The 57,671-nt window shown below is 57.9% G+C and carries 49 protein-coding genes and 1 pseudogene (1 of these 50 running past the window's edge); 32 read left to right on the forward strand and 18 right to left on the reverse strand.

The annotated features are described in order from the left end of the window. Positions 1-1,244, reverse strand: a 1,244-nt coding sequence (locus CH74_RS07800; RefSeq protein ID WP_048306907.1) for a DEAD/DEAH box helicase, incomplete at its 3' end; no start/stop codon positions are given. A gap of 851 nt (positions 1,245-2,095) precedes the next feature. Between CH74_RS07800 and CH74_RS07805 the strand changes: the two genes are divergently transcribed. Further along, the gene (locus CH74_RS07805; protein WP_048306908.1) at positions 2,096-3,748 is read left to right on the forward strand and encodes a peptidoglycan DD-metalloendopeptidase family protein; all 1,653 of its coding nucleotides are present in this window, start codon (positions 2,096-2,098) and stop codon (positions 3,746-3,748) included. 69 nt (positions 3,749-3,817) lie between these two features. On the opposite strand, the gene CH74_RS07810 is transcribed toward CH74_RS07805, so the two are convergent. Further along, positions 3,818-4,108: a winged helix-turn-helix domain-containing protein gene (locus CH74_RS07810; protein ID WP_048306909.1), complete on the reverse strand. Its 291-nt coding sequence runs from the start codon at positions 4,106-4,108 to the stop codon at positions 3,818-3,820. A 211-nt stretch (positions 4,109-4,319) separates the two neighbouring features. Here CH74_RS07810 and CH74_RS07815 point away from each other — a divergent pair, with 211 nt between their 5' ends. The 14 genes from CH74_RS07815 to CH74_RS07880 all read left to right on the forward strand — a co-directional run bounded on the left by CH74_RS07815 (position 4,320) and on the right by CH74_RS07880 (position 15,728). Further along, positions 4,320-4,847 (forward strand): Na+/H+ antiporter subunit E, encoded by a 528-nt coding sequence (locus CH74_RS07815; RefSeq protein WP_048306910.1) that lies wholly within the window; start codon positions 4,320-4,322, stop codon positions 4,845-4,847. Then, the gene (locus tag CH74_RS07820) at positions 4,844-5,104 is read left to right on the forward strand and encodes a monovalent cation/H+ antiporter complex subunit F (protein ID WP_048306911.1); all 261 of its coding nucleotides are present in this window, start codon (positions 4,844-4,846) and stop codon (positions 5,102-5,104) included. Before CH74_RS07815 ends, CH74_RS07820 begins: the two co-directional genes overlap by 4 nt. Beyond that, positions 5,101-5,433: a monovalent cation/H(+) antiporter subunit G gene (gene mnhG, locus CH74_RS07825; protein WP_048306912.1), complete on the forward strand. Its 333-nt coding sequence runs from the start codon at positions 5,101-5,103 to the stop codon at positions 5,431-5,433. Before CH74_RS07820 ends, mnhG begins: the two co-directional genes overlap by 4 nt. Beyond that, entirely contained in the window at positions 5,430-5,735 is a 306-nt protein-coding gene (locus CH74_RS07830) for a DUF4040 domain-containing protein (RefSeq protein ID WP_048306913.1), read from the forward strand. The genes mnhG and CH74_RS07830 overlap by 4 nt, the downstream gene beginning before the upstream one ends. After that, positions 5,722-6,438, forward strand: a complete 717-nt coding sequence (locus tag CH74_RS07835; RefSeq protein WP_053070674.1) for an MnhB domain-containing protein — start codon at positions 5,722-5,724, stop codon at positions 6,436-6,438. The genes CH74_RS07830 and CH74_RS07835 overlap by 14 nt, the downstream gene beginning before the upstream one ends. Further along, entirely contained in the window at positions 6,435-6,743 is a 309-nt protein-coding gene (locus CH74_RS07840; protein WP_048306914.1) for a sodium:proton antiporter, read from the forward strand. Before CH74_RS07835 ends, CH74_RS07840 begins: the two co-directional genes overlap by 4 nt. Continuing rightward, a complete protein-coding gene (locus CH74_RS07845) occupies positions 6,740-8,212 on the forward strand; it encodes a complex I subunit 5 family protein (protein WP_048306915.1) in 1,473 nt (490 codons plus the stop codon). Before CH74_RS07840 ends, CH74_RS07845 begins: the two co-directional genes overlap by 4 nt. 24 nt (positions 8,213-8,236) lie before the next feature. After that, positions 8,237-9,469 (forward strand): complex I subunit 5 family protein, encoded by a 1,233-nt coding sequence (locus tag CH74_RS07850; RefSeq protein ID WP_253273005.1) that lies wholly within the window; start codon positions 8,237-8,239, stop codon positions 9,467-9,469. After that, positions 9,415-11,454, forward strand: coding sequence for a complex I subunit 5 family protein (locus CH74_RS19490; RefSeq protein ID WP_253273003.1), 2,040 nt, complete (start codon positions 9,415-9,417; stop codon positions 11,452-11,454). The genes CH74_RS07850 and CH74_RS19490 overlap by 55 nt, the downstream gene beginning before the upstream one ends. Before the next feature lie 81 nt (positions 11,455-11,535). After that, on the forward strand, positions 11,536-13,398 hold the full coding sequence (locus CH74_RS07860) for an ABC transporter ATP-binding protein (protein WP_048306916.1): 1,863 nt from the start codon (positions 11,536-11,538) through the stop codon (positions 13,396-13,398). Between the two features lie 72 nt (positions 13,399-13,470). Continuing rightward, positions 13,471-13,761: a nucleotidyltransferase family protein gene (locus tag CH74_RS07865; protein ID WP_048306917.1), complete on the forward strand. Its 291-nt coding sequence runs from the start codon at positions 13,471-13,473 to the stop codon at positions 13,759-13,761. A gap of 40 nt (positions 13,762-13,801) precedes the next feature. Further along, positions 13,802-14,230 (forward strand): GFA family protein, encoded by a 429-nt coding sequence (locus CH74_RS07870; protein ID WP_048306918.1) that lies wholly within the window; start codon positions 13,802-13,804, stop codon positions 14,228-14,230. A 111-nt stretch (positions 14,231-14,341) separates the two neighbouring features. Then, a complete protein-coding gene (locus tag CH74_RS07875; RefSeq protein ID WP_048306919.1) occupies positions 14,342-14,818 on the forward strand; it encodes a peroxiredoxin in 477 nt (158 codons plus the stop codon). 103 nt (positions 14,819-14,921) lie between these two features. Beyond that, positions 14,922-15,728, forward strand: coding sequence for a DMT family transporter (locus tag CH74_RS07880; protein WP_216594730.1), 807 nt, complete (start codon positions 14,922-14,924; stop codon positions 15,726-15,728). A gap of 137 nt (positions 15,729-15,865) precedes the next feature. Here CH74_RS07880 and CH74_RS07885 read toward each other — a convergent pair whose 3' ends face one another. The 4 genes from CH74_RS07885 to CH74_RS07900 form a co-directional block, all read right to left on the reverse strand. Further along, positions 15,866-16,231: a hypothetical protein gene (locus CH74_RS07885; RefSeq protein ID WP_048306921.1), complete on the reverse strand. Its 366-nt coding sequence runs from the start codon at positions 16,229-16,231 to the stop codon at positions 15,866-15,868. 269 nt (positions 16,232-16,500) lie between these two features. Next, a complete protein-coding gene (locus tag CH74_RS07890) occupies positions 16,501-17,919 on the reverse strand; it encodes a hypothetical protein (protein ID WP_156181434.1) in 1,419 nt (472 codons plus the stop codon). A 157-nt stretch (positions 17,920-18,076) separates the two neighbouring features. Further along, positions 18,077-19,855, reverse strand: a complete 1,779-nt coding sequence (locus CH74_RS07895) for a monovalent cation:proton antiporter-2 (CPA2) family protein (RefSeq protein WP_082140341.1) — start codon at positions 19,853-19,855, stop codon at positions 18,077-18,079. Positions 19,856-20,423: 568 nt separating this feature from the next. Further along, on the reverse strand, positions 20,424-20,963 hold the full coding sequence (locus CH74_RS07900; RefSeq protein ID WP_048306956.1) for an O-acetyl-ADP-ribose deacetylase: 540 nt from the start codon (positions 20,961-20,963) through the stop codon (positions 20,424-20,426). 120 nt (positions 20,964-21,083) lie between these two features. Here CH74_RS07900 and CH74_RS07905 point away from each other — a divergent pair, with 120 nt between their 5' ends. The 9 genes from CH74_RS07905 (at position 21,084) to CH74_RS07945 (ending at position 30,483) form a co-directional block, all read left to right on the forward strand. Further along, positions 21,084-21,989 carry a cation diffusion facilitator family transporter gene (locus CH74_RS07905; RefSeq protein ID WP_048306923.1) on the forward strand — a complete coding sequence of 302 codons (906 nt, stop codon included), beginning with the start codon at positions 21,084-21,086 and terminating at the stop codon, positions 21,987-21,989. Positions 21,990-22,059: 70 nt separating this feature from the next. After that, on the forward strand, positions 22,060-23,868 hold the full coding sequence (locus CH74_RS07910) for an ABC transporter transmembrane domain-containing protein (protein ID WP_048306924.1): 1,809 nt from the start codon (positions 22,060-22,062) through the stop codon (positions 23,866-23,868). Beyond that, positions 23,865-24,719 (forward strand): NAD(P)-dependent oxidoreductase, encoded by an 855-nt coding sequence (locus CH74_RS07915; protein ID WP_253273004.1) that lies wholly within the window; start codon positions 23,865-23,867, stop codon positions 24,717-24,719. Before CH74_RS07910 ends, CH74_RS07915 begins: the two co-directional genes overlap by 4 nt. A gap of 168 nt (positions 24,720-24,887) precedes the next feature. Further along, positions 24,888-25,850, forward strand: a complete 963-nt coding sequence (locus CH74_RS07920; RefSeq protein ID WP_053070675.1) for a GGDEF domain-containing protein — start codon at positions 24,888-24,890, stop codon at positions 25,848-25,850. Positions 25,851-25,923: 73 nt separating this feature from the next. Beyond that, positions 25,924-26,781 (forward strand): MoxR family ATPase, encoded by an 858-nt coding sequence (locus tag CH74_RS07925; RefSeq protein WP_048306925.1) that lies wholly within the window; start codon positions 25,924-25,926, stop codon positions 26,779-26,781. Between the two features lie 3 nt (positions 26,782-26,784). Then, on the forward strand, positions 26,785-27,960 hold the full coding sequence (locus CH74_RS07930) for a VWA domain-containing protein (RefSeq protein ID WP_048306926.1): 1,176 nt from the start codon (positions 26,785-26,787) through the stop codon (positions 27,958-27,960). Positions 27,961-28,155: 195 nt separating this feature from the next. Next, positions 28,156-28,797, forward strand: a complete 642-nt coding sequence (locus CH74_RS07935; RefSeq protein ID WP_048306927.1) for a hypothetical protein — start codon at positions 28,156-28,158, stop codon at positions 28,795-28,797. A gap of 10 nt (positions 28,798-28,807) precedes the next feature. Then, positions 28,808-29,545, forward strand: coding sequence for a DUF3307 domain-containing protein (locus CH74_RS07940; RefSeq protein WP_048306928.1), 738 nt, complete (start codon positions 28,808-28,810; stop codon positions 29,543-29,545). Further along, positions 29,542-30,483, forward strand: a complete 942-nt coding sequence (locus CH74_RS07945) for an N-acetylmuramoyl-L-alanine amidase (protein WP_216594731.1) — start codon at positions 29,542-29,544, stop codon at positions 30,481-30,483. The genes CH74_RS07940 and CH74_RS07945 overlap by 4 nt, the downstream gene beginning before the upstream one ends. Before the next feature lie 29 nt (positions 30,484-30,512). On the opposite strand, the gene CH74_RS18635 is transcribed toward CH74_RS07945, so the two are convergent. After that, positions 30,513-30,668, reverse strand: a complete 156-nt coding sequence (locus tag CH74_RS18635) for a hypothetical protein (RefSeq protein WP_156181436.1) — start codon at positions 30,666-30,668, stop codon at positions 30,513-30,515. 40 nt (positions 30,669-30,708) lie between these two features. Between CH74_RS18635 and CH74_RS07950 the strand changes: the two genes are divergently transcribed. The 3 genes from CH74_RS07950 to CH74_RS07960 all read left to right on the forward strand — a co-directional run bounded on the left by CH74_RS07950 (position 30,709) and on the right by CH74_RS07960 (position 34,690). After that, positions 30,709-32,430 carry a proline--tRNA ligase gene (locus CH74_RS07950; RefSeq protein WP_048306930.1) on the forward strand — a complete coding sequence of 574 codons (1,722 nt, stop codon included), beginning with the start codon at positions 30,709-30,711 and terminating at the stop codon, positions 32,428-32,430. 124 nt (positions 32,431-32,554) lie between these two features. Next, on the forward strand, positions 32,555-33,034 hold the full coding sequence (locus tag CH74_RS07955) for a lytic transglycosylase domain-containing protein (RefSeq protein WP_082140344.1): 480 nt from the start codon (positions 32,555-32,557) through the stop codon (positions 33,032-33,034). A gap of 348 nt (positions 33,035-33,382) precedes the next feature. Beyond that, on the forward strand, positions 33,383-34,690 hold the full coding sequence (locus CH74_RS07960) for a bifunctional diguanylate cyclase/phosphodiesterase (protein WP_156181437.1): 1,308 nt from the start codon (positions 33,383-33,385) through the stop codon (positions 34,688-34,690). A gap of 123 nt (positions 34,691-34,813) precedes the next feature. Here the strand turns inward: CH74_RS07960 and ccoM are convergent, their stop codons facing one another. The 3 genes from ccoM to rfaH form a co-directional block, all read right to left on the reverse strand. Next, on the reverse strand, positions 34,814-34,930 hold the full coding sequence (gene ccoM / locus CH74_RS19810) for a cytochrome c oxidase subunit CcoM (protein ID WP_298378157.1): 117 nt from the start codon (positions 34,928-34,930) through the stop codon (positions 34,814-34,816). Positions 34,931-35,059: 129 nt separating this feature from the next. After that, positions 35,060-35,569, reverse strand: a complete 510-nt coding sequence (locus CH74_RS07965) for a peptidylprolyl isomerase (RefSeq protein ID WP_048306931.1) — start codon at positions 35,567-35,569, stop codon at positions 35,060-35,062. An 18-nt stretch (positions 35,570-35,587) separates the two neighbouring features. Continuing rightward, positions 35,588-36,130, reverse strand: coding sequence for a transcription/translation regulatory transformer protein RfaH (gene rfaH, locus CH74_RS07970; protein ID WP_048306932.1), 543 nt, complete (start codon positions 36,128-36,130; stop codon positions 35,588-35,590). Between the two features lie 160 nt (positions 36,131-36,290). Here rfaH and CH74_RS07975 point away from each other — a divergent pair, with 160 nt between their 5' ends. Continuing rightward, on the forward strand, positions 36,291-37,667 hold the full coding sequence (locus CH74_RS07975; protein ID WP_048306933.1) for an MFS transporter: 1,377 nt from the start codon (positions 36,291-36,293) through the stop codon (positions 37,665-37,667). Positions 37,668-37,669: 2 nt separating this feature from the next. On the opposite strand, the gene CH74_RS07980 is transcribed toward CH74_RS07975, so the two are convergent. Continuing rightward, positions 37,670-39,496: an SEC-C metal-binding domain-containing protein gene (locus CH74_RS07980; RefSeq protein ID WP_048306934.1), complete on the reverse strand. Its 1,827-nt coding sequence runs from the start codon at positions 39,494-39,496 to the stop codon at positions 37,670-37,672. Between the two features lie 166 nt (positions 39,497-39,662). Here CH74_RS07980 and CH74_RS07985 point away from each other — a divergent pair, with 166 nt between their 5' ends. Beyond that, positions 39,663-41,573 carry a hypothetical protein gene (locus tag CH74_RS07985; RefSeq protein WP_048306935.1) on the forward strand — a complete coding sequence of 637 codons (1,911 nt, stop codon included), beginning with the start codon at positions 39,663-39,665 and terminating at the stop codon, positions 41,571-41,573. A gap of 3 nt (positions 41,574-41,576) precedes the next feature. On the opposite strand, the gene CH74_RS07990 is transcribed toward CH74_RS07985, so the two are convergent. Beyond that, a complete protein-coding gene (locus CH74_RS07990; RefSeq protein ID WP_048306937.1) occupies positions 41,577-42,827 on the reverse strand; it encodes an AarF/ABC1/UbiB kinase family protein in 1,251 nt (416 codons plus the stop codon). A gap of 62 nt (positions 42,828-42,889) precedes the next feature. Further along, on the reverse strand, positions 42,890-44,260 hold the full coding sequence (mgtE, locus tag CH74_RS07995; RefSeq protein WP_048306939.1) for a magnesium transporter: 1,371 nt from the start codon (positions 44,258-44,260) through the stop codon (positions 42,890-42,892). A 183-nt stretch (positions 44,261-44,443) separates the two neighbouring features. Here mgtE and CH74_RS08000 point away from each other — a divergent pair, with 183 nt between their 5' ends. Together CH74_RS08000 and CH74_RS08005 are read left to right on the forward strand one after the other, a co-directional pair. Then, positions 44,444-46,408, forward strand: a complete 1,965-nt coding sequence (locus CH74_RS08000; protein ID WP_048306940.1) for a DNA topoisomerase III — start codon at positions 44,444-44,446, stop codon at positions 46,406-46,408. Beyond that, positions 46,405-47,298, forward strand: a complete 894-nt coding sequence (locus CH74_RS08005; RefSeq protein WP_048306941.1) for a ketopantoate reductase family protein — start codon at positions 46,405-46,407, stop codon at positions 47,296-47,298. Before CH74_RS08000 ends, CH74_RS08005 begins: the two co-directional genes overlap by 4 nt. A 262-nt stretch (positions 47,299-47,560) precedes the next feature. Here the strand turns inward: CH74_RS08005 and ppc are convergent, their stop codons facing one another. The 5 genes and pseudogenes from ppc to cysM all read right to left on the reverse strand — a co-directional run bounded on the left by ppc (position 47,561) and on the right by cysM (position 55,689). Then, complete coding sequence (gene ppc, locus CH74_RS08010) at positions 47,561-50,209, reverse strand: phosphoenolpyruvate carboxylase (RefSeq protein WP_048306942.1); 2,649 nt, start codon at positions 50,207-50,209, stop codon at positions 47,561-47,563. After that, entirely contained in the window at positions 50,209-51,066 is an 858-nt protein-coding gene (gene mazG, locus CH74_RS08015) for a nucleoside triphosphate pyrophosphohydrolase (RefSeq protein WP_048306943.1), read from the reverse strand. Before mazG ends, ppc begins: the two co-directional genes overlap by 1 nt. Next, positions 51,063-53,326, reverse strand: a pseudogene (relA, locus tag CH74_RS08020) (GTP diphosphokinase). Before relA ends, mazG begins: the two are co-directional and overlap by 4 nt. 39 nt (positions 53,327-53,365) lie before the next feature. Further along, a complete protein-coding gene (gene rlmD, locus CH74_RS08025; RefSeq protein WP_082140345.1) occupies positions 53,366-54,784 on the reverse strand; it encodes a 23S rRNA (uracil(1939)-C(5))-methyltransferase RlmD in 1,419 nt (472 codons plus the stop codon). 8 nt (positions 54,785-54,792) lie between these two features. Next, positions 54,793-55,689, reverse strand: coding sequence for a cysteine synthase CysM (gene cysM, locus CH74_RS08030; RefSeq protein WP_048306945.1), 897 nt, complete (start codon positions 55,687-55,689; stop codon positions 54,793-54,795). Positions 55,690-55,850: 161 nt separating this feature from the next. On the opposite strand from cysM, the gene CH74_RS08035 reads away from it, so the two are divergent. Further along, positions 55,851-57,671: the 5' portion of an ATP-binding protein gene (locus CH74_RS08035; protein WP_048306946.1), read on the forward strand. 888 nt of this gene lie beyond the right edge of the window; 1,821 of the gene's 2,709 nt are visible here — the first part of the coding sequence; it begins with the start codon at positions 55,851-55,853; its stop codon lies beyond the right edge, outside the window.

Below are 57,671 nucleotides of genomic sequence, written 5' to 3' on the forward strand. Positions count from 1 at the left end.
TCGGCGACCAGACGTTCGATGACAGCACGCTGCTCTTCGGCACCGGCAGTCAGCGTACCCACGACCCGCTCCCGGAAGCGCTCGTCACGATGCGCACGAATTGCGGCTTCGTTGGGCAGTTCGGTATCGGTCAGTGTCTGACCCGTGGCCTGCTCCAGCCAACGCACCTTACGGGTCTCGCGAGCGCCGGCGAAGGTGATGGCAATGCCGGAACGTCCCGCGCGGCCGGTACGACCGATACGGTGCGTATAGGCCTCGCTGTCCTGAGGCAGGTCGTAATTGATGATGTGGGTGATACGCGGCACATCAAGGCCACGGGCGGCTACGTCGGTAGCGACCAGGATATCAATCTTGCCTCGCTTGAGGCGTGCCACGGTGCGTTCGCGCAAGCTCTGGTCCAGGTCACCAGACAGGGCGGCGGCATTGAAGCCTCTCGCGGTGAGCTGCTCGACCAGGGTGGTACAGGCGGCACGGGTACGCACGAAAACGATGGCGGCATCTACCGGCTCGACTTCGAGAATGCGCGACAGCGCCTCAATCTTGGCGCCGCCGTCAACGCGTACCAGACGCTGTTCGATGCTGGCTGCGGTGTCCGCCTTGGATTCGATGGCCACTTTGACCGGATCGACCAGGTAGCGATTCACGATGCGCTCGATTTCAGCGGGCAGCGTGGCGGAGAAGAACACGCGCTGAGCGTCGGTCGGCGTGTCGGAAACCACGCGCTTGACGTCGTCGATGAAGCCCATGCGCAGCATTTCGTCGGCTTCATCGAGTACCAGTGATGAAAGGCCATCAAGCTTCAAGCTGCCGCGATCAAGATGGTCTATCACGCGACCCGGTGTGCCCACGATGACCTGGGCGCCACGGCGCAGAGCGCCAAGCTGTTCACGATATTCCTGACCGCCACATAGGCTGGCCACTTCCAGACCCTTGAGGTTCTGGCCGTACTTGGTGAAGGACACCGCCACCTGTTGCGCCAGCTCACGAGTAGGTGCCAGCACCAGCACTTGAGGCTCGCGACGGTTAAGTTCGAGTTTTGACAGAATTGGTAGTGCAAAGGCTGCAGTCTTGCCGGTACCGGTCTGGGCCTGGCCCAGCATGTCCCGACCTTCCAACAGCGCTGGAATGGTTTGTGCCTGAATTGGCGACGGGGTTTCATAACCCAAGGTTTCTAGAGCAGAAAGCACGGCAGGCAGCAGTGCCAGGTCGCCGAAGCTCGGCGAGGCGACAGAAGTCGAGGTCATTATCACACCTTGAATAGCCGGTTGAAACCGGCGGAAAATGTCGTGGCGCCTTGTCGCTTGCAATTGCACAGTGTTAAAACACTGGCAACGTGACATGGCACCGGGTCGCACCTGCGTCCTGTTCGTTTCATGACTGCCATTGCAGAATGCGAAGACAGACGAACAGTGTGGCGACCGTACACGCCGCGCCGAATTGGCGACTTTGGCGACTTTGGCGTTCCATCTACGCACCTGGCGCTTGATCAGCGGCTCATCCTGAGCTTGGCTGCACGCCTTGCGAGAGAATCGTCCCTCAATGCCATCAGGCAATGTTAAAGAAGGGCCGAATCAACAGGGATGGTAGGGTCAACACATGCGAGGAGGGCGTATACTACCATCGTTGAAGGACATTGGCTAGCGTCTGTTATGATCACTCTACTTTGCCAGCCTGTTGAGTTAATGAATGCTTCTCTTGTTCAAGTATGAGTTCTCCAATCTTGATACGATTGTCCAAGATGTAACGAGAATGAATTGTGTAGTAAAAAAGCGCTTATTCTCAGTTAAAAAACAGATTTGAGAGTGCGAAGATAGTAGCAGTCTGATAACTAAGTAAGCTAAACATGAATGCTGTTCTTCTAAAACCTGGCATTAGCTTTCCAGCAAAAGCTTTTCGTGATTAGTAGCTTACGTCATCACCAGCAATCTTAAGCGACTTGATGTGATGACTCGGTTGTAAGACCTATTGACGTAACAAAACGTTATGTTGATTATGAGTTAAAACACTGTATTGGCGTACAGGGTAGGAACGCCAAGGTGCTTGGGTTAAGGTTCCCTCGCCATTTTCTATTCACTTGACATGTTACCGGGCCTATATGCTGCGAATCCTTCATTCTCTGCCTCGCACGCACAAGTTGATTCTTCTTCCTATTGCCACCATGGTTACCGTGCTGGGCGTGCACAAGATCATCGCGACTGTTGATAGCGCTGATAAAAACGACGTATCGCTTGTACAGATTACGTTGCCTACAGATTTCAAAGCCTCCGTGAGCGATGCACTGTCTTCTGGCTTGTCTATTGATAGGGCAGCGGTTAAGGATGCTACGCGAAGCGCGATCCCGCTTGCCAACCTTACGCCTCATGACGTAGTGGACATCAGCAATTTGCTGGGGATTCGCAGCGCAAAGGCAAGCTCACTCGACATCGATCCCAGTGTTCAAGGTATGCCGGTCAAACTCCAACTGAGTGCGACAGCAATTCATGCTGCCCTGCAGTTGCCCCAAACAGAGCTGGAACCCGGCGGTACGTCCTACGCAGATCTCTCGAACGATCCCATCTTTCTAGATGGGGAAGGCGTACAGCTTGAAAATGAACTGGCCGCTAAGGAAAACTTCGTCCCTTCCTGGGAAACCTATACCGTACAGAAGGGTGATACTTTTGCCGTCATGGCAGAGCGCACTCTGGGCATGGGATTCAGTGAAGTGATGGCACTGCTTGACAAGATGCCCGACAAGAACGTGCTTACTCGTTGGAGGGTGGGCAACAGCTTCGATTTCAAACTCGATGAATCCGGCGAGCTGATGGCGCTGCGCGTGATGAAAAACACACGTAGCGGCTATCTGATCGAACGCGATGGCGGGGCCAATAGTTTCGAGGTGGCGCCTTTCGATAAGACCTCCGAATCAACTCAGCGTCTATTCAGCGGTACGCTGAGCGGTAGCTTTGCCAAGTCCGCCAGCGCCACGGGGCTGTCCAACGCCGAGATTGCAGAGCTGTCGACATTGCTATCCAAGAAACTGGATTTTCGCAAGAAGGCACGGCGCGGTGACACCTTCCAGGTGCTGGTCGAAACCGACATGATCGAAGGACAGTCGGCGGGTTCGCGTATTCTGGCGGCCCAGTACGAAGGCAAGAAGATGAACCTGACCGTCGTGCGTAACTCCGCAGACGATCGTTTCTACACGCCGGAGGGTAATAGCCTAGACCCGGCCTTCAATCGTCATCCTTTCAGCGGCGATTATCGGATCAGCTCTTCGTTCAACTTGCGTCGCAAGCACCCGATCACCGGTCGCATCAGCCCGCACCGCGGCACGGATTTCGCCATGCGTAGCGGCACGTCCGTAAAAACACCCGCAAGCGGTCGTGTCATCAAGGCAGCCTATCAAAAAGGTGGCGCAGGCAATTATCTCGTGATTCGTCACGACAACGGCTACAAGACCCGCTACATGCATCTTTCCAAGCGTCTGGTACGAGAGGGTGAGCGTGTCAGCATGGGACAAAAAATTGCCCTTTCCGGCAATACCGGTCGCAGCACTGGTCCTCATCTTCATTACGAGGTCATGGTCAACAATCGCCAAGTAGACGCCATGCGAGTCAAACTACCGGAAAGCCAAAACCTTGCAGGCCAGGCCCTGGCAGCTTTCAAGCAGGATTCGAAGCAGTTGCTGGCCAAGCTAGAAAGCGACAGCAATGCGGCTGTTGTCGCAAGCCGCTCAACACAGCGCACACGCTCTGACGATGGAAGTTGATCTTTTCGAAATAAGCCGTTCCAACACCCTGCTTCGGCGGGGTGTCTTCGTTTGAGGCAGCCAAAAGCATCAGCGCTTGGTAATCAACGTCACGACTTCCGCCATTGTCTTGTGGCATTCGAGCGGATGACGTAGCGGTTTGTCCAGGAACAGCTGATACACATTGCGCCGCCCCACCCGCTCCCGTGCAATGATCTCGGCGTTTTCAAGATCGCTTACGATGCGCTGTACCGCCCGTTCGGTAATACCTACCTCATTGGCGACTTCCCGTAACGTGCGTGTAGGATCTTCCACCAGGCAAATCAACACATGCGCGTGATTGCTGAACATCGTCCAGCCACTGCCCCCCCTTATCTCCATGTCATTCTCCAGGCCGCCTATAAGATATGAATAATATTACCAGAAAAAAATTTCTTGTATGAAATACATGCTTGTTCTCGCTTGATCCTTGTTGCCCGTTTGAAGCGCTAGAAACAAGGCCCTAACGCTTGAATCTCACGAGAAGCATTTGACTCGGCGATCAAGGAAACGTAGTTTATACGATATATTTGTCGCTAATAAAGGTTCGTCTATGAACCGCCATATAGCAAGCTCCATTGTAAGTACTGCACTACTGTCAGGGTTTATCTGGTGGATACTCAGCGATGGCGTTTGGGCTTCCTGGATCATAGGCCTGCCGACCATCCTGCTTATCGTTGGATGGAACCTGAATCAGGGCACCCCTTCTCAATCATTGCCGCGATTTTTCGGGCTGCTCGAATTCTTGCCCTATTTCCTGTGGGAATCCTTGCGGGGTGGAATCGACGTCGCAAGACTTGCTCTTGCGCCTAACATGCCCATTGATCCTTGCTTTACCGTTTATGATCTGCGTCTGCCGAAGGGCCCGGCGCAACGTGTATTCATCAATACCGTGAGCCTTCTCCCCGGGACACTGAGTGCCGATTTATTGAGGGAGAAACTGATCGTTCATCGCCTGCGCGGGGCGCCCGACGACGATCAGGATCTACGGGAGTGTGAGCAGCGCGTGGCACGCCTATACGGGTTGACGTTGACCGACGCTGATCCCAGTCAATCCAACCCGGGAGCGTCCTGGTCATGAACACCTATTTGATCGGCCTGACCGTTCTCCTTCTATGCACCCTCTTGCTTGGCCTGGTACGCGTATTCAGTGGTCCCAACCGGGCGGATCGCATGCTTGCCGCCCAGCTCTTCGGCACCACTGGCGTTGCGATAATAGTGCTTCTGGCACTCATTACCGACATGACGGGGCTTTATGACGTGGCGTTGGTGATGGCGGTGCTCGCTCCGATTACCAGCGTCGCCTTCGTTCATTTGGCCGGAGACGAGCAGCGATGAGCCTCGAATTTCTGAGTGTGTTGCTGGCAACCGCAGGGGTACTGTTCTTTTTCGCCGGGGCTATGGGTCTGTTGCGCTTTCCGGACGTCTACAGCCGTCTACATGCGCTGACCAAGGCAGACAACCTGGGACTGGGCCTGATCGTCGCGGCGGGTATTTTACAACTACCCTCTCCCGCCCAGTGGCTGAAGCTGATACTCATCTGGCTGATGGTCATGCTTTCAGGCGCCGTCACCTGTCATCTCGTAGCGCGACGGGCACGACGAATCGATAGCCACCTCGACAAGACGTTTGAGTCAGACCTTCAACAAAAGGAGCCAGGCCCATGACGCATGTATTCGATCTCCTGCTGATCCTGGGTCTTTTGAGCTTTGCCACGCTATCACTGACTGTGCGGGATGTTTTCACCGGCATCGTGCTGTTCATCAGCACCGGTTTGATCATTGCCCTTACCTGGGCAAGGCTCGGCGCACCGGATATTGCCATCGCCGAAGCGGCGATCGGGGCAGGGCTGACCGGCGCTCTGCTGCTGGCCGCCTGGCGCCGTCTACAGCCCGCTGCAAGGGATCACCGAGCCCATGGTAGGAATGAATCCTCCTCATCACCGGGAGTAGACGATGAACGCACCTGATACCGATTCCGCTGTCCCTCTGCTAGGTCGTCTCTTACTCGCCATTGCCTTGATCGGCATCGCGCTGGTGCTCGGCTGGGCACTTTGGCATCAGGCGAACGCCCAGACGTCGCTGACCGCCATCGTCACGACAGAGCTGCCCAACAGCGGCGTCACCAATCCTGTGACTGCCGTGCTGCTCAACTTTCGCGCCTTCGATACCATGCTAGAACTGGCGGTGCTGCTGCTGGTGGCAGTAACGGCGGGCATGCTGCGTGAACACAAAACAGCACCATCTTCATTCAGCGATCGAGCCGTAGAGAGTGCCTTTCCCTCACCCTTGCTGCTTAGTCTCGCCCGAGACCTTACACCGGTGATGATACTGGTCAGTGCCTACCTGCTATGGGTGGGAGCCAAGGAACCCGGGGGCGCGTTCCAGGCCGGCGCCGTATTGGCCTCCGCGGGGGTACTGGCCCACTTCTCGGGACGCCCCTGGCTTTCGGATCATCAGGATGTACGGATTCGAGCGTTGTTGGTGCTTGGCACCGGCGCTTTTCTGATCTCGGCCCTGGCCATGCTGGGGGTAACCGGCACCTACTTCGACTATCCCTTTGCCTGGGCCGGCGCTTGGATTCTGGCCATTGAAACCGCTGCGACCTTCTCGATTGCCGCCATGCTGTATGTGGCCTTCTGTGCCGTAATGCCGTCTAGGGAACGCCCATGAACACGTCGCTGCTGTTCAGCCTGTGCGGCGTCGCGCTGTTCTTGTTGGGGCTCTATGTCGCCTTGACGACGACCGTCATGCTGCGCCGGATACTCGCCATCAACATCATGGGCAACGGGGTGTTCATGCTGTTCATCGCCAGCGCCTACCGTCGCGGCGAGGATGGCGTACTCGTCACGGATCCGGTGCCTCACGCGCTGGTGTTGACCGGGATCGTGGTCGCGGTCAGCGCTACTGCCTTGGCCCTGACTCTGGTCTGTCGTCTTCACGAGCTATCCCATGCGTCCCACGAGGGTCCTAAATGAGCGAGCTGATGACAGGACCGGCACTGCTTGCCTGGCTGATCAGCCTGCCCTTGCTGGGCGCACTTGCCAGTATCGCCCTGAAACATGGCGGACGCTGGCCGGCACTTACGGTCGTGATCGTCAATCTGGGGCTTGCCTGTCTACTGGTGGCGTCCACGCAATCCGCCCCCCTACGCTATGCCCTGGGGGGTTGGGAAGCGCCTCTGGGCATCGTGCTCTATGCGGATACCCTGAGTGCCATGATGATCGGTATTACCGCCCTGGTGGGGGCCGTCGTCAGTTGGTACAGCCTTGGCTATTTTGCGCCGGGCTCCTCCAGTGAACGAGCCTTCTGGCCGCTCTGGTGCCTGCTGCTGACGGCGCTCAATACCCTGTTTCTTTCCGGGGATGCCTTCAATCTCTATGTTGGTCTCGAAATACTAAGTCTCTCCGCGGTGGCGCTGGTCACGCTTTCCTCGGGACTTGAAGCAATTCAGGCGGCCCTGCGCTATCTGCTGGTCAGTCTGATGGGCTCATTGTGCTATCTGCTTGGGGTGGCGCTGCTGTATCAGGCCTATGCCACCCTGGATCTTGCGCTGCTTGCCGACGTCACCGGTGATGGGGTGCTGGAACGGGCAGCCCTGGCCTTGATGGTGGCGGGTTTGCTGCTCAAGACCGCCCTGTTCCCACTGCATTTCTGGCTGCCTCAAGCTCACGCTGGCGCCCCAGCGCCGGTCAGTGCCCTGCTATCGGCCCTGGTGCTCAAGGCCACGTTCTATCTGATACTGCGTCTATGGTTCGACACCCTGACTGAGGCCGCCACCTATTTGGGTGCCTTGCTGCTGGGGCTTTTGGGCTGCGCCGCCATTCTCTGGGGTTCCCTGCAGGCGCTGCGTGCCCAGCGGCTCAAGCAGCTGGTGGCCTACTCCACGGTAGCGCAGATCGGCTATCTGTTTGCCCTGTTCCCCTTGCTGAATGATCCTCGGGTCGCCGATGCCGCCTTCGATTCGGTCATTTATTTCGTCATCGCGCATGCCTGTGCCAAGGGCGCCATGTTCCTTGCCGCTGGCAACATCCTGACCGCCGCCGGCCATGGTCGGCTGGCGGATCTGCGCGCCGCCAATCTGCCCTCCGCCATTACCCTGTTCGCCCTGGCCATCGCCGGGGTGAGTCTGATCGGACTCCCCCCCACCGGGGGCTTCATCGCCAAGTGGCTGCTGCTGCAAAGTGCCCTACAGGTCGGCGCCTGGTGGCTTGCCGGCGTGGTACTGCTGGGCGGATTGCTTGCGGCGGCCTATGTGTTCCGCGTACTGGCGGTGTGTTTCGACGTCTCGCCTCCGCCAACCTCGATGGAAGCTTCTTCACAAAGGACGATCGTTTCCGCTGGGCGCCAATGGAGTGCGTTGATTCTGGCCCTGGTGGCCCTGGCACTCGGGTTTCTGGCTGCCCCGGTGCTGGATCTTTTCGATGCCAATCTCGTGACCGACTGACCCGGAGGATTCATCTTGGAGCCAATGTCCGTCTTGCTGCCGCTGATCCTGCTCAGCTCGTTGATTCCGGGCATTGCCACCTTCTTCGTGCCAGAGGAACGCGCAAGGTTACGCAACACCCTCAACTTGGGCGCGGCCCTGGTGAAGACCTCCCTGGTGGTTGCGCTGTTGGTGGGCGTCTCTCAAGGCGAGCTGTATGAGGTACGCGTCGCCCTGCTGCCGGGGGTAGAGTTCCTGCTGCACGCGGATGCCTGGTCATTGATGTTCATCAGCCTTTCTAGCCTCTTGTGGCTGGTCACGACTCTATACGCCATTGGCTATCTGGCCCACTCGCGCCAGCGCAGCCGCTTCTTCGGCTTTTTCAGCCTGTGCGTGTTCTCCACCGCAGGCATTGCGCTTTCCGGCAATCTCATCACCTTTCTCATCTTCTACGAGCTGCTGACCTTGGCCACCTATCCGCTGGTGGTACACAAGGGCACGCCGGAATCGATCAGCGCCGGACGAAAATACCTGGCCTATACCCTGTTCGGCGGTACCTTGTTTCTGGCGGGGGTGGTCTGGCTCACGGCGGTTGCCGGACCCATCGAATTCAGCGCCACCGGCGTACTTGCAGGGCGCAGCGACTTGTCACCGACGCTACTGCAGGGCATATTCTTGCTGCTGATCGCCGGTCTCGGCGTCAAGGCAGCGCTGGTGCCGCTGCACAGCTGGCTGCCGGCCTCCATGGTCGCCCCCGCCCCGGTCAGTGCCTTGTTGCACGCGGTGGCCGTGGTCAAGGCGGGTGCCTTCGGCATCTCCCGGGTCGTCTACGATGTGTACGGCGTTGAGTTTTCCGCTGCACTGGGCGTGACCACACCGCTTGCCATCGCCGCCGCCATCACCATCCTGTATGGCTCCACCATGGCGCTCTTCCAAGACGGGCTCAAGCGTCGCCTGGCCTACTCCACGGTCAGTCAGGTCTCCTACATTGCGCTCGGCACCGCCATTGCCGGCCCTATCGCCACCATCGGCGGTATCGTGCATCTGGTGCATCAAGGGCTGATGAAAATCACGCTGTTCTTCTGCGCCGGCAATCTGGACGAGACCCTGGGCATTACCAAGGTCAGTCAGATGAACGGCGTGGGGCGACGCATGCCCTGGACCATGGCGGCCTTTACCATTGCCGCCTTGGGAATGATCGGGGTTCCACCCTGGCGGGATTCGTGTCGAAATGGTACATCGGCTACGGCGCCCTGGAAGGCGGTTCCTACTGGGTAATCGCCGTGCTGATCGGCAGCAGCCTGCTCAACGCCGCCTATTTCCTGCCCATTCTTCATGCTGCCTGGTTCAAGGCCCCCGGGGCCGATCCTGCCACACCCAAGGTCGGGCGTCTCGAGACCCACTGGATGCTACTGTTGCCGCCGCTGATCACCGCGGCCCTATCCTTGGCCGCAGGATTGTTCTCGAAATCCTCGTTCAGCCCTCTGGAATGGAGCAAGCTGATCGCCGCCCGGGAATATGACATGACCGCCATCGCCGAGCTGCCCTTTACCCAGCCTCAGTGGTTGATCATCGTTTCTCTTGCAGTTCCAACCCTGTGCGCTTTATTGACCCTGATCCCAAGACTACACACGAGCGTGCTGCGACTGCTGCCCTGGGCGGCGCTGCCGGCCTTGATACTGGCGCTTTTCCCGGTGGATTCCGCCAACATCGTTTCCTGGCTGTTCCTGGGCAGCGTGCTGCGCCTCGATGAACTGGGTCAGATATTCTTGCTCTTCACAGCCTTGCTGTGGCTGACCTGTGGTATCTACGCACGCGGCTACCTGCGCAACGATGCCCATCAAGGGCGCTTTGCCGGCTGCTTCCTGCTGGCGATGATCGGTAATTTCGGCTTGATTCTGGCCGCGGATGTCTCGAGCTTCATTGTCTTCTTTACCTTGATGAGCTTTGCAAGCTACGGCCTCGTCATTCATCGAGGCGACGCCCGGGCCAACCAGGCAGGACGCCTCTACATTCGCCTGGTAGTCATCGGCGAGATGTGCCTGTTCGCCGCCATGATCACGATGGTCAACAACGCCAACAGCCTGATGATCGCGGATCTTGCCGAAAGCCTCGATAGCCACTGGCTGATGGCACTGCTCGTGGTTGGCTTCGGTATAAAAGCGGGTCTTTTGCCCCTGCACGTATGGCTGCCGCTGGCTCATCCCGTCGCCCCGGCCCCGGCGAGTGCGGTATTGAGCGGCGCCATGGTAGCGGCAGGGCTACTGGGCTGGCTGCGTTTTCTGCCTTTGGGGCTACCGGGGTGGGAGGTATGGGGAATTCTCTTGACCGTCATTGGTCTGCTGGGTGTCTTCTATGGCGCGGTGGTGGGCACAATGCAACAGGAAGCCAAGGTAGTGCTGGCCTATTCCACCATCAGTCAGATGGGGCTGATGACCACCGGCGTCGGCGTCGCTCTCTGGCAACCAGCCTTGGCCCCGCTTCTGATTCCCGCCCTGGCACTTTATGCCCTGCATCATGGTCTGGCCAAGGGCGCCCTGTTCCTGGCCACCGCCGTTTCTCCGTCGGCCCCGATCACCGGGCTCGTCAAATGGGCGACCTTGATCATGCTGTTCATTCCGGCCCTTGCCATCGTCGGAGCGCCGTTGACCAGTGGCGCCCTGGCCAAGGCAGCGCTAAAGCTACCCATCACCGGTAGCGAGATCGATGCGCTCTTGCCGATCGTCGCTCTGGGGGCAGCTGGCAGTACTTTACTGATGCTGCGATTTCTCTATCTGGTATGGCCCCGCGGCGACGCTCACCAGGAACCCAGCGATGCCATGTGGCTGGGTTGGCTGATCAGCGTGGCGCTGGTCGCAATTGCTGCCTGGTGGCTGCCGGGTTACGCCGAGGCGACCAGGAAAACCCTGGCCTTCGGTGCCCTCTGGTCACAGACCTGGCCGATTCTACTTGGAGCCACGCTGATGCTGGGGGCCTATTACTTGCACGATCACAAACGCGACTGGTCGATCCCAAGCGGCGACATTCTGATACCCCTGGGTCGTTCGACCCAGACCCTGCGCCAACACCTGGCTGGCCGTCGCAAGCACCTTTTCAATCAGCCTCCTATGGCACTTTATCGCGCCATGCCCGGATGGCTTTACGCCTTCGCGCTGCAATGCTCTCGACAAGCATTGAACCTTGCGGACCGGCGCGGTCAGCAGCTGGCCAATCTCGTGTTCGGCACGGTGCTGGTGGGGCTATTGTTGGCCATGTTCTGGTAAATATCCATGAGGGTTTGATATTGAAAACCCCGCCTGTCCGGCGCGTATACTGATGGCTTCAATTAGTCTCGGATACGCGCCTTGTCCTCGTCCCAAGCTCAATCCTACGCTTCTGCCGGCAACGGCTCTCTAACCGGTTTCTTCAGTGTCTTTCGCTATAGTCGCCGCGCCCTCGGGCTGGTATGGGAGACGTCTCGTGGCTTGACCCTTGGCCTTGCGATCTGCACCCTCGTTGCCGGTGTACTGCCCGCGGTAGCGGCCTGGGTCGGCAAGCTGATCGTCGATGCAGTAGTGGCGGCCATGGCGCTGCACAGCCAGACAGATAGCCCGCTGGAATTTGCCACGCTCTGGCCGGTGCTGCGTTACGTGGCCCTGGAAGCGTTGGTGATTGCCCTGATCGCCCTGGCCCAGCGCGGTCTTTCGGCGCAGCAATCCCTGTTGCGGGCGCTGCTGGGCCAGAAGGTCAACGTGATGATTCTCGAGAAGGCCGGCACCCTGACGCTTTCCCAGTTCGAGGACTCGGAGTTCTATGACAAGCTGACCCGGGCCCGCCGCGAGGCCTCGACCCGGCCGCTGGCGTTGGTTACCAAGACCTTCGGCCTGCTGCAGAACGCTATATCTCTTGCCAGCTTCGCGGTGCTGCTGGTGCAGTTCTCGCCCTGGGCGCTGCTGATTCTGTTGATCGGCGCCCTGCCGGTGTTCGTCTCCGAGGCCAAATTCTCCGGAGATGCCTTTCGTCTGTTTCGCTGGCGCTCACCGCAAACCCGCATGCAGATGTATCTGGAGACCGTGCTGGCCCGGGAAGACAGCATCAAGGAGGTCAAGCTGTTCGGCCTGGAACCGTTGTTCTTGAAGCGCTATCGAGATATTTTCGAGAGCCTCTACGCCGAGGATCGACGCCTGACGATCCGTCGTGACAGCTGGGGATTCCTGCTCGGCCTGCTGGGTACGCTGGCCTTCTACGGCGCCTATGGCTGGGTGGTGATTGAAACCATCGGGGGACGCCTGACCCTGGGGGACATGACCATGTACCTGATGGTTTTCAAGCAAGGCCAGTCGGCGCTCTCGGCAAGCCTGACCGCCATCAGCGGCATGTACGAGGACAATCTGTATCTGTCCAATCTGTATGAATATCTGGAACAGCCGGTGGCGCCCTCCACCGGCATGCTGACCCAAGGCGCTCTGCCCGGCGACGGCATCCGCTTCGAGAGCGTCGGCTTTACCTATCCTGGCACTCAGACGCCGGTGCTTGAGAATATCGATCTGCACCTGCGCCCAGGTGAAAGCCTGGCGCTGGTGGGCCAGAACGGCTCCGGCAAGACCACGCTGATCAAGCTGCTGACCCGGCTCTACGACCCAAGCGAGGGGCGAATTCTGCTCGACGGCAGCGACCTGAAAGAGTGGGATGACGCCACCCTGCGTCGGCGAATCGGCGTAATCTTTCAGGATTTCGAACGCTACCAGCTGCAGGTTGGCGAGAACCTCGGCGTCGGTGATGTTGGCGCCTTCACGGATACCGAGCGCTGGGAGCGTGCCGCCCGCCAAGGCATGGCCAACAACTTCATCGAGCGCATGGAACATGGCTACCATACCCAGCTCGGACGCTGGTTCAAAAACGGCCAGGAGCTTTCCGGGGGCCAATGGCAGAAGATCGCCCTGGCCCGGGCCTACATGCGCGAAGAAGCGGACATTCTGGTGCTGGATGAGCCCACCGCCGCCATGGACGCCGCCGCCGAGGCCCAGGTCTTCGAGCAGTTCCGCCGCCACGCCCGGGAGCGCATGACGCTTTTGATCTCGCATCGTTTTTCCACGGTGCGTGCAGCGGACCAGATCGTGGTCATCGACGGCGGCCGTATCATCGAGCACGGCTCCCATGAAACGCTGCTTGCCCGGGAAGGGCGTTATGCGCAGCTGTTTAGGTTGCAGGCGGCGGGGTATAAATAGTTCCAACTTGCTCTCGTTAAACTATAGCAACATGCTGTCTAATATCGATAAATACGCTCCGAGGTAGTTATCATGCTTCTGGATCAACTGCATCAGCAGCGCACGGCCATCATTGCAGCCGGACATGAATTTGGTGCCCGACGCATTCGAGTGTTTGGGTCGGTGGCACGAGGCGAAGAAAGTACCGAGAGTGATGTGGATTTTCTGGTCGACTTCGAGCCGGGCTACGATCTCTTTACTCAACGCCTACCTTTGGCAGAACGCCTGGAAGAGATTACCGGTCATCGAGTGGACCTGATTCCCGAACACGAGCTTAACCGACATTTGCGTGACCGAGTGCTGTCAGAAGCCAAGGATCTATGACTACACTAAAGTCCTCGAAATTCCTTCCGAGGACTTCAGTATGTCAACAACTCACGAATGCCGGGGCAGTTGTCTCTGCGGCGCGGTAGATCTGACCTTCACAATCGATAATCACCAGGTAGATGCCTGCCACTGCAACATGTGCCGTAAGTGGGGCGGTGGTCCAATGTTTGACGTCGAAGCACACCACGGGGTATGCATCCAGGGCGAGGAGGATGTCACGATCTACGCCTCTTCGGACTGGGCGGAGCGCGGTTTCTGTCGTCAGTGCGGCACCCACCTCTTCTATCGGCTCAAGCAAGATGGTCACTACGCCATCCCGACAGGTCTGATCGATGACAATCCGCCCTGGATTTTCGAGCAGCAGATATTCATCGACGAAAAACCCGACTTCTACGACTTCGCCAATTCAACTAAGAACATGACCGGTCAGGAAGTCTTAGAGGCCTTCGGCGCCGCGCCGGAGTAACGTCGGGCAAAGGTTTCAGTGCCAGGATTCTCCCGCTCACCCACTTGCTCTGCGCTGTCTGCGCGCTCATCATCTACGGGCAATTTTGCTCATTTCAGAAAGGACGCACAGATGACCATTTCCGTAGGCGACAAGATTCCTGATGTCACCCTCAAGACCAACGGCGCCAACGGCCCGGAAGATATTTCTACCGGCGAGCTGCTTGCCGGCAAGCGGGTGGTGCTGTTCGCGGTCCCCGGTGCCTTCACGCCGGGCTGTTCGAACACTCACATGCCCGGCTTCGTGATCAAGGCGGACGACATTCTCGCCAAGGGCATCGACACTATTGTCTGCATGGCGGTCAACGACGCTTTCGTGCTGGACGCCTGGCAGAAGGATCAGAACGCCCAGCAGATCAAGATGCTCGCCGATGGCAATGCGGAATTTACCCAGGCGCTGGGCCTGGAACTGGACGCCACCGGCGGCGGCATGGGCATTCGCAGCAAGCGCTTTGCGCTGATCGCCAACGACGGCGTAGTGGAATATCTCGGCGTAGACAGCAAAGGCGTGCAGGAAAGCAGCGCCGAAACGGTATTGGAACAACTCTAACCAGCATCATGAAAGAGAACCCAGCCGGATTGCTCGGTTGGGTTCCTGAATTAAGTAAATCACCATGACCACTACCGTGTTTTTCGCTGTTATCGGCGCAGCCATGCTTCACGCCGTATGGAATGCACTGGTCAAAGGTAGCGCCGATGTGCGAGTGAGCATGGGCGCCGTCATACTGGGCAACGTCCCTCTTGCTTTAGTGATCATGCCTTTCGTGCCGCTGCCCGCACCGGAAAGCATTCCTTTCCTGGTCGCAGCGCTTGTCCTGCATATGGGCTATCAGCTGTTCCTACTGCAATCCTACCGCCTGGGCGATCTCACCCAGGTTTACCCTATCGCGCGAGGCTCCGCGCCCCTGATCGTTACGCTGTTTTCCGTAATCGTTCTAGGAGTTTATCTGACCCCTATAGAACTCATAGCAATCGTCGTGATCGGTGTGGGAATTTTAAGCCTCTCGCTGGTTCGCCGTGCAGACGGTCTGCGCAATGGCCATGCGGCCTGGCTTGCCTTGATCACCGGTGGCTTCATCGCATCCTATTCGCTGGTGGACGGCATGGGGGCGCGTCACGCCGGCACATCGCTGGGTTATTATTGCTGGCTGGCGATTGGAAACGGCATCGTCATGGCACTCTACCTGATGACCACCTCACCCAATGCTCTGCGTGATATTGTGGGGAAGGGCCGAAAGACCTTCGTGATCGGTGGCAGTGCAGCATTCATCGCCTACGCGCTGGTGACCTGGGCGTTTACTCAGGCCCCCATCGCATTAGTCACGGCACTGCGCGAGACGAGCATCGTGTTTGCGCTATTGATCGGCGTGTTCTTTTTGAAAGAGCGCCTTGATCTGGGCAAGGTCTTCTCGACCATGACGACGCTCCTGGGTGTGGTGTTGCTGCGCTATTTCAAATAGCTCGATGTGAAGGTCAGAAAACATCGGCAATTTTTTATCTACTCGACTTCTTCTCCGAGACCAAACGTGCTGGGCAATTTTATTTCGAACATCAAAGCTCTTTATCTAACGTCAGGACAAGGCGCCCGTACATCGATTCAGGGCTCCACGCTAATCGCAACCCGGAAATACTGAGGCGTTACCGTTCGCTTTATCTGTTTCACCAGTATCTGGTAGGCATGCTGATCGGAAGGAACATGCGGGAACTTCTGGGGGTCCATCGGATCCTGGAGCAAAGCGCTGATATTGTCATCTTCAAGCACCTGCAATGAAACCTGCTGATCGGCCTCGGTAATCAGTTGATAACAAAGCGTTTGCTCCGGCAGGATCATATCGGCGATGACGGTGGAGTCCGCTTCAGGCTCGAAGTCGATTGGGGTGCAATCATCCTGGGCCAGCACTGGACCACCCAAGATGAGAAAAAATGCGGGCAGTATCAGCCCATGGAATCGACGCTTGCTCATGTGGGGTACCCATCCGATCTATGTGGTCATATTCTATATCGATTCTGGCAACGCCTGCTCCATCGACTACAGTGAAAAGCTTCCTGCAGTCTACGAAACCTGTAAAAAATAAAGGATAAGCACAAGGCCGTGCCGCACAATCGCTAGCGTCGCGCTAGCTTGAACTCGGTGTCAATCACCAATAGGAACTACTGCGCCATGCCAAACTCGGCAAAGTGCAGCAGCTCCTCAATATGATCATCAAAAATTCTACATTTAGAAACTCGCGTTCAGAACTTAAGGCCCCGCTTTTTCAATGATTTATTAATCTCTATTTTTACAGCATGAGGAGTCATTATTTTAATAATGTTAGCAACTTTGTTTTCAGGGTTGATCGGAATAGAAAGAAGTTTTGGATCAACCTGGCGGATGACATTGATCTGCGCAGTACCGGTTTTTCTGGATTCGGGGCTGTATTCAAGCAATAGTTTCATGACCCAAAAAGAGTTGGCGATATCAAGTCTTTTCAATCCTTGGTAATCGCTATAAAAATGGTGTGCGGCTCCAAAAGACCCGATCCTTTGATCGAGGTAAAATCTATCTCGCCAATCCATATCCAAGGCCAGTTTTTCGTCCAGGGATTCAATATAGCAATTAATCGCGTCGTACCAATCATCCGATCTTGCAGCGCTATTCAACGGACGAAGTATCTCATGAGCATCTTTGGGCTTTTCTGAAGATAACTTAGGCCAATAATAGCATCTACCCACCTCAAACCCGGCACCATGCAATACTACATCGCCCGAAGAAAAACAGTTTTCTCCCATCCCCAAAATATAACCGTTGTTCTCACCATTAATAATAAAGCTATCAGATGCTTCCAATAATTCGTATTTTCTTTTCTCTGCATCTACGTCTGTAGGCACCCAAAATTCATGACCAAACCCTGCTAGCTTGGCTATCCTAGGCGGAAATTTAAAATCCTTCTTTGGCAGCTTTTTGTATTTATTAGTATAGGTTTTAAAATTGCTTCCTGTATTTTTGGCGATAGCTAACAAGACGCGAGTGTCCAATCCTGCCGTCAGTGACAACCATGTATTTTCATGGTTGCTTTTGCATTGAGACATAGCGTTGGTCAAGGACTGTATCAAATCGGGGCCGGTTTCCAGGTCTGGCGCCTGAGCACTTATGACTCCTGTTATTGGCTCGATAGCTCTTTGAGGGAGCAGGCGGTATACCTCTTTTCGCGTCGTGTACGGTGCTGGAACCCAGTCAATGCCGCTTCTATGGACGACGTCCCATTCAATGCGCGTGGTTTCTTTGCCAATATATTTTCCCAGTATAGAAGGCGAGCTGGAGATCCATACACAGCCCTCCACCTCTCTATAGAAAAGACCCATCAGACCCGATGCATCGGAAATACACCGACCAGATGTAAAGGCTGCCCATCGCCCCGACAAGAATGCTGCCTCTCGGTCTATGGTTGCCATGCTGTTCCTGCTGAGAATACTGACAGGGTCTTCATTCAATACTGAAACAGCGAAACCAAACAGGGCGAAAGCATTGCCATCAGACAACTGACTAAAGATAACATTGGAGTCGTTAGAATAGGACAAAACAACGTCTCTACCTAAACTCGTGTTTCTCCAGCCCTCTTTTTCAAATACTGGCGCAGGTCCAATGACGAAATTATTTTTTGCGTTTAACATGCCTTACACCCTGATTAGCGCTTTTGCCGGATAGCATAATCAAGAACCCGTAACGCCAAATGCACAAAGACCCTCAAAAAAAGGGCCTATTCTTTACACTGAAGGCAATCGGCAAGTCGCATCAGATTGCTACGTCGCGCAGGATCAAAGTCACTTCTTATTGTTGGGTCTTGGTCAAGGGTTGCGGCAGAATGCGCTCGACGGTTGCGTTGCGATCCGGCGCCCCGCGTCCAGCGATCGTCTGACTATCCAATAGCGCTTGATCACGAGAACGCACTCGCTCGATGATTTCCTTGGCATCCGCATCGCAATAACCAAGCGCGGTCAGTGCGTGGGTGCCAACGCAAAAGGCGCCATCGATCGTTTCCCGCACCGCACTTTTTACGTCCATATTGATGAGCTTGATCGCATGAATGCGATCATAGGCGCGGGCCAATATGTCCAGGTGATCGAAATCCCGCTGCACTAGAGCCACAATTCGGTCGCACGCATCCGGATCGTCAACGCATACAATGACCAGCCGCGCCTCCATCGCGCCCGCCGCCTGGAGCACGTCACGACGTGTGCCGTCGCCGAAGTGCACGCGAGAACCAAAGCGTCCCGCCTCGTGTACCCGCTCCGCGTCGTTGTCGATGATGGTAACGGACAGGCGCTCCGCCAATAGCGGCTGCGCAACGATCTGACCAAAGCGGCCGAAACCGACGATCAGCACCGCACCCCCCGCATCGCTGAAATCTTCATCGATGGATTTGGACCTAGTGGCACTGAAAAGCCAGCCATCGACCCGATCAAGTACGGAAGACGCCGCCATGGACAGGGTGACGATAGCCACCAGAATGGAAGCGGTCTCGTTATCCAACAGCGCAGCGGATGCCGCCGACGAGAACAGCACGAAGCCGAATTCGCCGTGCTGCGCCAGAGCCAGAGCCGTACGTGCTGAGGTCTCGTGACTTGACCGAAACAGCCGTGAAACCAGATAGATCGCAAGCCCCTTTAGGGCCATGAAAAGCGGCACCGCGACAAGAATCAGCAGTGCGTTATCCATCACGCTGTTCAGATCGAGAGACAACCCCACGGCGATGAAGAACAGCCCCAGGAACAGGCCGCGAAACGGCTCGATATCGGCTTCGACTTCATGCCGATAAGACGACTCCGCCAGCATGACACCGGCAATGAACGCTCCCATCGCATAGGACATGCCGGCAAGATCCATAAGTAGTCCGGACGCAATAACCACCCCGAGGGCGCTTGCGGTCATGATCTCCGGCATCCGCGCGCGAGCCAATATACGAAACATGGGCTCGAGTGCAAAACGACCGACCGCAATCAGCAACCCGATGGCCAGAATGCCGACGCCAACGGCTAAAAGATTGTGGCCGAGACTCATTTCTTCGCCAGTGGGAGACAGCAGCTGAACCAGAAGCAGTAGAGGAACGATCGCTAGATCCTCGAACAGCAAGACCGAAAAGGACGCCTGGCCATACTCGCTGCCCCGCTCACCCTTTTCGTCCAGCACCTGAACTACCAGCGCCGTGGACGAAAGGGCTAGGCCAAGGCCGATGATCAGGCTGGCCTGCCAGTTCAAACCGAACAACAGCGGAGGAATGGCCAGCACTGCGCCACAAGCCAGCACCTTGACGAGGCCGCGGCCGAAGATCGTGCCGCGTAGCTCCCACAGTCGTGCCGGCCTGAACTCGAGGCCGATCACGAACAGAAACAGCACGATACCGAACTCTGCGAAATGCAGCAGCTCCTCCGGGTGCTCCGACATACTGAACGGCAACACTAGCGCTGCCGCAATACCCGCCACCAGATAACCGATGATCGAGCCAAGCCCGAGCCTACGAAACAACGGAACGAATAGACAGGCCATCACGATCAGCCCAAGGGCTTCCCAGAAACGCAGTTCCAGGGCGGTGGGATCAAAGCTCGGCACGGGTGGCTCCTATCTTTATGCGGTGTGATGTCAAAAACAATGACTGCAGCAATTGCAAGCATGTACGACAAAGGTTCGAACGAACTATCGGACACTACGCGAAAAAGGCATCACGGTCAGAAAGGCCGCTGCTGTGATCATTGTGACGTTTTGCATAGAGACACAGCGACCTCTACTGCTTCTAGATCGCCACTTTATCCCTTTTGTTGAACACCTTGGGCTCGAACCAGCGCTCAGAGAGCGACAACGCCTTGCTTGAGGGCAGCTGGAACAATGCGGCATTCCGGCAGAGGCGGCCATAAAAGTCGTACTGCTACGATTTGAATACCCAGATCATTTGCGTTCCGTTTGGCCTCGGTATAACTAATGCCCATACAGAGTAGCGCTCGCTGCAATACCACACCCGCTTACTTCTTCCTGAATTACTGGTTTCATATCTATATCAATTGACATTTAATTTAGGCGACATGCGCAAGCGCGTGCGGTTTAGGCCTGAAAATCCAATCGCTGAAAACCTGCAGAAGCCGCCGATGGTTCCCAATTTCAATAAAAGCAATACTGCAGATACTTAAGACGCCTCTTCCATGATCATCTTGAACGCTTCGGCATCTTTGTCACTGAAGAAGCACAGTGTCACGTCAAGTTCGTGACGCGGTAATTCCTCGGCCAGCACGTCGAGTACCACCTTTGCCGCTTCGTCGAAGGGATAGCCGTAAATACCGGTGGAAACCGCCGGAAAGGCGATGCTCCGACAGTCGTTTTCGGCGGCCAGCGTCAGAGCGTTGCGATAGCAGTTGGCGAGCAGGTGCGACTTGTCCTTGGTCTTGGCGTAGACTGGCCCCACGGTGTGAATCACGTAGCGCGCCGACAGCTTGAAGCCATCGGTCAGGGTGACCTCGCCGTCCGGCAAGCCGTCAGGCCAGTTGGTGTCGCGCAGGCGCTGGCAGGCCTTTTTGAGTTCAGGGCCAGCAGCGCGGTGAATGGCGCCGTCCACGCCACCACCGCCCATCAACGAATGGTTGGCGGCATTGACGATGGCGTCCACCTCGATCCGGGTGATGTCATCGACGACCACATTGATCCTTCGTGCGAGCAGTTCCTTGTCCATGGCTCCCCCTGATATTGCCTGAATCATGTTGACTCACTACTGAGCGTAGCAGCTACGACGCTGGTGAACCCGAACCGGCTGACCTATGATCGTCGGCTTCGATGAACCTCGAGCCCAGCCATGCAAGCCCATCTCGAACAGCGCGCCCTGAAAATTTCCATCGCCATGACCCTGGTCGTTGCCGGTCTTGGCATTACTCTCGGTTTATTGGCGGGCTCCCAATCAATCCTGTTCGACGGGGTGTTCTCCAGCATCGACGCCACCATGTCGATGCTGGCGCTTTGGGTTTCGCGACTTGCCCAGCGCGAAGTCAATCAGCGCTTCCAGCTTGGCTACTGGCATTTCGAACCCATGGCGGCGGCATTCAACGGCGCCATTTTGATGCTGCTGTGCTTTTATGCCTTTCTCAATGCGGTACAGGGGCTGATGGAAGGCGGACGCGAACTCGCCTTTGGCATGGCGATTGTCTATGCGGTGCTGGTCGCAACGGTCTGCTTCTCCATGTATGTGTTCGAGAGTCGCCTCAATCGAGAGGCGGATTCCGAGTTCCTGCGTATCGATATTCAGGGCTGGCTGATGGCCGCGTTGATCACGTCCGCCCTATTGGTGGCTTTCGCCCTCGCTTGGCTACTGGATGACACTGCCCTGTCGCATTGGACTCCCTATGTGGATTCGCTGCTATTGGCAGTGCTGACGCTGTGCTTTATGCCGGTCCCCATCGGCATCGTGCGCCGTGCCCTGAAAGAGGTGTTTCTGATTGCACCGAGCCATCTCGACCGGGAAGTCCATGATGCCATGCAGCAGGTGATGCAACGTGCCGGTCTACTCAACTACTACAGCCATGTGGCCAAGACCGGCCGGGGCTACTTCATCGAAATTCACATCATCACTCAACCAGACTTTGCCAGCGAGCGCGGCATGAGCATGCTCGACGAGATCCGTGAGGAAATCGCCGCGCAGTTGAGCGCCCCTCCAGAGCGGCGCTGGTTTACCGTGGCCTTCACTGCCGATCCACGCTGGACCTGAGCATGCTCTTTTATGCAAGCACTGGTAGTGTCCTTATTCAGTACGCTCTTTTCATTGCCCGAGAAACATAATGACAACCCGCCCCAACCCACGCATCCTGCTGCGCTTACTTTCGCTGCTCAGCCCCTATCGATGGAGGCTGATAGGCGCCGCTATCGCCCTGCTGGTGGCCTCCGGTAGTGTCCTGCTGCTGGGTCAGGGACTGCGCCTAGTCATCGATCAGGGCTTCATGGCGGAAGACGTCTCTAGCCTCAATCAAGCCTTGGCAGGGCTACTTGCGGTGGTTGCCGTGCTGGCGATCGCTTCGGCAGCTCGCTATTACCTGGTGACCTGGATCGGAGAGCGTCTGGCGGCGGATCTGCGCCGCCAGGTCTTCGATCACTTGCTGACTCTCGAGCCGGATTTTTTCGAAAACAGCTTGAAAGGAAGCGGCGGCGCCGGCGAGATTCAGTCGCGCCTGACTGCGGATACCAGCGTGCTGCAGAGCCTGTTCGGTTCTTCCTTGTCCGTTGCCCTGCGCAATCTGCTGATGCTGATTGGGGCGATCATCTTGATGCTGGTCACTCAGCCCTGGCTCAGTGCGCTGGTGCTGCTGGGCATTCCTGCCACGGTGCTGCCGATTTTGTGGTTTGGTCGTCGGGTGCGACGGCTGTCGCGCCATAGTCAGGATCGTATTGCCGAGCTGGGCCGCTATGCCGGTGAGGCGCTGACGGGCATTCGCACCCTGCAGGCCTTCGGCCATGAAGACGCGGATAGACGCCTCTACGGGCATCATGTGGAAGAAGCCTTCGCAGTAGCCGTCGATAGAACACGCCAGCGTGCCTGGTTGACGGGTATCGCCATGCTGGTGGTGTTCACCGCCGTCGCTTTCATGCTGTGGCAAGGCGGTCATGCGGTGCTTGCTGGCGAAATGAGTGCCGGTGAACTGTCGGCGTTCGTGTTCTACGCGGTACTTGCCGCCGGCGCCGTGGCGGCGCTGGCGGAAGTGGCCGGCGACGTTCAACGCGCCTCGGGTGCCGCGGAGCGTCTGCTCGAACTGCTGGACGCCAAGGCCGTCATCACTGCCCCACCTGCCCCGCGAACCCTCGATGATCCCTTGCGAGGTGAAATCGTTGCGCAAGATCTACGCTTTGCCTATCCCAGTCGACCGGACACCCCGGCGCTGACCGATCTCGATATTCACATTCATCCCGGTGAACGCGTTGCTCTGGTGGGCCCCTCCGGCGCGGGCAAGAGTACGCTTTTACAGCTGCTGCTGCGTTTCTACGATCCTGATGACGGCAAGCTGATGCTGGACGGCGTGGATCTTCGCGATCTCGATCCGGCGGAATTGCGCCAGGCCATCGGGCTAGTCGCCCAGGAGCCGGTATTGTTCAGCGGCAGCGCCGCGGACAATATCCGCTATGGGGCGCCCGAGGCCAGCGATGAAGAAGTCGTTCAGGCCGCCCGGGATGCCAACGCTTTGGAATTCATTCAGGCGTTACCCAAGGGTTTCGATAGCTATCTCGGCCCCGGCGGTGTTCAGCTCTCCGGAGGCCAGCGCCAGCGTCTGGCCATTGCCCGAGCGCTGCTACGTAACCCGACGGTACTGCTGCTGGATGAGGCGACCAGTGCCCTGGACGCAGAGAGCGAGCGGCTGGTGCAGGAAGCGCTGGATCGGCTCATGGTGGGTCGTACCAGCCTGGTGGTCGCCCATCGTCTGGCCACCGTGGTGGCCGCGGATCGACTGCTGGTTTTTGATCACGGCCGCCTGGTGGGCGCCGGCACTCACACCCAGCTGCTCGAAAGCAATCCGCTGTATCGTCATCTGGCCAGCCTGCAGTTCGATCTGGAGACGGGCCAGACCTCTTCTTTCACGAACGTGGAGACTCACTCATGACTTCACCGCGTCTTGGCTTCATCGGCATCGGTCTTATGGGCGAACCCATGACCCATCGTCTGCTGAAGGCAGGCTATAGTGTCACGGTGTTCAACCGCAGTTCGGACAAGACCCAGGGTGTCGAAGCCGCTGGCGCCCGAGTTGCTGCCTCGATTGCAGCACTCGTCAAGGAGGTGGACGTCATCCTGCTCTGTCTGGCCAATACCGCCGCTGTCGAGGAAGTGGTATTTGGAAACGAAGGCGTTGCCGCTCACGCCCGTTTTGACCAACGGCTGGTGGATTTCTCCAGCAGCGATCCGGCGGCGACTCGGGATTTTGCTTCACGCCTGCGCGCTGAGTGCCACATGCCCTGGATCGATGCCCCGGTGTCCGGCGGCGTGACCGGCGCCGAGTCGGGAAGTCTTGCCATCATGTGCGGTGGCGAGGCAAACGACATCGAGGCGCTGCGTCCGCTGTTCGAGCCCTTGGGGTCTCGCATCACCCACATGGGACCGGTGGGCAGCGGACAAGTCACCAAGGTATGCAACCAGATGATCGTTGGCTGTAATGCCCTGGTGATCGCCGAGATGATGGCTTTGGCGGAGGCCAGCGGTGTCGATGCCGCACGAATTCCCGAGGCACTGACCGGAGGATTCGCGGATTCCAGACCGTTTCAGCTTCTAGCGCCGCGCATGGCAGCGGGCGATTTCGACTCGCCGCCCTGGCATGTGCGTACCCTGCTCAAGGATCTTGATATGGCAGTCGCCCAAAGTCAGCGTAGCGCCAGTGCCGTGCCCATGAGTGCGCTGGCAGCACAGCTATTCCGGCAGCACGCGAGCTTGGCAATGCGGAGCGTGATCCGGCAACCTTGATCGAGCGATATCGTCACTCGCAGACAAAATCAGACGCATGACTGATAAAATTGGCGCAGTTTTCGTGAATTTTCACTTCACAAGTATTCAAGAACGTTGACTGCGCGCCGATAATAGACGAATGCGATAGTAACAATACCTGTTCATTTCGTTTGATAGCGATGGCTCATGCGGCTCATACCAACCAAGCTCCTCTTTCATCGATACGCGCTATCCGCTCTGGGGATTTTGCTGCTGATCGCAGGCGTCGTTCTGTGGCAGCAAACGAGTGTCTTTTTCAGTGAGCAGAACGCCCTGCAATCTCGGATGGAGCTGGTTTCCATCATTGTCTTGATCGCGACGATCTCTCTGCTCCTCTTGGTCATGCTGGTCGTCTCGTTGCAGCGCTACTGGCTCAATCGGGTGCATCTACTCGTCGATTATGTAAAAGGCCAGCAGGAGGGCAGTGTCAGCAAGCCTCCGGCCACACTTTTAAAAAATCGTGATGACATTGCCCTACTCACCGGCGAAATTCATTCGCTGTTGGAAACGCTTAGACAACATAACGAGACGTTGCGTGAGCAGTCTCTCATCGACCCTCTGACCGGGCTAGGTAATCGACGCTTGCTGGATCAGCGCCTGGAAATTGCGCTCCCCATGACCCGGCGACGTATCGCACCCTTGTCGATCCTGATGATCGATGTAGATCATTTCAAAGCCTACAACGATTACTATGGGCACCCTGCCGGCGATGCTTGTCTAGTAGAGATCGCCAACGTCCTGCGAGATACCTTTCGCCGCGAAACGGACATCCTCGTTCGTATCGGGGGAGAAGAGTTTTTGGTGGTGCTGCTGGACAGCGACGAGGAGTCTGCCCTGCGTTTGGCGGAAGCCATGCGCAGCATGCTGCAGGCGGTCGGCATTCCCCACGCTGCCTCGCCCACGCATTCGGTGGTGACCGTGAGCATCGGCGTGGCCACCGCCAAGTCTGGTACTCAACTCGATGCGGACAGTCTGATTGCCTGTGCCGATTCGGCGCTCTACCAATGCAAGGCTCAAGGGCGCAACCGCATTCTTGGTTACGCCGTGGACAGCGATACTTTCAAGACTCAGTTCACCAAGTTGAAGCAGCCGATCGGCACCAGAACCTGAATTAAATGCCATGAATTGAGATGCCACAGCCTCTCTCGTACACTCGACTGATGTCTTTCAACAGGGAAACATCATGGCTTTCGCAGGAACATCGAGCTACATCGCCACGGATGCGCTGCGTCTGGCCGTCGATGCCGCGGTGATGCTGGAGCGTCCGCTGCTGATCAAGGGCGAGCCCGGTACCGGCAAGACACTGCTGGCCGAGGAGCTGGCCCAGTCGCTGAATACCCCTCTCATTACCTGGCACATCAAATCCACCACTAAGGCTCATCAGGGACTCTACGAATACGACGCGGTCAGCCGTCTTCGAGATTCTCAGCTGGGTGTGGAGGGTGTGGAAAACGTGGCCAACTACATTCGACCCGGCAAGTTATGGGAAGCCTTCGAGGCGGATCAGCGCGTGGTCTTGCTGATCGACGAGATCGACAAGGCGGATATCGAATTCCCTAACGATCTGCTTCAAGAACTCGATCGCATGGAGTTCTATGTCTACGAGACGGATCAAACCATCCGTGCCCGGCATCGCCCGATCATCGTCATCACCTCGAACAATGAAAAGGAACTGCCGGATGCCTTTTTGCGGCGCTGCTTCTTTCATTACATCGAGTTCCCCGACCGCCAGACGCTGAAACAGATCGTCGACGTGCATTTTCCCGAGATCGAATCCCGTCTGGTCGCCCAGGCCCTGGAAGTATTCTTCGATCTGCGCGAGGCGCCGGGACTGAAGAAGAAGCCTTCCACCTCGGAGCTGATCGACTGGCTCAAGCTGCTGATGGCGGATGAGCTGTCCCGGGAAGCGCTGTATCACAGCGACCCGAGTCAGGCGTTACCGCCCTTGGCCGGCGCCCTGGTCAAGAACGAGCAAGACAGCACCCTGCTGCATCGGCTGGCGTTCATGATGCGCCGTCAGCGTGCCGGTCAAGGTCGCTGAGCCATGTTTCTCGGCCTGTTCGATACGCTAAAGCGCGCCGATGTGCCGGTGTCCCTGCGAGAGCTGCTCGATCTGCATGCCGCACTCGAACGGGGGGTGGTGTTTGCCGACATCAATGATTTCTATCGCCTGGCTCGTCTGATCCTGGTCAAGGATGAGCGTTATTTCGATCGCTTCGATCGTGCCTTTGCCGCCTGGTTCAAGGGCATCGAGGACCTGGATTCCGCCATCGAGGCCTTGATTCCGGATGACTGGCTGCGACGCGAGTTCGAGAAATCCTTGACCGAGGAAGAGAAGGCCAAGATTCAATCCCTGGGCGGCCTGGAGCAGCTGATCGAGACCTTCAAGCAGCGGCTCGAGGAACAGAAGGAGCGCCACGCCGGCGGCAATAAATGGATCGGCACCGGCGGCACCAGCCCCTTCGGCGCTTACGGCTACAACCCGGAAGGGATTCGCATTGGCCAAGACGGCTCACGCCATCGGCGGGCGGTAAAGGTCTGGGACGAACGCCATTTCCGCGACTACGACGACTCCCTCGAACTCGGCACCCGCAATCTGCAGATGGCGCTACGCCGCTTGCGGCGTTTTTGCCCGCACGGCGCCGGGGAAGAGTTCGATATCGACGCCACTATCGAGGCAACGGCTCGGGACAATGGCCTGCTCAATATTCGGCTGAAGCCCGAGCGTCACAATGCGATCAAGCTGCTGCTGTTGCTCGATGCAGGCGGCTCCATGGACGATTACATTCGTATCTGCGAAGAGCTGTTTTCCGCTTGCCGCAGCGAGTTCAAGCATCTCGAACACTTCTACTTCCACAACTGCGTCTATGAAAATCTATGGCGGGACAATCGACGCCGTGACAAGCGCATCAGCACTCAGGAAGTGCTGCGCACCTTCGGCGCCGACTACAAGGTGGTGATCGTCGGCGATGCGGCCATGTCTCCCTATGAAGTCACCCATCCTGGTGGCAGCGTCGAACACTTCAACGAAGAAGCCGGCGCCATCTGGCTAAAGCGCCTTACCACAAAATTCGACAAGCTGGTCTGGTTGAATCCAATGCCGCCCCGGGTTTGGGAATACACTCATTCCACCCAGCTGATTCGCCATCTGATCGACGATCGAATGTACCCCACCACGCTTCAAGGGCTGGAAGCCTCGGTCCGAGAACTGCTGCGCTGACTCTCTTTGTTACATGAGGATACAACAAAGTGCGTATGAGCAATTGCCAGTGCTTGTATACTGTATATAATTACAGCATTGATCCATCGAATGACTTAACTCAATAGCTAGATAACACTATTGTCTTTGGTTATAGTGATTTTCGGCTATAAGTTACAATTATAGCGTTTAGACACTATCGTGGATCGACAGGACATGGTGACCAATATTGGTGTACTGACCGGTGATGTGGTGGGATCTCAGCGAATCAAGGACAAGGATCGTTTCAACCGCACTTTGGATGCGGCGCTGGGCCTCGTCGAAGAGCGCTTCAAGGCCCGCTGCGATCGCTATCGAGGCGATGGCTTCCAGGTGGTCGTTCCCGATCCGGGCAATGCCATGACGGCAGCAATATTGATTCGCGCGGCATTGATTCAACAATCGCCTTCTCGTCACAACACCTGGGATGCCCGCATCGTCCTCGGTGTCGGAACAGGCGAGGTTCCCGAAGCCGAGCGTTTTGCCCAGGCCGATGGTGAGGCGTTCGTGCTGTCGGGCCAGGGGCTTGACGACTTGAGCGATACGCCAGATCGCCTGGCCATCGTTACCTCATCATCCGAATATGTAGAAACATTGACACTGATGACCCGTTTCGTGGACGACATCCTGAGCCACTGGTCGCGTTTTTCGGCGGAAGTTGTGTCATTGAGCCTGCTCCACCAGGAGTCTCAACAGGCCTTGGCTCAACGACTTGAACGTGCCCAGCCCACTATCAATCGTCGTCTGGCGGTAGCTCGCTGGCCGTTGATTCGAGATTACCTAGCCTACGTTTCCTCAAGGCTGGCACAGGGCGTTTAAAGGAATTGCCATGCACCCGACGGCCCTCTCGCTACTATTACTGCTGCTGCTTGCCCATCTTGCCGGCGATTTCCTGCTGCAGGGCAAGGCTTGGGTAATCAGCAAGCAGCAACGCGGCTATCGCTCCATACCGGTTTATCTGCATGCCGGCGTTCACGGGTTGCTGGCACTGAGCGTCCTGTTGATCAGCCAACTGGGGGCTGCGACTGCCCTGCTTACGGCGCTGATGATCGCTTCGAGTCACTTGATCATCGATATCCTCAAGAGCTATGCGCCAGAACAGGTACGTTATTTCCTGATCGATCAGGCGCTGCATCTACTGGTCATTCTTCTGGTCTGGAGCTTTCTGGTGTATCCCTGGCCGCTTCCGCTGCTAGGCAGTTGGCTGCTGGATCCCAAGCCTCTGGCGATACTGCTGGCCTATGTGCTGATTACACGGCCGCTGTCGATACTCATCGCCCTGGTGATGCAGCGCTGGAGCGATCAGATCGATAATCGTGGCACCCTGGCGGATGCGGGCGCCAGAATCGGTATTCTCGAGCGTTTTCTGGTGCTGACCTTTGTGTTGAGCGGCGAATTCACCCCCATCGGTTTTCTATTGGCGGCCAAGTCAGTCTTGCGTTTTGGCGATCTGCGTGAGGACCGGGATCGCAAGCTCACCGAGTACGTGCTGCTCGGCACCATGCTCAGTTTCGCCTTGACCCTGCTGCTGGGACTTGCCCTGCGCCACCTTCTCCAGACCCTATGACGTTGCTTGCCTATTTCTCTCGAAAGCGCCTCCCAAGATGCCGGGTATGCCCACCGCTGCTGCTGCTGATGGTGATCACTCTCGTCATGGCAAGCTGCAGCGGCCTGGAGCAACGGCCCGGCTATATCGTCGATCAACGACGGGTATCGCCATCCCATTCAAGCCGAATACATCATCTGGTGATCCACTACACCGACGGTAATGAATTCCGTTCCCTAAGAACCCTGACCGGCCCCCGAGTTAGCGCTCATTACGTGCTGCCGCTGCCGGCCCGACGTTCCCGAGGCCAGCCTCTGGTCTATCAATTAGTGGACGAGTCCCGTCGCGCCTGGCATGCAGGCGTTAGCGCTTGGAAAAACCGTAGCAATATCAACGATACCTCGATTGGCATCGAGATCGTCAACGAAGGGCCAGATAGGCCCTTTGGAGAAATCGAGCGAATCCTCGACGCTCAACCTTCTGACCTGAATATCATTCACTGGGCGCCTTATCCGGATGCGCAGATGGATACCCTGATACGTCTTGCCCGAGATATCGTCGCCCACCATGACATCGACCCCACCAATGTCGTCGGGCATGCGGACATTGCGCCTTCACGCAAGATTGATCCCGGGCCACTATTTCCCTGGTACCGACTACATCAGGCAGGTATTGGCGCCTGGCCCGAGGCCAAAACGGTGACGAATTATCTCACCCGGTTCAGCCGGCAACCGCCATCGTTGATCGAGCTGCAGACGGCGCTTGCAGAGTACGGTTACCCAATCGAGCTGACGGGTCAGCTCGATACCCAGACACGCCATGTGCTGCGAGCCTTTCAGATGCATTTTCGCCCGAATGACTACCGGGGCTTGCCGGATGCGGAAACTGCAGCAATCTTGTGGGCGTTGCTCGAACGTTATCGAGCCGAAGCGCCATCGTCGAACAGGCCGCCCCTGTGAGTGATCGTTTCAAAGAGCGATGAAGACTATCAACCATCGCCGGATAAATCGGGCTCTCCCGAAAACTGGCGTTCCCGTTCATTGAAATGATTTTCTCGTGCAATTACTGCGCCGTCTTTTATGGCACTTTTTGCCGCCATCCGGGCTTGCCCGTACAATGCGCCAGGTATGACCATCGCTGCCATGTCAGCCTCGCCGCCCAGATTTCAAGGAACCACCGGACCCATGCGCGCCAGTCAACTATTGATCGCCACCCTCAAGGAAACGCCGGCGGACGCCGAAGTCATTAGCCATCAGCTGATGCTACGCGCTGGCATGATTCGTCGTCTAACCTCAGGCCTTTACACCTGGCTTCCTACTGGCCTTCGCACCCTGCGTAAAGTCGAGCGCATCGTGCGGGAAGAAATGGACCGCGCCGGCGCTCAGGAGATGCTGATGCCTGCCGTACAACCGGCGGAGCTGTGGCAGGAATCCGGACGCTGGGAACAGTATGGCCCTGAGCTTTTGCGTGTCATCGATCGCCATCAGCGCGATTACTGCGTCGGCCCGACTCACGAGGAAGTAATCACCGATCTGATGCGCCGTGAGATCGGCAGCTACAAGCAACTACCGGCCAACTTCTATCAGATCCAGACCAAGTTTCGCGATGAGATTCGCCCGCGCTTCGGTGTAATGCGCTCCCGGGAATTCCTCATGAAGGACGCCTACTCTTTCCACATCTCGGAAGACTCCCTCAAGCAGACCTACCAGGTGATGTACGATACCTATGTGCGTATCTTCACCCGACTGGGGCTTGATTTTCGTCCGGTGCTTGCGGACAACGGCTCGATCGGGGGCACCGGCTCCCATGAGTTTCATGTGCTGGCGGATTCCGGCGAGGACGATATCGCCTTCTCCAGCGACTCTGACTATGCCGCCAACATCGAGATGGCAGAAGCCTTGCCCGCGCCCATGGGCGAGACCCCAGAACGTGTGGCGCCGCAAGAAGAACTGCGCCTGGTCGATACTCCAAACGCAAAAACCATCGCTGCGCTGGTCGAACAGCACGGCCTGCCTATCGAGAAGACCATCAAGACCCTGATGGTACAGGCAGCCGAGGGCGGCCTGATTGCGCTGCTGGTGCGGGGCGATCATGCGCTAAATGAGATCAAGGCAGAGCACCTTCCGGAAGTCGCCGTCCCCTTGACCATGGCCACGGAAGATGAAATTCGTGCGGTGGTGGGGGCCGGCCCGGGCTCCCTCGGGCCGGTCAATCTCGACATGCCGATCATCATCGACCGCAGCGTGGCGCTGATGAGTGATTTCGGCGCCGGGGCCAACATAGATGGCAAGCACTACTTCGGCATCAACTGGGAGCGGGACGTGGCACTGCCCAAGGTGACGGACATTCGCAGCGTGGTAGCCGGTGATCCGTCACCGGATGGCCAAGGCACGCTCTCGATCAAGCGCGGCATCGAAGTCGGGCATGTCTTTCAGCTGGGCACCAAGTACAGCGAGGCGATGAACGCAACCGCTCTCGATGAAAACGGCAAGGCCACTCAGCTCTGGATGGGCTGCTATGGCATTGGCATCACTCGCGTCGTGGCGGCCGCCATCGAGCAGAATCATGACGACAACGGCATCATCTGGCCCAACGCCATCGCGCCTTTTGAGGTGATGCTGGTGCCGATGAATGCTCATAAGTCCGAACGGGTGCGTGAGACAGCGGAACGTCTTTACAATGAGCTTAGTGCCCAGGGCATCGATGTGCTGCTTGACGATAGGGATACCCGGCCCGGCGTGAAGTTCGCGGATCAGGAATTGATTGGCATTCCTCATCGGGTAGTGATCGGTGATCGCGGGCTCGACAACGGCGAACTGGAGTACAAGGGTCGTCGTGACGATAACAATACTATGATCCCCGCAGACGAGCTGATCGACTACCTACGTGAGCGCTTACAAGTCTAGAATCCTGGCAAGCATCCTGGCAGCCCTGTTGTCCTCATCGGCAACCGGCGCTGCCGTGGTTCCCGATCGACTACCCAATACGCTGATCGATACGCTGGCGGCCAAGGCGTACAAATCACGGCAGATGACATCTGATGCTCAAAGCCAGCACTGGTTGAGCGTCATGCAATCCCGGTTAGCCCCTTTCATCTCTCAGAGTGAGCATCCAAATCTGCTCGAACGAATACGCCTGGAGGCCGCCCTGGCAGGTCTTTCGGCAGAACTCGTACTCGCGCTCATTCAAGTGGAAAGCGCCTTCGATACCAACGCCATCTCCTCTGCGGGCGCTCAAGGGTTGATGCAGATCATGCCCTTCTGGAAAGAGGTCATTGGGCGCCCGGAAGATGATCTTTTTGATTCCGGACTCAACCTGCGCTATGGCTGCACTATTCTGGCGCACTATTTAGAAATTGAAAAAGGCGATTTGACACGCGCGTTGGCGCGGTACAACGGCAGCCTCGGCCAGACCTGGTATTCCGAACGGGTGATGAAGGCCTGGGCAACACGCTGGCGCCCTCCGTCCGCTCTTGGCTCAAATAGCCTGACAAGAAACTCACAAGAGTAAGAGACACCGTTTACTGGGCTTACTGGCACCAACGCAGATAGCTGTTGTCTGATACAACATAGATATATTCACCACGGCACCGGTCAACAATACTCAGCCTTGCTGAGTAATCATCAATATCAACCATGTATTATTGAGAGCGATTTGAATGCGTTTGGTCATCTTCTCGCTTGGCATCCGAAACGATACGCTAGCGCGATTGTCACGGTGCTAAGTCGTTTTCTTGGGCTTTTACTTCTATTCCTGGCGTTGGGCGCCAGCCGCGGCGCTGAAAGACTTCTGCGTTCGGCGTGGCACCATCCGCGTCATGAAAAATATGCAGGCAGACTGCAAAGTCACTTTTTCAAGTTGCTTACTCATCTGCAGCGTCGACAAACCGATCCATTGACGGGTATCGGCACCCATAGCCTTGCTAACCATGAAATACACAAACTGATCGCTGCAGATCAGACCTTCCTCATAATTCGGCTGGGCATCGACAATATCAATCACATCAACAAAACACTTGGTGAGGATATTGGCGATCAGCTGCTAGTAGCGCTAACCCGTCGCCTCGTGCGTCTGCACTACCATCATGGGCGCCTCTATCGCCTAGGAGGCAACGAGTTCTTGCTCTTGGTCGCGCCACCCTTCGTGGACAATACCTTGCTAGAGCGCTTGAAGGAGCAATTGAGCCAGCCGCTGAAGCTCTCGGGCACTTCGCTGATTCCCACTATTTCCATGGCGGTGCTGCAAAGCCCCGAGGATGGCAAGGACGCCCAGCAGCTTTTACATCGCTCTTCCATTGCACTGATTCAGGCACGCCATTCCCGGGAGGGATTCCATGCCTATCAAAGCGGCCTTGATCATCGCCACGCCCGGGAAAAACGGCTACTCAGCGATCTGGTGAACGCGGTTCAGGATCAGCAGCTTAGAGTGGTGTACCAACCCAAGATTCGGTTAGATGATGGCGCTGTCACGGGTTTTGAAGCCTTGCTGCAATGGCAACATCCGTCCCTTGGGTTGTTATACCCGGACGAATTTCTGCCGCTTGCGGTGCATTCGGGCCATATGGCCCTGGTTGGTCAATGGCTGATCGGGCAAGTGATGGATCATATGGCCGCCTGGCAGGCAAGCGGACATGCCATGCAAATCGCCATCAATCTATCCGCCATTGATCTTGACGATCCGCAGCTCGCCCGACGACTACTCGCTGGCCTGCATCATAGACACATTGCCCCGACCCAACTGATGCTCGAGATTACCGAACAGACGATGATGCTCGACCCCGCTTCCGTAGCGGTGCTGCTGGAGGAGCTGCGCAAGGAGGGCGTCACGGTCGCCATCGACGATTTCGGCACCGGTTACTCATCGCTGACGCAGCTGCGTCGCTTGCCTCTTGATGTTCTCAAGATCGATAAATCCTTCGTGATGAATCTGACAAAGCAACGTGAAGATGCCACCATCGTGCATTCGAGTATTGCACTGGCACATGACTTCGGGCTCGAAGTGGTAGCCGAAGGGGTGGAAACCCCTCAACAACTTGCTCTGTTGACCAAGGCCGGCTGCGATCAGGCGCAAGGCTATCTGATTGCACGCCCCATGGATGAGGACCGCGTTCTCGATTGGCTGATGGAGTACCGGATCAGCACACCCTTGAATTTCATGCCCAGTTAATGACGATCCGACGTTGGCTAAATGACACGCATAAAAAAGCCGACCCGAAGGTCGGCTACAAGGGGGCATTGCCCCCTCCCCTGACGACAAACTTGCGCTATCGTGTAAGCTGCGTAAGCGCGATCACTGCTTACCCTTACGCTTTTGATCTTTGATGATGAAAGTGGCGAGACCACCCATGAAGACAAACATCATCCCCACTGTCACCAGCCCGAAAATGACCGCATCATCCCAGTACATGGTGTGTCTCCCCTTCCTCATAGTCGATGAATTCACTTTAAGGTAGCGACAGCTTATTGATCTTGACCTGAATCAAGGTTTTTACCGAGCTTGAACGGTTGCGTAACAATAATTGACCGAAGTCATGTTTCAGGGGATCTTGCGATCTTCCACTTGCGTATGCTCGATACCCTCATCCAAGGGGTGGCCCTTGGCCAGCTCAGCGCGGGTTGCCTGACGTATATCCAGGATCTCGACGCTATAGCTCAGGGTTTCCCCGGCCAGAGGATGATTGGTATCCACGGTCACCTCGTCGCCGCTTATGGCAATCACGGTGACGATTCGAGGTCCTTCAGGGCCTTGAGCCTGAAAACGCTTGCCCGGCACCAACTCATCGACTCCTTCGAAAGCGCTTCGAGAGACTTTCTGTACCAACGCCCCGTTTCGAACACCATAGGCCTGAGCAGGGGCCAGCGTGATTGTTGTGCGGGCACCAATGGCAAGCCCATTCAGAGACCGTTCGAGACCGGGGACGATGTTGTCGTGACCATGTAGATACTGCAGGGGTGCATTGCGCTGATATGAGTCGTCTAGTACGCTCCCGGCGGAGTCACGTAAGATATAGTGCAGGGTTACGATATGTTGGGGAGCAATGATCATAGGGGCTTCCTTGCGGGTTTACTCGGAACGGCGTAGATGGCGAACAGGCACTTCCAGGCGCTGCTGGCTATGCAGCATGTTGAGCAGCACGATCGCGCGCTCTTCGCCTTTCTGGCTTTCGAAAACGGCTTGCAGCGACCGAAAAGGCCCTTCGGTAATCTCGACGGCCTCACCCGCACGAAAGTAGACGTTGCCATTGAGCGGGGGCGTCTTTTGAGCATTGTTGCGCAAGGCTGCGACGAGTTCGTCATCGACAGGAATGGGTTCGTTGCCGAAGCCCACTAGCTTGAGCACGCCACGGGTTGAGCGAATGGGCCGCCAATTGCTGGCCAGGCGATCGAGGCGAATGAACAGATAATAGGGAAACAGCGGCTCATCGATCCATTGCAGTTTGCCGTTACGTTTCTTTTGTACCTGCAGCACTGGATGAAATACCTCGTAGTCCTGATTGTTCAGGTGCTCCGCGGCACGAAAGGATTCGCCACCCTTGCATTGAATCAAATACCAGCGCGGAATGGCATCGCTGTCTGGTTGATCGAGATCGGTAAGCTGATCGCTCATAGGACTCCATTATTCGAGATCGACTCCAGTGCAAGGCCGAAACATCAAGTGGGCCAGCATGGAAAGCATGAGTTGTGATCAGTCTATCATCGATGCCAGGCATATCGATTCAGGATATCTCCAAAGCTTCAAGGACTTTTCTCATGACAGGAAATCCACGATGACCCGACCAGCGCGCCGCTCCTGGCGGGATGCCCTGGCGGTTTATGCCCAGGCTCCGGTAATCACCATGCTGTTTCTGGGCTTCTCCGCAGGTCTTCCCTTTCTACTGGTATTTTCGACGCTGACCGCCTGGTTGAGGGATGTCGACGTCGAGGTCGCGGCAATCGGTTTCTTTTCCTGGATCGGCATTCTCTATTCGATCAAATTCTTCTGGGCACCGGTGGTGGACCGTTTGCCCTTGCCTCTACTGACTCGGCTGTTCGGTCAGCGGCGCGGCTGGATGCTGCTGGCTCAGGTAACGATTGCGCTGGGGTTGGTGGGCCTTGCTTATACGGATCCTCGCGCCAGTCTTGCTAGCGTTGCGGGTTTTGCCCTGCTGGTCGCGTTCGGTTCGGCGACTCAGGACATCGTCATCGATGCCTTTCGTATCGAATCCGCCATAGAAGAGGTACAGGCCGCCATGGCCTCAACCTACATCATTGGCTATCGCGGGGGGCTGCTGGCGGCCGGCGCCGGTGCGCTCTATGTCGCCGATCTTGCCTCCTGGCACTGGGCGTATTTGAGCATGGCCGGTCTGGTGGGTGTTGGCATACTCACGGTGCTTTTGCGTCCGGAACCACCTCGCTCACCCTTGGGTGTGCAGTTGATTCATGAGCCCAAGGTCCGCGCCTTCTTGAGAGCCACCCGAGGGCGTGCTCGGCCATGGCGTCGCTTGGGGGCCTGGTCCATCGGTGCAATCGTCTGCCCTTTCACGGATTTCTTTTCCCGCTATGGTCGCCGCGCTCTATGGCTATTGGTTTTCATCGGCGTCTATCGCATCAGCGATCTGTCCATGGCGGCCATGGCCAATCCGCTCTATATCGATCTGGGCTTCACCCTTTCCCAAATAGCCAACGTGACCAAGGTATTCGGCATAGCGATGAGCATCACCGGCGGCATCGTCGGTGGGCTGCTGGTGGTGCGCTATGGCATTGGCTCGATGCTGGTTGCCGGTGCCATCATCGTCGCCCTGACCAATCTTCTGTTCGCGATCCTGGCGCTGATCGGGGCGCAAATGCCCATGCTGGTCATCACCATCATGGGGGACAATCTGGCCAATGGGCTTGCCAGCACCGTCTTCATCGCGTTTCTGTCGAGCCTGACCTCACGAGCCTATACGGCAACCCAATACGCGCTGTTCTCGTCGTTGATGACATTACCAGGCAAGTTCATCGGGGGGTTTTCCGGCGTGGTGGTCGCAGGGCAAGGCTACACGACGTTTTTTGTCTTTGCGGCACTGCTCGGATTGCCTGCCATATGGCTTGCCTGGCGCATCAGCCGCGATCCTTCCTTGAGTGATGAGAATCGCGAACCTGGACTGAGCGCAAATCGATAGATCTATTTGCCAAGATGACGCTGCTGGGCGGTCAACCATTCCAATGCACCTTGGGACGCCGCCCATTGGTCCCGCATCAACGCCCGATACTGCCAGGCTTCGGCCTTGGTACCGGGTTCCGGCACCTCCAGCGCCAGCGGCACCGGTCGTGGATTTTGGGCGCACATCATGGCAATGGCGTGGGCATTGAGCGCCTTGACGGCACGTAAAGAGTGTACGGCTTCATCAAGACGATGCAGACGAAACAAGGCCAAGGCGCGTCCCATCAACACGCCTAGCAGAGGTCCCTCGTCGTCTGGCTCCTGTTGATCGCTGAGCTGCACTGCTTCTTCGTCGCGCCCTTCTCGCAGCAACTGATCCAACACCAGTTCCCGCAGACCCAAGCTGTCCTGATCATCGAGCACCAACAGACGCTCCGCCAGCCGCCGGGAGTTGCGCCGGGCTCCACGTTCCATTCCGACCACCAGGGCCAAGCCAGTGCGCAAAAGAAACGCATTGTCCGCATCGTCCCAAGTGAAACGACCCTTAGCGTTCTCGATCTGATCCAGCCAGTATTCGAAACGCCTGGCCAGGGGTACGAAGAACATGTTGGCCATCCAGGGCAGGCTACCGAAACGACTTGCTAAGGCCACCGACAGGGCCTGCACGACCTGTGGCGAATCGAGCCAGGCGGGGTTTTCATGCAGGGCATCGAGCCATTCCGCGGCATGAGGCCACGGATCATCCTCGAGTCCCAGCGCGGCTTCTTTATCGATCTCGATGAGAAAACGAGATTGCCAGGCGGCAAACAGCGTGTCTTCCCGAGCGCGGGTGTGATATTCGAGATGGCCGTCCGCTGCATGCTCGAGATGCAGATCCGGTGCGCCTTCAAGACTCTCGAGCAGGGTTTGCAGATTGGTCAATGGCACGGCCAATGCCTCTTCGGAATTGACCATCTGCTCCGCCAGGGTAGCCCCCGGGTTATCTGCCAGATCGGCGAGAAACTGAAGCTGCTCCACATCGAGATCGCCGTAGCGTGCCAGGCGTCTAAACCAGAACCGGGCGCGTTCACTGGCTTCCTCCGGATGGCCCTCATGTAACAGCAACATGGCCTCGATATAGGCAAGGGTCGGTGAGTCCGGCAGCGTTTGCTGGGCACGCACGAAGGCTTCCCTGGCACTGGCCAGATCGTCGCTGTCAAGATGCATCAAGCACAGGCGCTCCAGCGCTACACCGCGCAGGAACAGCGGACCATGTGCAAGCACGTTGTCGAGCAGCATGGCCTTCTTGCGATTGAAACCGCGATCCTGATAGATATCGATCAGCAACTCGAACGCCGGCTCTGCCTGCTCCGGCAGCTGGCTCCAGTCGCTTGCCTCGAAAAGCGCCTCGAGCATCTGCTGAGCGCGGCACTGCTGATTGCTTTCCGCCGCGATCAGACCTGCTTCGAGCAGGGCCTGAGCCGGCGCACGGCCGCTGGCAAGCGCTGCCTTGAAGGCAGGCCCGGTCCATTCCCGCAGCGACAGCATCCACATCAAATGCTCCGGCACTGCACCCGGAAAGGATACGGCACCGCAGCAATCTCGGCTCTTGCGCCCCGAGTCGCACCAGCAGGGTTCGTTGTCCTGAGGACGAGCCAAGGCTTCGGTAGCGAACCCTCGACGTTCAAGAGGCGTCTGGTTCCACAACTCCGGCGCCAGCGCTTGAGCAAGCGCCATGTCCCCCCCCAGAGTGCGCAGACCCTCTGTTCGGGCCCAGGCCATCAGCGTCGGATAATGCTCGTCCTGACGAATGGTATTCAGCGCGCCGCTGGCATACTCCAGTAACTGTTCTACCCACATCGCCAGCATCGCACCTCCTTGTCGTGATTGGCTCATTCTAGCATGGCGCCGTCTCGCGCTCACGGCATCACCTAACGCTAGCGGGCCAACTTCCGGGGTGCTAGGGTGGCGCCCACTGGCTTCCAAGGCCATATTTCGTCGTTGCTCTCATCTTGTCATATCAAGGATTCATGTCGTGCGATTGCCTTTCCACCGTTCGGCGAAAAATGCCAGCGATACCCCTCATATTCGCCTGGAACGCGAAGGCCGCGACGAGATCAAGCGCATCACTTCGGCGGTGGAAAAAGTTCCTTGGACGGTCAGTCTGCTGCAGATCCTGTGGACCGCCGGGCCGGTCACCCTGCTGGGTGCCTGGGGCGGCTTTCTGCTGGGCTATGGCAAGGCGCCCACCGCCGAAAATTACATTTTCTTCATCTCCTATACGGTCATTACCGGTGCTGCAGGCATCATTGCCAATTTCGTCTACAGCCTGACCGGTGGACGCAAGGCGGAAAGAACCGCCCATAAGATCGAACGAGTGATTCAGAGTCTGCCGGATCTATTGCTGGCGACCCGCAATCTGATCGTCGAAAGCCTAGAAGGCGATGCCCGACGACGCGAAGCGGCAGCCATGCTGCTGCGCAAGCAGGACCTGTCACCGGAAGGGGTCGAACTGGCCGCCATCGAGCTGCTCGATGATCGCGATAGCGCCCGTATCATTGCCCAGATCGATATTTATCGGCGTGTCGGCCAGCATGCACGCATTCGCGATCTGATTGCGCTTTATCGTGAGACCATCGACCCCCAGCTCCAGGAACTCGCGGAACTGGTACCGGAAGCCACGGCGCTACTGCGTCAACGCTTCGAGGGGCAGGCGCCAAATCTACGTCGCGGCGTGATCCGGGATGACAACTTCATCGAACGGGTACTGGCGGCCATTGAGCAGAACAACGAGCTCTTGATGACGCTGCAGGACGTGGAGGAGATGCTGATTCTGGCATTCGAGCTGATCAGCGGCCGCAGGATTCCCATGCTTTCCTTCGAATACCGGGGTCGCTGGCGTTTGGCCCAGGCCTTTGACAATCTCGAGAAAACTCGCGCCCAGCACCGTATTGCCCAGGCTACGGGCCTGTCGCGACTCAAGGCCTTGACCGCTTATCTGGCGGAGCAGTCCGGCACGCTGGTGGCGGATGCCGCTGGCGGACTACGCGCCGAGATCCTGGTGGAACGTTCCCAACAGGCAATGGATGCCCTGGCCGAACAGATCCAACATCTTGCCCAAGCCGTGGTCAGCGGACAGACGGAGCGTAAGGCGGCACTGCGAACCAAGTCCGATCTTCTGGCCAATGCGCTAGGTCTCTATCGCAGCGCTTTGGAGGCCTACTCCCAGGTAGGACGCAGCCATGCCCAGCTGCTCAAGGCAGTACAGCAGTGGGAAACCATCAGCACCGATCATGCGAATCGCGATACGCGACTGCGCCTGGGACCCGGTCGCCGAGGCCTGCGCATTCGCGAGCATGTGATTGCTTTAGATGACACCGCAAAGGCGCAGGTATGCAAGCATCTCGATCAGCATATCAAGGCGACGAAGGCGGATCGCGAACGACGGCGCAATCCTCATCTGATCGACAGGGATCAGCTGCTGGCGACCGGCATGGACGCGGGCAAGCGCCTGGCCATCGAAATCGCTTTGGCGCTGGAACCCCACATTCATCTTTCCCGCCCGCAGGTGCAACGAGCCATCAATGGCTCGAATGCGGCGGATTTCGGCCAGCTCGAGCCCAATCTTTCAGCCGCCGCGAAGGCAGCACTGGGCGCTGCCATGGTGCGAGAGATCGATGTGGATCTCTCTCGCACGGCGGAATCTCTGGCCTTGGCGCTGGTGCGTCATTACCGGGTCGAACTCGATCCAGAAGCCAAGACATTCTTGATCAAGCAGTATGGCGCTCGGGAAACGACACTGAACATGTTGTCCAACTATCTTTCCAATACGGCGGGTAGCGAAATACGCAACGTCAGCTATCTAAGCCAGCGGCCCGCGGCTGTGAGCGCCCCGAATCGCGATTGGTACAGGGCGCTTGTGCAGGCCCGCCGTGCCCTGAAATGACGCTCAGGCGACGCTGTTCGCCCAGGCGATCAGCGGCTGACTGCGGGCATGCATGTCGAGCCGCGCCTGCAGTCGCACCAGGTTCCAGTAATGGCCGTTGAGCGCTCGGGAGAGCAATAGCGTATCCGCCGGGGGCTGCAGGCGATCCATCGCCGCCCAGACCCGCGGGCTTAGGTCACGCAGACGCCGATGTACCCGCACGTCGCCAAAATTCTGCAGGCCAGGCGCAAACAGTGGTGCGATGGCCTCGGCAGATTCTTGATACAGCGCCAACGGTGCGCCCTCGCCCTGACGCCCGCCCATCTGACGCAGTGCTGCATCCATGGCCATGGCATCCTGTTCCAGCGTCGCTTGAAGCAGTTCGACCATCTGTTTCAAGCGCGCTTCCGGCACCGGAATGACGGCCCCAAGATCGTAAAGAATCAATCGTCCTTGATCGTCACAGGCGAAATTGCCCGCATGGGGATCGGCGTGCAGCTCGCGGTGGGTGAAGAGCTCTTCCGTCAGCCAATCCGCCAAGTGCGTGGCAACGCTCTGGCGCAGCTCATCGCTAGCGGCTTCAAGATCGCGAAGCGGGGTACCTGGCACATAGCGCATGGCAAGTACCTGTTCACCGCTCAGGGCCATCAAGGGTTCGGGAATGATCAACCAGTCATGGTCTGCGTAGCGCTCTCGATAGCGCGCAAGTGCCGCGGCTTCGGCCTGATAATCGAGCTCGCCGCGCAGGCTGTCCGCCAGCTCATCGAACAGTGCATCGAGTCTTGCCTGAGGCACCTTGAACCAGCGACCAAGGCGCATGATGCGCCGTACCTGGGTTAGATCGCTCTCTAGTACCGCTGCGAGACCGGGGTACTGCACCTTGAGCACGATGGTATCCCCCTCGTGCGTCCGAGCGCGATGCACCTGACCCATGGACGCACTGGCGAACGGGGTGGTTTCGATCTCCGCAAAAACGCGATCAGGGTCGCCATACTGAATCTCGAGGCTTTCGCGAATTCGCGACCAGGGCATCGGCTCCGCCTGACGCTGAAGCCGCGCTAGCTCGTTGGCCAGATCCGGGGGCAACAGATCGTCCCATTGAGAAACGATCTGAGCCAGCTTCATGGCCGGCCCCTTGAGTTCGGAAAGCCCTTCGAACAGCGCTTCACCAAGCGCCCGCCAGTCGCTTTGCCCGCCTAGGCGACTACGCAGTAAGGCACCTCCGGTTCTTGCGCCAAGCCCCAGCAGCCGGCGGGATCGTCCACGCTCACGCATAATGATACAAACCCTGTACGATATTTATATCAGCGTACACCCAATGATGAATGAAAGGCACGTCAAAGATTGGCCAGCATCAGGGTGGCGATGCTGAAATAGATCAACACTCCGCAAGAATCGATCAGAGTGGTCACCAATGGCCCGGAAGCGGTGGCCGGGTCCCAGCCCAATCGGTCGAGTATGAATGGTAGGCACAGCCCAACCAGGCTGCCTATCAACACGATGACCGTCATACTCATGGCGACCACCAGCATGAGCATTTCGCCCCCGCGCAAGAAACCGATCGGTGATACAGCCAGCGCCATGGTCAGTCCCAGGGCAATGGCGATCAACAATTCACGCCCCAGAAGCTTGCCCCAGTCCTTGAAGGCAATATCCCCGGTAGCCAAACCGCGTACGGTCAGCGTGGATGCCTGGGCGCCAGCGTTTCCACCGCTATCGATCAAAAGCGGCAGAAAGAACACCAGGGCCACCTGAGCGGCGATGATGTCCTCGAAGTAGGCAATGCCGGCACCGGAAAACAGATTGCCAAACACCAGCAGTACCAGCCAGACGATACGTTTGCGATATAGGCTCCACAGAGACGTGCGGCCAACACCCTTTTCAAGCGTACCTACCGAGGCTCCCTTATGAATATCCTCCGTGGCTTCCGCCTGCACCACGTCCAGCACGTCGTCGTGGGTCACAATGCCGACCATGCGTTCTTCTTCATCCACCACCGGCACCGCCAGCAGATCGTAGCGCGCCACCAGACGCGCCACCTCTTCTTGAGGTGTATCGACCTGGGTACGAATTACATCCTTGATCATCAGATCGTCGATATAGGCGCTGGGACGCGCGATCAATAGTTGCCGAAGAGACCAGGTGCCAGCGAGATGGCCATGCTCATCAAGGACATAAAGCTGATAGACGGTTTCCGCATCCGGTGCGGTTTGCCGCACCCGCATCAACGCCTGGGCGGCCGTTAGGCCGCTGGGAATGGCAACGTAGTCCGAGGTCATCACTGCCCCGGCGGTCCCCTCTTCATAGCTTGCCAGACGTCTCAACTCTTCCCGTTTGCGGTGAGCCATGCGCCGCAACAGTGCCTCGCGCCGATCTATCTCCAACAGGTTGTAGAGATCTGCTCGATCGTCCGCGCTCATCTCCTCGAGAATCTCGAGCAATGCCCGATCGGAAAGTCGATCGACCAGAGATTCCTGCAGCCAACTGGGTAAATGACCATAGACGTGAGAACGACGTATCAGAGGTAGATTCTCAAGCAGCACCAAGGCCCCGGTCATGTCGTCCTGCTGATCGACGAGCTCTTCCAGCAGCTCGGCGATATCCGCAGCACGCACCTCTACCAGATGCTCTGCAAGCGCCTCAGAATCCTGCTCCAACGCAGTGAGCACGATGGCTTTATGATCCTGCGGGTTATCGCCCCTAGTCATGACATTCCTCAATTAGCGAGCAAATGATCATTGTAGCAATGAAAAACATGTCCGGAGTGGGGTTCTCGCCTGATCCTATGGCGAATCGGCACTTTACGTTTTGTGTACTAGGCAGCTGCTTACAATACTGGAAGAATATACACTCTTTATTTTTCATTCTTCACTCTTCCCAGGATGCTAGGCATGCGCTTGATCATCGCCGAAAAACCGAGCCTTGCCCGGGCCATTGCCGATGCGCTGCCCGGTTCAATGAAACGCAGTGAAGGAGCCATTCAGGTTGGCGATACCATTATCAGCTGGTGTCTGGGCCATTTGCTCGAACAGGCAGCCCCGGATGCCTACGATCCTCGCTACAAGCAGTGGCGACTCGAACACCTGCCCATCGTTCCCGAGCGTTGGAAGCTCATGCCGCGCAGCAAGGCTCGCGGCCAGCTCAAGGTACTGCGCAGCCTGATCAAGCAAGCTAGTGAAATCGTGCATGCGGGTGATCCGGATCGGGAGGGCCAGCTGCTGGTTCAGGAAGTCATCGAATATCTTGGCTGGAAAGGCCCGGTCAGCCGACTGCTGATCAACGATCTCAATCAGCCGGCGGTTAAGCAGGCCCTTGCCCGGCTCGAGGACAACCGAATCTACCTGCCCCTTTATCGGGCCGCGGAGGCGCGCGCTCGGGCCGACTGGCTGTACGGCATCAATCTGTCCCGGGCCTGGACGCTGACTGGGCGCCAGGCCGGTCACGACGGGGTGCTCTCGGTGGGTCGGGTACAGACACCGGTATTGGGGCTGGTGGTGCGTCGGGATCAGGAAATCGCCCGTTTCGAGCCGCGCCCTTTTCATGTGCTGTGGGCAGATTTCAAGGTCGAACAAGGCATCGTTCGCGGCTGGTGGCAGCCCGGCGAGCAACACCCCCTGGACGATCAGGGTCGACTGCTTCAGCGCGGCCCTGCGGAGTCACTGGCTGCACGCTTGCCAGGCACCGTGGGTGCGATCTCGAAGCTGGAAGCACGCACCAAGCGCCAAGCTCCGCCACTGCCCTACTCGCTGTCGGCGCTGCAGGTCGATGCGGCGCGGCGTTACAAGCTTTCCGCCAAGGCGGTACTTGATACCTGCCAGTCCCTTTACGAGCGCCATCGCCTGATCACCTATCCGCGATCGGATTGTCGCTATCTGCCCGAGGCCCATTTATTGGAGGCGCGCAAGACACTGCGGGGCGCCTGCGCCGATGACCCCACCTTGGCGGGCTGGCTCGCGAATGCGGACTTTACGCTGCGCTCCAAGGCCTGGAACGACAAGCAGGTTGGCGCTCACCACGCCCTGGCTCCCACTGGTCTGCGTCCGGATTTCGCACGGCTTTCCGCCAGCGAGGCAAACGTTTTCCGGCTCATCGCGCGTAACGTGCTGGCGCAGTTCTACCCGGCGCTTCAGACCCGGGAGATCAAGGTGGAATTCCGCGTGCTGGACGAACGGTTCCGCGCCCAGGGCCAGGAGGTTCTCGTGCCCGGCTGGAAGCCCTTGTTTACCACTCGGGACGAGGCGCCTCCCCTGCCATCGATGCGGGAAGGCGAACAAGCCACGGTGGTCGATCAGGCAGTGGAAGACCGGGAAACCCGTCCACCGGAACCCTTCACCGATGCCAGCCTGATCAAGGCGATGATGAATATCGCTCGTTACGTGGATGATCCGGAGGTCAAACGCACCCTGCGGGACACGGATGGCCTGGGCACCGAGGCCACCCGGGCCGGCATTCTCGAGACGCTGCTGGAGCGGCGCTATTTGGTGCGTCAGGGTAGCGCCCTGCGCGCCACCCGCACCGGCCAGGCATTGATCAACGCATTGCCGGACGCGGCGACCCGCCCGGAGCGCACGGCGCTATGGGAACAACGCCTGCGGGCCATCGCCGAAGGTGAGGATCAGCCGGCGCCATTCATGACGAACCTGGTCGCCGATCTGCATACGCTGCTGGCTGGCGCCGATGTAGCGCGCATGCGTCAGGCGCTGAGCAGCGCCGAAGGCTTCGAGGCTGCCGCGGTCAAACGTGGTCGGGGCAAGACCTCGCGTAGAAGCACCTCCAGCAAGCGCAACACGAACACGTCCGGAACAACCAAGCGCGCTCCACGCAGCAACCGCCGCGCCAGGACAACGAACTCATGACCGAGACAACGCTGGTTTTAGGCCCTGGTGCCCTGGGGCGTCTGTTGGTCGCCTATCTTGGGCAACCCTATCTTGAACAACAGAACAGGATTGAACTGGTAGGTCGCAAGGCGTCGTCTTGCCCTATCAGTCTGGTGACGCCGGAAGGCGAAACACTAAGCTGCCTCGTGCCTCGCATTATCGCCAATCAGGCACCATGGAAACCGGCATTGGTGCATCTCACTACCAAGGCCTATGCCGCCGAGCAAGCGCTTGCCGAGCTTGCCACGCATATCGACCCTGCCACGCCTCTAGTGCTATGGCAAAACGGCTTTCAGGTGCAGGAACCGCTGACCCGGCGCTGGCAAGGCCCGGTGCTGTGCGCCACCACCACTGAGGGTGCCTACACTCAAGGCGAGGACATCGTGGTACACGCTGGACTCGGGCATACCTTCATTGGTCATCTCGGCGGCGCTTATCCTGATCTTGCGGATAGCGTTGCCAAAATGCTCGGCAGAGCCGGCTTGTCCGCCGAGTCTTGCACCGATATCCGCCAGCGTCTGTGGCACAAGCTCGTCGTCAATGCCGCCATCAACCCACTGGTCGCTCGTTATCGCATTCGCAACGGCCAGCTGCGCGATCGTCCTTTTCGGCCCATGGTCACGGGTATCATCGACGAGCTGAGCTTGATCATGGAAGCGGAAAGCATTGCTCCGCCCAAGCAGGGTTGGGCAGCGATGGTGTGGAAGGTGATCGAGGGCACGGCCAACAACCGTGCCTCGATGCTGCAGGACGTGCTGGCTGGGCGCCCCACCGAAGCCGACGCCATTCTCGGCCCGCTGCGAGAAGCGGCTCGACGCCACGATATCGTCGCGCCGCGACTCGATGCCTTGTGGGACAACAGCCCATAGGATGGGCTTTCCCGTAGGTAAGCCTTCGCGAGGGCGCTGTAAACCCGCCCCTGGGCGCTACTTTTGCCATCCCTGGCAAAAGACCCTCGGTTCGCCTTACCCCCGGCGCTTATCGTTGTATATTGTCGGCGCAGCCAGCGTCAGCAAAACGAGACGAGCAATAGCCAGGCAAGGCGGAAACCAATGAGAAAGCGGAGTTTACTTTAGTAAATGAGCATTTCGAATTGGTTTCCAACACAGCATGGCTGAAGCGCAGCCCGTTTTAACCAGTATTGCGCAGACCGGCAGAAATCCCCGCCATAGTCACCATCAACGCCCGAGAAAGCTCCGGGCTGATCGCCCCATCCGCATCCCGGTTACGTTGCAGAAGCTCCGCCTGCAGGCTATGCAGCGGGTCGATGTAGGGATTGCGCACGTCGATGGCTTGGCGAATCAGAGGCGTATCCGCGAGCAGTTCATCCTGATCGAGAATGTCGAGCAGCATTTCCTGCAGGTGCTGCATACGTTCTCTCAGCTCCTTGCCAAGCGCCTGAAGGGAGGGCTCCACCACCAACCGGTGTTCGTAGTAGGCGGCGATGCCCACATCTGCCTTGCCCAACAGCATCTCGAGCATGTCGAGATAGGTGCCGAAGAACGGCCAGTGCTTGCGCATTTCGCGCAAATGCTCAAGCCCGCCCTCTTCTTTCAGCCGTGTCGCGAAGGCCTCGCCGCTACCCAGCCAAGCCGGCAGCATGAAACGAATCTGGGTCCAGGCAAAGATCCAGGGAATCGCGCGCAGGGATTCGACCCCGCCCTCCTGGCGTCGCTTGGCCGGGCGCGAACCCAAGGGCAGACGACCGAGCGCCCCTTCCGGGGTGACCGCACGAAAGTAGGGCACGAAATCCGGGTTCTCGCGCACCACGCCAACATAGGCTTTGTGAGCAATGTTCGCCAGACGATCCATCTCCTCTCGCCAAGCCGGTTTCGGCATCGGCGGCGGCAAGAGGGTGGCTTCGAGTACGGCGCAGGTGTAGATCTCCATGGAACGCAGGGCAATATCCGCCTGGCCGAACTTGAAGCGGATCATCTCGCCCTGTTCGGTCACCCGCAGGCTGCCGTTCACCGAGCCCGGCGGCTGGGACAGAATGGCCGCGTGAGCGGGTCCACCCCCGCGTCCCACGGCGCCGCCACGACCATGAAACAGGGTGAGTTTGACATCATGGCGTTCGCATACCTCAACCAGCGCTTCCTGAGCGCGATATTGGGCCCAGGCTGCCGCCAGTTGCCCGGCGTCCTTGGCAGAATCCGAGTAGCCGATCATCACTTCCTGGCGATCGTTGACCAGGCGGCGATAGCCGGGCAGCGACAGCAGCTGATCGATGGCATCCCCGGCGCGGTCAAGATCGTTCAAGGTCTCGAACAAGGGGGCAATGGGCAAGCGTACGTCCCCGCCCACCTCTTTCATCAGCAAAGCCACTGCCAGAACATCGGACGGCTGACCCGCCATGGAGATCACATAGGTACCCAAGGCCTCGCGATGCTCCTGGGCGATGGTGCGAAATGTATCGAGCACTTCCCGGGTTTCCGTGGAACACTCCCAGCGCCGAGGGATGAGCGGACGATGGGATGCAAGCTCCGCCAGCAGAAAATCCTGACGCTGCTGTTCATCCCACTCCCGATAACGCCCCAGCCCTAGATAGTCGCTGAGCTCATCGAACACCTGGCTGTGTCGGGTGGACTCCTGGCGTATGTCGAGTTTGGCCAGAGTGACCCCGAACACGGCAATACGGCGCAGGGTATCGAGCAATACGCCATTGGCGATACCGCTCAGGCCCACGTCACACAGGGAGCGATAGCAGGCAAGCAATGGCGTATAGAGCTGATCTCGGGTCTCGATGATGGGACCGCCGTCGTAATTGACCCCATCGAGACAGGCCTGGGCCCAATCTCGCGTAGCCTCGACCCGAGTGATCAGCCGCTTGATCATTGCCCGATAGGGTTCCGCTTCGTCGCCAACCTCCGAGCGCAGGGCGCTGTTGGCCTTCCACATGGACAGCTCGATCTTGAGCTGATCCAGATCGCGCAGATAGAGATCCGCCGCCATCCAGCGCCCCAGCAGCAGCACTTCCCGGGTCACTTTGGCAGTCACATTGGGATTGCCGTCGCGATCGCCGCCCATCCAGGACGCGAAACGCAGCGGCGCCGCATCCAGGGGCAGACGTTCACCGGCGGCTTCGAGCAAGAGATTATCCAGATCGCGATGAAAATCCGGTACCGCCTGCCATAGGGAGTTCTCGATCACGGCAAACCCCCACTTGGCCTCGTCCACCGGGGTCGGTCGCTCGTGACGTATCTCATCCGTATGCCAAGCCTGGCTAATCAGCTCTTTCAGACGCCCCTGGGCCCGGGCGGCTCGCTCCGGATAGTCGTGGCTGCTTTCCACCACGGTCAGGCAATCATCGATGGCATCGTACTTCTGAATCAGCGTACGCCGGATGACCTCGGTGGGATGAGCGGTGAGCACCAGCTCGACCCGCATTCCGGCCAGGGTCTCCACCAGTTGCCGCGGCCCATGCCCGGCCTGCTGGATGCGGTTGAACAGTTCATCGAGAGCCGGCTGGGTGCCCGGCTTGTAGTCCTCGACGCGACGAAACCGAGCACGATAGTGCTGTTCGGCAATATTGGTGAAATTGAGAAACTGGTTGAAGGCCCGGGTCACCGGCAACAGCTCGTTGTCCGGCAGGGTGCGCAGATACTCGATCAGTTCACGCTGGGATTCACCGCCCTCCTGGCGCCCTTGCTTGGCCAGGGCGCGGATGGTTTCGATCTTGTCGACGAACTCTTTGCCCAGATCTTCCGCAATGGTGTGCCCCAGGCTATCGCCCAGCACACGTACGTTGTCGCGCAGGGACTCATGCAAATGCTGGCCCATCACAAACTCTCCTTGATGCTGTTGCGTTCGCGGTATTTGGCATCGTTCCAATGACGATCCATTTCCGCCAGATCCGCCTCGTCCAGGGTCCGATTCGAACGGGCCAGGGCCTGTTCGATATAACCGAAGCGCCGCTCGAATTTGCCGTTGGTGGCGCGCAGTGCCTGCTCAGGGTCGATTTTTCGTTGCCTTGCCAGATTGACCACCGCAAACATCAGATCACCGATTTCTTCCTGAACATGAACCTCATCCCCGGCGTCCAGCGCTTCTTCGACTTCATCGAGTTCTTCGCGGATCTTGGCAATCACCCCTCGGGTGTCGGGCCAATCGAACCCGACCCGGGCGGCACGCTTTGCCAGCTTGGCTGCCCGGGTGAGCGCCGGCAATCCTTGGGGAATGTCTGCCAGTAGGGAGCTTCTTTTGTCTTCGCTGCGAGCGTCCCGCTCCTTCGCCTTGAGCTGTTCCCAACGTGAGCTGACATGAGCCGTTTCTACGTCGGCGGCGCTGATGCCCTGGCGTCGTGAAGCCAAAGTCCCCTCAGGAAACACATGGGGATGGCGCTTGAGCATCTTGTTCATCAACGCATCGACGATATCCTGAAAGTCGAAGCGCCCCTCTTCCCGGGCAAACTGGCTGTAATACACCACCTGAAACAGCAGATCCCCTAGTTCGCTTGGCAGCTCGTCAAAGGCGCGACGCTCGATGACATCGACCACTTCGTAGGCTTCCTCGAGAGTATGCGGCAGAATGCTGTCCCAGTTCTGCCTGACGTCCCAGGGGCAGCCCTGCTGCGGATCACGAAGCACCTTCATCAAGGTGAGCAGATCATCGAAGCTATGGTGCGGGGATTCATTCATGAGCGAGCTCTCTTGCGGGTACCGTCCCGCAGGCGTTTGACATCGACGATATTGGGCAATTGCTGGATACGCGAAAAGATACGGCCCAGGGATTCCAGACTATCGACTTCCAGGGTGATTTTCAGTCGGGCACGATTATCGTCTTTGTTGGTCAGCGTATTGATTGCCAGGACGTTGACGCGATCGTGACTGAACACCTGAATCACGTCCTTGAGTAACCCGGACCGGTCCCAGGCCTCGATCTCGATATTGACCGGATATCTGTTGTGAATGTTGCTGCCCCATTCGACGTCGACGATGCGGCCCGGCTCTTCGCTGCGCAGCTGCAAAATGTTCGGGCAATCCTGCCGGTGAATGGTAACCCCCCGGCCTTGGGTGATATAGCCAATGATCTGATCACCATGCACCGGATGGCAACAGTTGGCCATGACCGTCTTGAGGTTGCCGACACCGAGCACGGTGATGCCGTCATCCTTATGACTGGGCGGCTTGGGCTTGGGCTTGGACAGCAGGCGGTCGAGCTGCTCCTCGTCGTCGCTTTCGCCAAACAGCTGCTGAGCCTGGTGCAGCACCTGGCCAATGCGTAGATCACCGGCCCCCAGGGCGGCGTACATGTCCTCTGGATTCTGGTAGTTGACCGCTTTGGCCAGGGTCGTGAGATTCAACCCTTCAATATCCAGGCGCTTGAACTCCTTATCGAACAGCGCGCGGCCTTCTTCCAGGTTCTGATCCCGGGCCTGATGCTTGAACCAGGACTGAATCTTGGCCCGGGCCCGGGAGGTCTTGACGAAACCGAGATTGGGATTGAGCCAGTCGCGGCTTGGGCCCCCTCGAGTCGCGGTGAGAATTTCGATCTGATGCCCGGTCTTGAGCCTGTAGGTGAGCGGCACGATGCGCCCGTTGATCTTGGCCCCACGGCAGCGATGTCCGATTTCGGTATGTACCCGGTAGGCGAAGTCGATCGGGGTGGCACTGCGGGGAAGATCGATGACATGTCCTTCCGGGGTAAAGACATAAATGCGATCCGGCGCCACGTCGCTGGCAAGCCCTTCCCGCAGGTCGCCCATATCCCCCACTTCGTCCTGCCAAGCAAGCACCTGGCGCAACCAGGCAATCTTGTCTTCATAGCCTGGCTCTTGCGTCCCACTTCATGGCCCTTGTAACGCCAGTGGGCACACACGCCCAGTTCCGCGTCTTCGTGCATGGCGAAGGTGCGAATCTGAATTTCCAGCACCTTGTTCTCGGGCCCGATCAAGGCGGTATGCAAAGACTGATAGCCGTTCTTCTTGGGGTTGGCGATGTAATCGTCGAACTCGTTGGGCACGTGATGCCAGCGGGAATGCACGATCCCCAGCGCTGCGTAGCAGTCGGCAACGTCCGGCACCAGAATACGCACGGCGCGCACATCGTAGACCTGGGAAAAATCGATGCGCTTGCGCTGCATCTTGCGCCAGATCGAGTAGATATGCTTGACCCGGCCGTCCACCTGGTAGCCGGTAATGCCCTGTTGATCGAGCAAGCCTTCAAGCGTCGCGACCGCCTCTTTGATGTAACGCTCTCGATCCAGTCGCTTCTCCGCCAGCAGCTTGGCGATGTTCTTGTAGTCCTCTTCGTGCAAATAGCGAAACGACAGATCCTCCAGCTCCCACTTGAGCTGACCAATACCCAAGCGATGAGCCAGAGGCGCATAGATATCGGCGACTTCGTGGGCCACCTGCAGGCGCTTTTCCCGGGGCGCCTCGCGCACCTGTCGCAGTGCACAGGTGCGCTCCGCGATCTTGATCAAGGCGATGCGCACGTCGTCGATCATGGTGACCAGCATCTTGCGCAGGTTTTCCTGCTGATTGTGCTGGGACAACCCCTTGCTGGGCATCTGCTGCTGACTGATAGCCGCCATGGAGAGCACGCCGTCGACCAGGCAGGCCACTTCCTGACCAAAGCGTTTCTCGATACCCTCGACGCTGATCCTGCCCTCCCGCACGGCGCGATAGAGCACTGCCGCCTCAAGAGTTTCCTGATCGAGCTTGAGTTCGCTCAAGATATCCGCCATCTCAAGGCCGGTGCGGAAACTTGAACCATCCGCACTCCAGGCGTGATGGGGTTTGTCCATACTTTGCGCAAGATGATCTGCCAATTCGCAGGCGGCACGCATCTTGTCCAGGTCGTGCAGTTCCACGTCGTCCTGTAAACGCTCGAGCCAAAGAGGGATATTCACGTTTCCCTCTTCGGTCATTGGCTGGTCTTCGCGGACCTTGACCATGATGTTTCCTCCCTGAGGCTCTTCGCTCCGACTGAAGCCCTAAGCCGATGAACGCTCGAACAGCAGCATGGCCTCGAGATGAGCGGTCTGCGCAAACATGTCAGCCACTGCGGCCTGAGTGATTCGATAGCCGCCCCGCAAGAGATGACCTGCATCCCGGGCAAGGGTTGCCGGATCGCAGGAGACATAGAGAATTCGCTTTACCTTGCTCTCGGCCAAGGCTCGGCATACGGCATCGGCGCCGTTTCGTGGCGGGTCCAGCACCACGCTATCAGGGCATGAATCCAAGGCTGAAGGCTCGTTCAGATCCCCTACTCGGGCGTCAATGTTATCCAAGCCATTATGACGGGCGTTGTGCTGAATTCGCTCCACCATTGCCTGACTTCCCTCCACGCTAGTGACCTTGGCGACGTGGGGTGCCAGCGCCAGACTGAAATTACCGACACCGGCAAATAGATCCAGCACATGATCGTTCTTGTCGGGCTCGAGCCAATTCAAGGCGGTAGCCACCATTTCCCGATTGATCTTGGCATTGATCTGCAGAAAATCCCCCGGGCCAAAATAGAGTTCCACAGAACGCTGTGTAAGATTGCGGGCACCGCTCTTCAGGGTATAGCTCAACTGCAGTGTTTTGTCTGGCAAAGAAAATTTAGGATTTTCACGACCTTGCAGTAGGCCTAGCGTTATTTCGTGGGATTCGGCCCATTGGCGCCAACTCTGTGCATCTTCGGCATTCGCCCGTAGCTGACGGACGGCGACGACGATACCTTGGTCACCGGCCAGCAGTTCGATATGCCCAACCTGACGAGGCGCCTGAAGCGTAGCAAGATGCTGCCGCAGAGGGTTCAAGAGATCTGCCAGAGAAGGCACCAGAATCGGGCATTCGGTGATATCCACCAGATGACGACTACCCCGGGCGCGAAAGCCCAAATGTACCTGGCCTTGGGCATCGACCTTGACTCCGAGCCGGGCACGCCGACGATAGCCGAATCCTTCACCCGCAAGCAGCGTTGGCGACGCATCTAGTGCCACGCCCTGACGGGCCAGCTGATCGATCAACACATCGCATTTGTGACGGCGCTGGGCTTGCAGGGATAGATGCTGCAGATCACAACCGCCACACTGCCCATAGTGCGGGCAAGGCGGCAAGACGCGCTCAGATGAAGAGGTGATTAGCTCGCGAACATGCGCCTCGTCAAAACGCTTGCGACTGCGATGAACCGCCACCTTGACCATCTCACCAGGCAGCGCCTGATCCACGAACAGAGTCTTGCCCGCGTCATCCTTTGCAACGCCGCGTCCATCGTGAGCCAGGCGCAGAATATTCACCGCGTTTTCATCGACCTTGCCCGCACGCTCCTTGTCGATCGCCGCGTCGTTCGTCACTTGACCATGGCGCCTCGCATCAGCAGAAATACGCTGCTCGGACACTCGAGAAGGACGCCGCTTGCCCAGCATGCCCACGATCAAACCCCTGGGGCGAATAGACCCGTCGACAGGTAGCGGTCACCCCGATCGCAGACGATGAACACGATGACCGCATTTTCGACCTGCTCAGCGACCCGCAGCGCCCCGGCCAGACAGCCACCCGAAGAGACCCCCGCTAGAATGCCCTCTTCCCGGGCCAGCCGCCGCATGTGCTCTTCCGCTTCCTGCTGACCGATATCCAGCACGCTATCGACACGAGAGGCATCGAAGATGCTGGGCAGATAGGCCTCGGGCCAGCGTCGGATGCCGGCAATGCTGGCACCTTCTTCCGGCTGCAGACCCACGATCTGAATTTCCGGATTGCGCTCCTTGAGATAGCGCGATACGCCCATGATGGTCCCGGTGGTGCCCATGGAACTGACGAAGTGCGTCAAGGTGCCGTCGGTCTGCTGCCACAACTCCGGGCCTGTCGTGCGAAAATGCGACAGGGGATTGTCCGGATTGGCAAACTGATCCAGGGGCTTGCCTTCGCCGCGCTCGATCATGGCCTGGGCAAGATCCCGAGCGCCCTCCATGCCTTCCTGCTTGGAGACCCCTATGAGTTCTGCCCCATAGGCAGCCATGGCCTGCTTACGCTCGCTCGAGGCGTTGTCCGGCATGATCAATACCATGCGATAGCCCTTGATGGCCGCCGCCATGGCCAGCGCGATGCCGGTATTACCCGAGGTGGCCTCGATGAGGGTATCGCCTGGCTTGATATCGCCTCGAGCTTCGGCTTCGGCGATCATTGCCATGGCCGGGCGATCCTTGACCGAGCCCGCCGGGTTGTTGCCTTCCAGCTTGGCCAGGAGTGTATTGTTACGCCCGGCATTGATACGCTGCAAACGCACCAGGGGCGTATTACCTACCACACCTTCGAGGGTATGAAATTGCATGAACTTTTCCTTCTGACCACGGGGCGCAGAGTACCGCGGATGGGTAAAAGACTGCCCGATGAAAAACGTCGCCTGCATTATATCCCCGTGAATCAATGCTGGACAGGCAAGTTCCCCTATGTCGCTCTGGCGCCTTGTACAACGCTTTGCCGGATATCGTCATGTCTTTGAAGTATCGTCTATTGACCCTGGTACTGGGGGTTCCACTGTTGCTGCTGTTGATCCAAAGCAGCTATCTTTTCCTGCAAAATCAGCAGCAGCGCCACGAAACGCTGCGCAATCATCTCAACGAGAGCGTCGAGCTGCTGTCGCCCTCCTTGACGCAAGTGCTTAAAAGAGACGAACCCGCACGACTTCAGCCACTACTGCAGCGTTTGATGGATCTACAGGGTGTAAGTGCCGTCGTGCTGCATGCCAATGATGGCAGCGTGGTGACCCGCCTGGGAACGACTCAAACCTCCCTTGCCTTGCCTACGGGCAGACGCTTGCAGATCATCGAGGAAGACGGGCAGTGGCGATTGTTCAAGCCCTTGCCGACCTACTCACTACCCTGGGCCAATCGCGATGAGACCGGCCAGTATTACTGGCTGGAGGTGGTGGTCGGCAACAGTGATATCGCATTGGTGGATTATCGCCAGCTTGCGCATTACGCCCTCGCCTGGCTGATCGCGGCAACGCTTCTACTGCTGACCGCCTATGGAACGCTTCGCCGAGTACTGCCTACCCTGCGCGCTCAGCGCCAAACGCTGCAGCGCCTCGACGGGGGCAAATATGACTATCGCGCACGGGAAACCGGCCCTCGCGAGCTGGCGTTGCTTTCTCGCGCCATCAACCAGCTGGGCGATCATCTCTTGCGCACCAAGGAAGCGCAGCGCCTGCAGCTCGAGCAGACCACCAGTGAACTGCAGGAATCAATGGAAACCATCGAGGTTCAGAACATCGAACTCGACATGGCCAGACGCCGCGCGCAGCAGGCCAACCGGATCAAGTCGGAGTTCCTGGCCAACATGAGCCATGAGATTCGTACACCCTTGAACGGCATCATTGGCTTTTGCCGTTTGCTGGGGCGCGGACGCCTTGATAGCCGCGAGCGCGAGTGGCTGGAGCATATCGAGACCGCGTCGAACAACCTGCTGACACTGATCAACGGCATTTTGGATTTTTCCAAGATGGAGGCCGGCAAGCTCGAGCTAGACTCCGTCGCCTTCGACATGGTGACGCTGGTCGATGAAGTCCTGACGCTGCAGGCCCCGGCCGCCCAGGAAAAGGATCTACAGCTGCTGGGCCTGGTATTTGACGATGTGCCAAGCGAGCTGCTCGGCGACCCACAGCGCATCAAGCAGGTACTGATCAACCTGGTCAGCAATGCCATCAAGTTTACCCAACGGGGTGACGTCATCGTTCGCGTGCTGGTGGATGAAAGCGAGGGTAACGACGTTCGATTACGCGTTCGGGTCAGCGATACCGGCATTGGTCTTCCAGCCTCCATTCGCGAACAGCTGTTTCAGCCGTTCAGCCAAGGCTCGATCAGTCGTTCGCGACAGTATGGGGGGTCAGGCCTTGGTCTGATGATCTGCAAACAGCTGGTCGAACAGATGGGCGGCGAGATCACTGCAACCAATCAGCCTGAGGGAGGCAGCGAATTCAGCTTCACACTGTTCCTGCGCAGTCTGGTCACCGTTGCCGAGCGCCCTCCCGAACTGATGCTTCCCTCGCCTTTGATCGGGTTATGGGAACCTCACAAGATCACACAACAGGTGCTGAGCCACCAGCTGGAGCGCTGGGGCGCCCGGGTAGAGCTCCTGCATCAGAATTCTCTTGTCGAGGATTCCCTGGATCTATTGATCGTTGGTATCTCCCAGAGCGATCTACAGCCGAGACGCTTACAGGTTTGGCAACAACGCCTGGCCACCGCAAGTTGCCCGGCACTGGTGCTCATCAATAGTGATCCCTATGACCTGGCGGACATGACCCTTCCTCAC

It is taken from the genome of Halomonas sp. PR-M31 (genome assembly GCF_001039575.1).
Lineage (GTDB): Bacteria > Pseudomonadota > Gammaproteobacteria > Pseudomonadales > Halomonadaceae > Modicisalibacter.

Excerpts from the sequence above, each read along its gene's own strand:
- CH74_RS07805 (WP_048306908.1), top strand. The coding sequence starts at position 2,096 with ATGCTGCGAATCCTTCATTCTCTGCCTCGCACGCACAAGTTGATTCTT.
- CH74_RS07810 (WP_048306909.1), bottom strand. The coding sequence starts at position 4,108 with ATGGAGATAAGGGGGGGCAGTGGCTGGACGATGTTCAGCAATCACGCG.
- CH74_RS07815 (WP_048306910.1), top strand. The coding sequence starts at position 4,320 with ATGAACCGCCATATAGCAAGCTCCATTGTAAGTACTGCACTACTGTCA.
- CH74_RS07820 (WP_048306911.1), top strand. The coding sequence starts at position 4,844 with ATGAACACCTATTTGATCGGCCTGACCGTTCTCCTTCTATGCACCCTC.
- mnhG (WP_048306912.1), top strand. The coding sequence starts at position 5,101 with ATGAGCCTCGAATTTCTGAGTGTGTTGCTGGCAACCGCAGGGGTACTG.
- CH74_RS07830 (WP_048306913.1), top strand. The coding sequence starts at position 5,430 with ATGACGCATGTATTCGATCTCCTGCTGATCCTGGGTCTTTTGAGCTTT.
- CH74_RS07835 (WP_053070674.1), top strand. The coding sequence starts at position 5,722 with ATGAACGCACCTGATACCGATTCCGCTGTCCCTCTGCTAGGTCGTCTC.
- CH74_RS07840 (WP_048306914.1), top strand. The coding sequence starts at position 6,435 with ATGAACACGTCGCTGCTGTTCAGCCTGTGCGGCGTCGCGCTGTTCTTG.
- CH74_RS07845 (WP_048306915.1), top strand. The coding sequence starts at position 6,740 with ATGAGCGAGCTGATGACAGGACCGGCACTGCTTGCCTGGCTGATCAGC.
- CH74_RS07850 (WP_253273005.1), top strand. The coding sequence starts at position 8,237 with ATGTCCGTCTTGCTGCCGCTGATCCTGCTCAGCTCGTTGATTCCGGGC.
- CH74_RS07865 (WP_048306917.1), top strand. The coding sequence starts at position 13,471 with ATGCTTCTGGATCAACTGCATCAGCAGCGCACGGCCATCATTGCAGCC.
- CH74_RS07870 (WP_048306918.1), top strand. The coding sequence starts at position 13,802 with ATGTCAACAACTCACGAATGCCGGGGCAGTTGTCTCTGCGGCGCGGTA.
- CH74_RS07875 (WP_048306919.1), top strand. The coding sequence starts at position 14,342 with ATGACCATTTCCGTAGGCGACAAGATTCCTGATGTCACCCTCAAGACC.
- CH74_RS07880 (WP_216594730.1), top strand. The coding sequence starts at position 14,922 with ATGCTTCACGCCGTATGGAATGCACTGGTCAAAGGTAGCGCCGATGTG.
- CH74_RS07885 (WP_048306921.1), bottom strand. The coding sequence starts at position 16,231 with ATGAGCAAGCGTCGATTCCATGGGCTGATACTGCCCGCATTTTTTCTC.
- CH74_RS07890 (WP_156181434.1), bottom strand. The coding sequence starts at position 17,919 with ATGTTAAACGCAAAAAATAATTTCGTCATTGGACCTGCGCCAGTATTT.
- CH74_RS07900 (WP_048306956.1), bottom strand. The coding sequence starts at position 20,963 with ATGGACAAGGAACTGCTCGCACGAAGGATCAATGTGGTCGTCGATGAC.
- CH74_RS07905 (WP_048306923.1), top strand. The coding sequence starts at position 21,084 with ATGCAAGCCCATCTCGAACAGCGCGCCCTGAAAATTTCCATCGCCATG.
- CH74_RS07910 (WP_048306924.1), top strand. The coding sequence starts at position 22,060 with ATGACAACCCGCCCCAACCCACGCATCCTGCTGCGCTTACTTTCGCTG.
- CH74_RS07915 (WP_253273004.1), top strand. The coding sequence starts at position 23,865 with ATGACTTCACCGCGTCTTGGCTTCATCGGCATCGGTCTTATGGGCGAA.
- CH74_RS07920 (WP_053070675.1), top strand. The coding sequence starts at position 24,888 with ATGCGGCTCATACCAACCAAGCTCCTCTTTCATCGATACGCGCTATCC.
- CH74_RS07925 (WP_048306925.1), top strand. The coding sequence starts at position 25,924 with ATGGCTTTCGCAGGAACATCGAGCTACATCGCCACGGATGCGCTGCGT.
- CH74_RS07930 (WP_048306926.1), top strand. The coding sequence starts at position 26,785 with ATGTTTCTCGGCCTGTTCGATACGCTAAAGCGCGCCGATGTGCCGGTG.
- CH74_RS07935 (WP_048306927.1), top strand. The coding sequence starts at position 28,156 with ATGGTGACCAATATTGGTGTACTGACCGGTGATGTGGTGGGATCTCAG.
- CH74_RS07940 (WP_048306928.1), top strand. The coding sequence starts at position 28,808 with ATGCACCCGACGGCCCTCTCGCTACTATTACTGCTGCTGCTTGCCCAT.
- CH74_RS07945 (WP_216594731.1), top strand. The coding sequence starts at position 29,542 with ATGACGTTGCTTGCCTATTTCTCTCGAAAGCGCCTCCCAAGATGCCGG.
- CH74_RS18635 (WP_156181436.1), bottom strand. The coding sequence starts at position 30,668 with ATGGCAGCGATGGTCATACCTGGCGCATTGTACGGGCAAGCCCGGATG.
- CH74_RS07950 (WP_048306930.1), top strand. The coding sequence starts at position 30,709 with ATGCGCGCCAGTCAACTATTGATCGCCACCCTCAAGGAAACGCCGGCG.
- CH74_RS07955 (WP_082140344.1), top strand. The coding sequence starts at position 32,555 with ATGACATCTGATGCTCAAAGCCAGCACTGGTTGAGCGTCATGCAATCC.
- ccoM (WP_298378157.1), bottom strand. The coding sequence starts at position 34,930 with ATGTACTGGGATGATGCGGTCATTTTCGGGCTGGTGACAGTGGGGATG.
- CH74_RS07965 (WP_048306931.1), bottom strand. The coding sequence starts at position 35,569 with ATGATCATTGCTCCCCAACATATCGTAACCCTGCACTATATCTTACGT.
- rfaH (WP_048306932.1), bottom strand. The coding sequence starts at position 36,130 with ATGAGCGATCAGCTTACCGATCTCGATCAACCAGACAGCGATGCCATT.
- CH74_RS07975 (WP_048306933.1), top strand. The coding sequence starts at position 36,291 with ATGACCCGACCAGCGCGCCGCTCCTGGCGGGATGCCCTGGCGGTTTAT.
- CH74_RS07980 (WP_048306934.1), bottom strand. The coding sequence starts at position 39,496 with ATGCTGGCGATGTGGGTAGAACAGTTACTGGAGTATGCCAGCGGCGCG.
- CH74_RS07990 (WP_048306937.1), bottom strand. The coding sequence starts at position 42,827 with ATGCGTGAGCGTGGACGATCCCGCCGGCTGCTGGGGCTTGGCGCAAGA.
- mgtE (WP_048306939.1), bottom strand. The coding sequence starts at position 44,260 with ATGACTAGGGGCGATAACCCGCAGGATCATAAAGCCATCGTGCTCACT.
- CH74_RS08000 (WP_048306940.1), top strand. The coding sequence starts at position 44,444 with ATGCGCTTGATCATCGCCGAAAAACCGAGCCTTGCCCGGGCCATTGCC.
- CH74_RS08005 (WP_048306941.1), top strand. The coding sequence starts at position 46,405 with ATGACCGAGACAACGCTGGTTTTAGGCCCTGGTGCCCTGGGGCGTCTG.
- ppc (WP_048306942.1), bottom strand. The coding sequence starts at position 50,209 with ATGGGCCAGCATTTGCATGAGTCCCTGCGCGACAACGTACGTGTGCTG.
- mazG (WP_048306943.1), bottom strand. The coding sequence starts at position 51,066 with ATGAATGAATCCCCGCACCATAGCTTCGATGATCTGCTCACCTTGATG.
- rlmD (WP_082140345.1), bottom strand. The coding sequence starts at position 54,784 with ATGCTGGGCAAGCGGCGTCCTTCTCGAGTGTCCGAGCAGCGTATTTCT.
- cysM (WP_048306945.1), bottom strand. The coding sequence starts at position 55,689 with ATGCAATTTCATACCCTCGAAGGTGTGGTAGGTAATACGCCCCTGGTG.